This window comes from Phragmitibacter flavus (genome assembly GCF_005780165.1).
In the GTDB taxonomy this organism is placed as follows: domain Bacteria; phylum Verrucomicrobiota; class Verrucomicrobiia; order Verrucomicrobiales; family Verrucomicrobiaceae; genus Phragmitibacter; species Phragmitibacter flavus.
In genome coordinates this window covers 1-57671 of sequence record NZ_VAUV01000005.1, presented here as the reverse complement: position 1 = coordinate 57671, position 57671 = coordinate 1, and the positions used below count along the sequence as shown (strand labels likewise).

The 57671-nt window shown below is 57.8% G+C and carries 52 protein-coding genes (1 of these 52 running past the window's edge); 25 read left to right on the top strand and 27 right to left on the bottom strand.

Features of this window, described 5'->3' with window-relative positions:
- A protein-coding gene (locus tag FEM03_RS07035; RefSeq protein WP_138085495.1) for a LamG-like jellyroll fold domain-containing protein crosses the window boundary here: on the bottom strand, positions 1-61 show its start. The gene continues 1526 nt to the left of window position 1, outside the view; only the first 61 of its 1587 coding nucleotides appear in the window; its start codon is at positions 59-61; the stop codon falls past the left edge of the window.
- A complete protein-coding gene (locus FEM03_RS07030) occupies positions 58-588 on the bottom strand; it encodes a sigma-70 family RNA polymerase sigma factor (protein ID WP_138085494.1) in 531 nt (176 codons plus the stop codon). Before FEM03_RS07030 ends, FEM03_RS07035 begins: the two co-directional genes overlap by 4 nt.
- Before the next feature lie 80 nt (positions 589-668).
- Here FEM03_RS07030 and FEM03_RS07025 point away from each other — a divergent pair, with 80 nt between their 5' ends.
- The 3 genes from FEM03_RS07025 to FEM03_RS07015 all read left to right on the top strand — a co-directional run bounded on the left by FEM03_RS07025 (position 669) and on the right by FEM03_RS07015 (position 3865).
- Positions 669-1289: a hypothetical protein gene (locus tag FEM03_RS07025; RefSeq protein WP_138085493.1), complete on the top strand. Its 621-nt coding sequence runs from the start codon at positions 669-671 to the stop codon at positions 1287-1289.
- 65 nt (positions 1290-1354) lie between these two features.
- Positions 1355-3127 carry a TrkH family potassium uptake protein gene (locus FEM03_RS07020; protein ID WP_138085492.1) on the top strand — a complete coding sequence of 591 codons (1773 nt, stop codon included), beginning with the start codon at positions 1355-1357 and terminating at the stop codon, positions 3125-3127.
- A 48-nt stretch (positions 3128-3175) separates the two neighbouring features.
- Entirely contained in the window at positions 3176-3865 is a 690-nt protein-coding gene (locus FEM03_RS07015) for a potassium channel family protein (protein ID WP_138085491.1), read from the top strand.
- A 48-nt stretch (positions 3866-3913) separates the two neighbouring features.
- Here the strand turns inward: FEM03_RS07015 and FEM03_RS07010 are convergent, their stop codons facing one another.
- The 5 genes from FEM03_RS07010 to vccB all read right to left on the bottom strand — a co-directional run bounded on the left by FEM03_RS07010 (position 3914) and on the right by vccB (position 12567).
- Positions 3914-6094 (bottom strand): glycoside hydrolase family 5 protein, encoded by a 2181-nt coding sequence (locus tag FEM03_RS07010; protein WP_206170908.1) that lies wholly within the window; start codon positions 6092-6094, stop codon positions 3914-3916.
- Positions 6095-6272: 178 nt separating this feature from the next.
- The gene (vccD, locus tag FEM03_RS07005; protein ID WP_138085489.1) at positions 6273-6932 is read right to left on the bottom strand and encodes a Verru_Chthon cassette protein D; all 660 of its coding nucleotides are present in this window, start codon (positions 6930-6932) and stop codon (positions 6273-6275) included.
- Positions 6929-10822, bottom strand: a complete 3894-nt coding sequence (vccA, locus tag FEM03_RS07000; protein ID WP_240772694.1) for a Verru_Chthon cassette protein A — start codon at positions 10820-10822, stop codon at positions 6929-6931. Before vccA ends, vccD begins: the two co-directional genes overlap by 4 nt.
- Position 10823: 1 nt before the next feature.
- On the bottom strand, positions 10824-11996 hold the full coding sequence (gene vccC / locus FEM03_RS06995) for a Verru_Chthon cassette protein C (protein ID WP_138085488.1): 1173 nt from the start codon (positions 11994-11996) through the stop codon (positions 10824-10826).
- Between the two features lie 22 nt (positions 11997-12018).
- Positions 12019-12567: a Verru_Chthon cassette protein B gene (gene vccB, locus FEM03_RS06990; RefSeq protein ID WP_138085487.1), complete on the bottom strand. Its 549-nt coding sequence runs from the start codon at positions 12565-12567 to the stop codon at positions 12019-12021.
- Between the two features lie 87 nt (positions 12568-12654).
- Here vccB and FEM03_RS06985 point away from each other — a divergent pair, with 87 nt between their 5' ends.
- Positions 12655-14763, top strand: a complete 2109-nt coding sequence (locus FEM03_RS06985) for a sensor histidine kinase (RefSeq protein WP_240772693.1) — start codon at positions 12655-12657, stop codon at positions 14761-14763.
- On the top strand, positions 14760-15389 hold the full coding sequence (locus FEM03_RS06980) for a response regulator (RefSeq protein ID WP_138085486.1): 630 nt from the start codon (positions 14760-14762) through the stop codon (positions 15387-15389). Before FEM03_RS06985 ends, FEM03_RS06980 begins: the two co-directional genes overlap by 4 nt.
- Positions 15390-15393: 4 nt before the next feature.
- Here the strand turns inward: FEM03_RS06980 and FEM03_RS06975 are convergent, their stop codons facing one another.
- The gene (locus FEM03_RS06975; protein ID WP_166442689.1) at positions 15394-16815 is read right to left on the bottom strand and encodes a sigma-54-dependent transcriptional regulator; all 1422 of its coding nucleotides are present in this window, start codon (positions 16813-16815) and stop codon (positions 15394-15396) included.
- A gap of 300 nt (positions 16816-17115) precedes the next feature.
- Here FEM03_RS06975 and FEM03_RS06970 point away from each other — a divergent pair, with 300 nt between their 5' ends.
- The 5 genes from FEM03_RS06970 to FEM03_RS06950 all read left to right on the top strand — a co-directional run bounded on the left by FEM03_RS06970 (position 17116) and on the right by FEM03_RS06950 (position 20445).
- Complete coding sequence (locus FEM03_RS06970; protein WP_138085484.1) at positions 17116-17307, top strand: DUF4278 domain-containing protein; 192 nt, start codon at positions 17116-17118, stop codon at positions 17305-17307.
- A 63-nt stretch (positions 17308-17370) separates the two neighbouring features.
- On the top strand, positions 17371-17709 hold the full coding sequence (locus tag FEM03_RS06965; RefSeq protein ID WP_138085483.1) for a P-II family nitrogen regulator: 339 nt from the start codon (positions 17371-17373) through the stop codon (positions 17707-17709).
- A 229-nt stretch (positions 17710-17938) separates the two neighbouring features.
- Positions 17939-18478 carry a sigma-70 family RNA polymerase sigma factor gene (locus FEM03_RS06960; RefSeq protein ID WP_138085482.1) on the top strand — a complete coding sequence of 180 codons (540 nt, stop codon included), beginning with the start codon at positions 17939-17941 and terminating at the stop codon, positions 18476-18478.
- A gap of 8 nt (positions 18479-18486) precedes the next feature.
- Positions 18487-20109: a LamG-like jellyroll fold domain-containing protein gene (locus FEM03_RS06955; RefSeq protein WP_138085481.1), complete on the top strand. Its 1623-nt coding sequence runs from the start codon at positions 18487-18489 to the stop codon at positions 20107-20109.
- A 30-nt stretch (positions 20110-20139) separates the two neighbouring features.
- On the top strand, positions 20140-20445 hold the full coding sequence (locus tag FEM03_RS06950) for an ArsR/SmtB family transcription factor (RefSeq protein WP_138085480.1): 306 nt from the start codon (positions 20140-20142) through the stop codon (positions 20443-20445).
- 96 nt (positions 20446-20541) lie between these two features.
- Here FEM03_RS06950 and FEM03_RS06945 read toward each other — a convergent pair whose 3' ends face one another.
- Both FEM03_RS06945 and FEM03_RS24330 read right to left on the bottom strand, forming a co-directional pair.
- The gene (locus FEM03_RS06945; RefSeq protein ID WP_206170907.1) at positions 20542-20856 is read right to left on the bottom strand and encodes a type II toxin-antitoxin system PemK/MazF family toxin; all 315 of its coding nucleotides are present in this window, start codon (positions 20854-20856) and stop codon (positions 20542-20544) included.
- The gene (locus tag FEM03_RS24330; protein WP_166442688.1) at positions 20853-21020 is read right to left on the bottom strand and encodes a hypothetical protein; all 168 of its coding nucleotides are present in this window, start codon (positions 21018-21020) and stop codon (positions 20853-20855) included. The genes FEM03_RS06945 and FEM03_RS24330 overlap by 4 nt, the downstream gene beginning before the upstream one ends.
- A gap of 127 nt (positions 21021-21147) precedes the next feature.
- Here FEM03_RS24330 and FEM03_RS06940 point away from each other — a divergent pair, with 127 nt between their 5' ends.
- From FEM03_RS06940 to FEM03_RS06925, 4 genes are all read left to right on the top strand, one after another.
- A complete protein-coding gene (locus tag FEM03_RS06940; RefSeq protein WP_138085478.1) occupies positions 21148-21603 on the top strand; it encodes a hypothetical protein in 456 nt (151 codons plus the stop codon).
- A complete protein-coding gene (locus tag FEM03_RS06935) occupies positions 21600-22391 on the top strand; it encodes a metal ABC transporter ATP-binding protein (RefSeq protein ID WP_138085477.1) in 792 nt (263 codons plus the stop codon). The genes FEM03_RS06940 and FEM03_RS06935 overlap by 4 nt, the downstream gene beginning before the upstream one ends.
- Positions 22392-22437: 46 nt before the next feature.
- A complete protein-coding gene (locus tag FEM03_RS06930; RefSeq protein ID WP_138085476.1) occupies positions 22438-23292 on the top strand; it encodes a metal ABC transporter permease in 855 nt (284 codons plus the stop codon).
- A gap of 118 nt (positions 23293-23410) precedes the next feature.
- Positions 23411-25183 (top strand): AI-2E family transporter, encoded by a 1773-nt coding sequence (locus FEM03_RS06925; protein ID WP_138085475.1) that lies wholly within the window; start codon positions 23411-23413, stop codon positions 25181-25183.
- Positions 25184-25209: 26 nt separating this feature from the next.
- On the opposite strand, the gene FEM03_RS06920 is transcribed toward FEM03_RS06925, so the two are convergent.
- A complete protein-coding gene (locus FEM03_RS06920; protein ID WP_138085474.1) occupies positions 25210-25761 on the bottom strand; it encodes a hypothetical protein in 552 nt (183 codons plus the stop codon).
- A gap of 130 nt (positions 25762-25891) precedes the next feature.
- Between FEM03_RS06920 and FEM03_RS06915 the strand changes: the two genes are divergently transcribed.
- From FEM03_RS06915 to FEM03_RS06900, 4 genes are all read left to right on the top strand, one after another.
- Positions 25892-26818: an FkbM family methyltransferase gene (locus tag FEM03_RS06915; RefSeq protein WP_166442687.1), complete on the top strand. Its 927-nt coding sequence runs from the start codon at positions 25892-25894 to the stop codon at positions 26816-26818.
- A gap of 55 nt (positions 26819-26873) precedes the next feature.
- The gene (locus tag FEM03_RS06910; protein ID WP_138085472.1) at positions 26874-27221 is read left to right on the top strand and encodes a hypothetical protein; all 348 of its coding nucleotides are present in this window, start codon (positions 26874-26876) and stop codon (positions 27219-27221) included.
- Between the two features lie 17 nt (positions 27222-27238).
- A complete protein-coding gene (locus FEM03_RS06905; protein ID WP_138085471.1) occupies positions 27239-27652 on the top strand; it encodes a VOC family protein in 414 nt (137 codons plus the stop codon).
- Positions 27653-27856: 204 nt separating this feature from the next.
- Positions 27857-30469: a right-handed parallel beta-helix repeat-containing protein gene (locus FEM03_RS06900; RefSeq protein WP_138085470.1), complete on the top strand. Its 2613-nt coding sequence runs from the start codon at positions 27857-27859 to the stop codon at positions 30467-30469.
- A 10-nt stretch (positions 30470-30479) separates the two neighbouring features.
- On the opposite strand, the gene FEM03_RS06895 is transcribed toward FEM03_RS06900, so the two are convergent.
- The 4 genes from FEM03_RS06895 to FEM03_RS06880 all read right to left on the bottom strand — a co-directional run bounded on the left by FEM03_RS06895 (position 30480) and on the right by FEM03_RS06880 (position 35281).
- The gene (locus FEM03_RS06895; protein ID WP_138085469.1) at positions 30480-31556 is read right to left on the bottom strand and encodes an ABC transporter ATP-binding protein; all 1077 of its coding nucleotides are present in this window, start codon (positions 31554-31556) and stop codon (positions 30480-30482) included.
- Between the two features lie 58 nt (positions 31557-31614).
- Positions 31615-32325 (bottom strand): glycosyltransferase family 2 protein, encoded by a 711-nt coding sequence (locus FEM03_RS06890; RefSeq protein WP_166442686.1) that lies wholly within the window; start codon positions 32323-32325, stop codon positions 31615-31617.
- Positions 32326-32415: 90 nt separating this feature from the next.
- A complete protein-coding gene (locus FEM03_RS06885) occupies positions 32416-34311 on the bottom strand; it encodes a hypothetical protein (RefSeq protein ID WP_138085467.1) in 1896 nt (631 codons plus the stop codon).
- Between the two features lie 55 nt (positions 34312-34366).
- Positions 34367-35281: an AraC family transcriptional regulator gene (locus FEM03_RS06880; protein WP_138085466.1), complete on the bottom strand. Its 915-nt coding sequence runs from the start codon at positions 35279-35281 to the stop codon at positions 34367-34369.
- A 205-nt stretch (positions 35282-35486) separates the two neighbouring features.
- On the opposite strand from FEM03_RS06880, the gene FEM03_RS06875 reads away from it, so the two are divergent.
- Entirely contained in the window at positions 35487-36215 is a 729-nt protein-coding gene (locus FEM03_RS06875; RefSeq protein WP_138085465.1) for an SDR family oxidoreductase, read from the top strand.
- A 183-nt stretch (positions 36216-36398) separates the two neighbouring features.
- On the opposite strand, the gene FEM03_RS06870 is transcribed toward FEM03_RS06875, so the two are convergent.
- Both FEM03_RS06870 and FEM03_RS06865 read right to left on the bottom strand, forming a co-directional pair.
- Positions 36399-39797, bottom strand: coding sequence for a plastocyanin/azurin family copper-binding protein (locus FEM03_RS06870; protein ID WP_138085464.1), 3399 nt, complete (start codon positions 39795-39797; stop codon positions 36399-36401).
- 105 nt (positions 39798-39902) lie between these two features.
- Positions 39903-40697, bottom strand: a complete 795-nt coding sequence (locus FEM03_RS06865) for an FHA domain-containing protein (protein ID WP_138085463.1) — start codon at positions 40695-40697, stop codon at positions 39903-39905.
- A gap of 144 nt (positions 40698-40841) precedes the next feature.
- On the opposite strand from FEM03_RS06865, the gene FEM03_RS06860 reads away from it, so the two are divergent.
- From FEM03_RS06860 to FEM03_RS06835, 5 genes are all read left to right on the top strand, one after another.
- Positions 40842-41318 (top strand): hypothetical protein, encoded by a 477-nt coding sequence (locus FEM03_RS06860; protein WP_138085462.1) that lies wholly within the window; start codon positions 40842-40844, stop codon positions 41316-41318.
- 95 nt (positions 41319-41413) lie between these two features.
- Entirely contained in the window at positions 41414-41686 is a 273-nt protein-coding gene (gene rpsT, locus FEM03_RS06855) for a 30S ribosomal protein S20 (protein WP_138085461.1), read from the top strand.
- A 634-nt stretch (positions 41687-42320) separates the two neighbouring features.
- Positions 42321-43088: a TorF family putative porin gene (locus tag FEM03_RS06845; RefSeq protein ID WP_138085459.1), complete on the top strand. Its 768-nt coding sequence runs from the start codon at positions 42321-42323 to the stop codon at positions 43086-43088.
- A 140-nt stretch (positions 43089-43228) separates the two neighbouring features.
- The gene (gene priA / locus FEM03_RS06840; protein ID WP_138085458.1) at positions 43229-45535 is read left to right on the top strand and encodes a replication restart helicase PriA; all 2307 of its coding nucleotides are present in this window, start codon (positions 43229-43231) and stop codon (positions 45533-45535) included.
- Between the two features lie 4 nt (positions 45536-45539).
- Positions 45540-47186, top strand: a complete 1647-nt coding sequence (locus FEM03_RS06835; RefSeq protein ID WP_206170906.1) for a sialidase family protein — start codon at positions 45540-45542, stop codon at positions 47184-47186.
- Here FEM03_RS06835 and FEM03_RS06830 read toward each other — a convergent pair.
- The 10 genes from FEM03_RS06830 to FEM03_RS06790 form a co-directional block, all read right to left on the bottom strand.
- Positions 47143-48009, bottom strand: a complete 867-nt coding sequence (locus tag FEM03_RS06830; RefSeq protein WP_240772711.1) for a DMT family transporter — start codon at positions 48007-48009, stop codon at positions 47143-47145. The two genes, FEM03_RS06835 and FEM03_RS06830, sit on opposite strands and share 44 nt — an antisense overlap.
- A 79-nt stretch (positions 48010-48088) precedes the next feature.
- Positions 48089-48973, bottom strand: coding sequence for an aldo/keto reductase (locus FEM03_RS06825; protein WP_138085456.1), 885 nt, complete (start codon positions 48971-48973; stop codon positions 48089-48091).
- Positions 48970-50016, bottom strand: coding sequence for an acyl-CoA desaturase (locus FEM03_RS06820; RefSeq protein WP_138085455.1), 1047 nt, complete (start codon positions 50014-50016; stop codon positions 48970-48972). The genes FEM03_RS06825 and FEM03_RS06820 overlap by 4 nt, the downstream gene beginning before the upstream one ends.
- 116 nt (positions 50017-50132) lie before the next feature.
- On the bottom strand, positions 50133-50969 hold the full coding sequence (gene gluQRS, locus FEM03_RS06815) for a tRNA glutamyl-Q(34) synthetase GluQRS (protein WP_138085454.1): 837 nt from the start codon (positions 50967-50969) through the stop codon (positions 50133-50135).
- On the bottom strand, positions 50966-51313 hold the full coding sequence (gene speD / locus FEM03_RS06810; RefSeq protein ID WP_138085453.1) for an adenosylmethionine decarboxylase: 348 nt from the start codon (positions 51311-51313) through the stop codon (positions 50966-50968). Before speD ends, gluQRS begins: the two co-directional genes overlap by 4 nt.
- Positions 51314-51326: 13 nt before the next feature.
- Positions 51327-52883, bottom strand: a complete 1557-nt coding sequence (locus FEM03_RS06805) for an NAD(P)-binding protein (RefSeq protein ID WP_138085452.1) — start codon at positions 52881-52883, stop codon at positions 51327-51329.
- 11 nt (positions 52884-52894) lie between these two features.
- Positions 52895-54457, bottom strand: coding sequence for a polyamine aminopropyltransferase (locus FEM03_RS06800; protein WP_138085451.1), 1563 nt, complete (start codon positions 54455-54457; stop codon positions 52895-52897).
- A 40-nt stretch (positions 54458-54497) separates the two neighbouring features.
- On the bottom strand, positions 54498-54713 hold the full coding sequence (locus tag FEM03_RS06795; RefSeq protein WP_138085450.1) for a DUF350 domain-containing protein: 216 nt from the start codon (positions 54711-54713) through the stop codon (positions 54498-54500).
- Between the two features lie 41 nt (positions 54714-54754).
- A complete protein-coding gene (locus FEM03_RS24325) occupies positions 54755-54910 on the bottom strand; it encodes a hypothetical protein (RefSeq protein ID WP_166442685.1) in 156 nt (51 codons plus the stop codon).
- A 33-nt stretch (positions 54911-54943) separates the two neighbouring features.
- Positions 54944-56863 carry a DUF4178 domain-containing protein gene (locus FEM03_RS06790; protein ID WP_166442684.1) on the bottom strand — a complete coding sequence of 640 codons (1920 nt, stop codon included), beginning with the start codon at positions 56861-56863 and terminating at the stop codon, positions 54944-54946.
- Positions 56864-57008: 145 nt separating this feature from the next.
- On the opposite strand from FEM03_RS06790, the gene FEM03_RS06785 reads away from it, so the two are divergent.
- Complete coding sequence (locus FEM03_RS06785; protein ID WP_138085448.1) at positions 57009-57533, top strand: cytochrome C; 525 nt, start codon at positions 57009-57011, stop codon at positions 57531-57533.
- The last annotated feature ends 138 nt before the right edge of the window (positions 57534-57671 follow it).

The following is a 57671-nucleotide window of genomic DNA, read 5'->3' as shown; positions in this document are numbered from 1 at the left end:
CTTCCTCCAGATCGTGCAACCAACGATTTAAACGTAAAATCTCGTCGTCACTCAGCTTCATGACAGTGACTCCTCCTTAGATAACGCATTCAAAACACAATCATGCAGCACCTGTTTCAAACGCATCAACGCCTTATACGCCGCCTGCATCGAACGACCACTCATCTCCGCCGCCCTCTCAACTCCGCTTTCACGTTCATAACGTGTTAAAATAAACCGTCGATCGCGCTCGTTGAGTTTGCTGAGACATCCCGTAAGCGCCTCTTGCATCGGACTCATCTCCTGCCTCATTTCCACCGCCGTCGCCGCGATGGCCTCGAGCACTTCGTCATTAAAAACCACCTTCGATCGCGCATACTTCTGCCGCGCCGCCCTCACCTTCCACCACGCAATGCGCATCGCCCACGACAGGAAATCCGTGCCCTGTTCGAACTCTGCAAACTTGTCATAAATCGTCAGCGACGTCTCCTGCAGGATGTCTTCCGCATCATGCCGGTTCGGCACCAGCGTGTAAATATAGGCAAAAACCTGCCGTTCATGCCGCATCAAAAGCGGCACCAGCGCCCGGTGAATGTCAGGATCTGCCATTGCCTTCAACATAGCTTCACGCCCGCCCTTTGGGACAAACAATTTGCACCCACCCCCCCTCAAGGTTACCAACCCCGAGCATGACCACCATCACCGAAGTCGAAGTCGAACACGTTCTCGTCATCCCCCGCTCCCTGTTCAACGAACTCGGGTCGTTCGAAGGATTTCAACCCGACGTCTCCCGCTACCTCGACGCCATGCTGGCCCCCGGTGCCAACTTCTTCCTTCCTCGCCCGGCCGCCGAACTCGATCCGACCCACAAACAAATCATCCCCTACAACATTTTCCATCACCAGGGCCGCTACCTCGTTTACACCCGTGGCGGCAAATCTGGTGAGAAACGCCTTCACGCCAAAAAGAGCATCGGCATCGGCGGTCATATCAACCCCCACGACGAGCGCGAAGACACCCTCGGCACCACCACCTACTTCAACTCCATCGAACGCGAGCTCGAAGAGGAACTCATCATCAACGGCAGCCATACCCAGCAAGTGATTGGCCTCATCAACGACGACTCGAATGAAGTCGGCCAGGTCCATCTCGGCTTCGTCCACCTCTTCGACCTCGACACCGACGACGTCAAAGCCAACGAAGAAGCTCTCCAGGATCTTCACTTCCGCACTCTCGAAGAACTCGTCACCGACATCGACCAGTTGGAAACTTGGTCCCGAATCTGCGTCGAGCATTTGCAAACACGCTGACCCAACCAGCCAGGCCAAACCCCCTGTCATTCTCTCCTCGCCACCCAGAAACCAAGGCTCCCGCTTTGAAGAAGAAGTTCAACTCTTCCAACGATCCCGATGCCCCCCGTTTTCACGGCTGGTCCAGCTTGCTCGCCTTTTTTACTGGCGTCGGTTCCCTGGCGACCCTTATCGTCCAGCTCGGGTTCGTCGGTCAGGTAACCCCAACCATCCACCTCATCACCCTCGGACTCGCGGTGCTGTTCACCTTCGAGCAGGTCCTCGCCCTGCCCGACATCCTCAAGCGCAGCAAAAAAGCCCAACGTAAACTCTGGCTCCTGGTGGTCGCCGTCATCACTCTTGCACTCATGGTGGTGTTGGCGGTCGCGGGTTGGATCGATGGTCACGATCACAAACTCTCCCTGCTCGCCCACGCCACTGTCCAGACCATCATTTTCGTCACTCTTTTTCTGCGCGGCCTGCGCCACCAAGCCCGCCTCACCGCTGTCACCCTCAGACCCGGCTGGCTGCTCATGGGCAGCTTTGGCTCCGTGGTGATCGTCGGCACCCTGCTGCTCAAAATGCCTCTCGCGGTCACCGAGGGCAACACCCTCACCTGGCTTGACTCTCTCTTCACCAGCACCAGCGCCGTCTGCGTCACCGGCCTTGTGGTCCACAACACCGCCGAATTTTTTACCCCCACTGGTCAGATGATCCTCCTCGTGCTCATCCAGTTTGGCGGACTGGGCATCATGACCATCACCTTCTTCATGGCCGCCGTGCTGTTCCAGGGCATGAGCCTTCACGACCGCTTTCTTCTCGGAGAAATGATCGCCGAAAAACGTCTCGCCCATGTCGGCGAAACCCTGCGATTCATCCTCCTCTTCACCTTCGTCACTGAAGCCATCGGAGCCATCGCCATCTACTTCTGCCTGCCGGAGGACCGCCCCACCGCCGAGCGCATCTACCAGTCCATCTTCCATTCCATCTCCGCCTTCTGCAATGCCGGATTCTCCACCCTGCCCAACGGCCTCGCCGACGAATGGGTCAAAGACCACGGCACCCTTCAGGTCGTCATCACCCTGCTCGCCATCGCCGGTGGTCTTGGCTCGCTCGTCGTCTACGACACCCTTCATTATCTTCGCAGCCGCATCGCCCGCCTGTTCAGTCGTGAAGTCCGACGCCCGCGCCTGCGCGTTCATACCCGCATCGTCTGGTTCATGTCCGCCCTGCTCCTTTTCGGCGGCTGGCCCCTGCTCTACTTCACGGAATTCGTCATCTTCGACGGCAACCAAAACGCCGGTCCGTGGATGACCGCCCTCTTCAAATCCGGTGCCGCCCGCACCTCCGGCTTCAACAGCGTCGACATGGGCGAGGTCAGCAATCTCAGCATCCACATCCTCGCTTTTCTCATGTTTGTCGGCGGCTCCCCCGGCGGCACCGCGGGCGGACTACGCACTACCGTCGTCGCCATGGCCGCCATCTATCTTTGGAACATGCTTCGCGGCACCGGCCAGATCGTCCTCTTCCATCGCCGTCTCCCCGCCGAAGTGGGCCCCCGCGCCCTCGGCGTCATCGTCCTCGGCATCGGCTGGCTTTTCGTCAACTTCGCCATCCTGCGCCAAATCCAACCCGAAAATATCCCCGACTCCAAACTCTTCTTCGAGCTCGTCAGCGCCTTCGGCACCGTCGGACTCAGCCTCAACCTCACCCCCGAACTCACCTCCGCCGCCAAGGTTCTCATTCTCATCAACATGTTCGTTGGCCGCATTGGACTCCTCACCCTGATCATCACCGTCATGCCCCTCGGCAAAAAACGCAAACTCGCCCACCCGCAGGAAGACATCCTGCTGGTCTAAGCATTTCACTTTTTCCTTTTCACTTCACCCTTTTCCCTTTTTCTCACCATGCGCTTCTGCATCATCGGCCTCGGCAACTTTGGCACCCATCTCGCCCGTCAGCTCGCCCGCGACGGACATGAAGTCATCGGCGTCGACAACGACCCCGCCCACACCGAGGCGATGAAGGACGAACTCGAGTTCCTGATCACCGCCGACTGCTCCGACATCAACGTCTTCGAAGAAATCCCGGTGGCCGAATGCGATGCCATCATCGTTGCCATCGGCGAGAGCTTCGAGTCCTCCCTTTCCGTCGCCGCCAACGTCCAGCAAACTGGCGCCAAACGCATCATCTGCCGCGTCGTCAACGCGCTGCACGCCCGTTTGCTAAAACTTCTCAAAATCGACGAACTGCTCATCCCCGAATCCATGGCCGCTGCCTGGCTTGCGCGTTCCCTGCGCACTCCCGACCTTCTTGACAGCTTTTATATCGGCAAAAGCCACGAAATCGCCGAGGTCGTCGCCCCCGCCGCCCTCATCGGCAAGACCCTTATCGAAGCCGACCTCCGTGGTCGCTACGAACTCAACCTCATCACCATTCTCAAACGCAAAACCGCCCTCTCCTCCAAATCCTCCGTCCCTCAGATTGATCAAGTCCTCGGCATCCCCGACCCAGCCCGTCTCTTCGAGGAAGGCGACATCCTCGTCCTCTTCGGCCACGAAAAAAACATTCGCCGTCTCCTCAACGACGACGCCTGACATTTATCTCCCGCGCCCCACAGGGACGCAGGAAGCCCCCTCACCTCATCAGCGCAGTTTCCCCATCGGAAACGCCTTCCCCGACATCGCCTCCTTCGCAGGCGCGCCCCACACTGGCGTCGGTTCATAATCCCAATTCAGCAACATCCGCGGACTCGCACTCGGATGAAAACACCAAGCCGTCCAGTTCAAACGATGCTCCTGAATCAACCCCAAAATGTCCGGCACCCATGTCTCCGCATCCTCCTGCATCTCATGCGGCATGAAATCCATCTTCTTTGCATCCGCCCCCACCTCCCCCAACAGGATCGGATGCAACGCCGCCGCGTCCAGCAGATACTTCTGCCACCCCTTCTTCCACGGGTAAATATGGCACGCATAAATGATCCCGTTGCCCTCTTCGTCCTTTAAACCAAACCCGTCCACAATCCCATCCAGCTGATACGCATAATCCAGCCCCCCCACCACCACCAAATTCTTCGCACCCGTCGCACGCACCGCATCCAGCATCGCCTGCATTCCCGGCGACTCAAACCCACGCTTGTTGTGCAACTTCTCCTCCGCCGACAAAAACGCATCCTCATCCCCCTCCTTCTTTCTTTCCTCCACAAAACCCCCATTACGCCACACCTCCCACGAGATCCCGTGCGGCTCATTCAACAAATCAAAAATCACCGCCGGATGATCCTTATACCGCGCCGCCGCATCTGCCCAAAACGCCAGATGTTCCTTCTTCGGCGCGCGATAACGATGCAAATCCAGCACCAGATAACATCCCCGGTTCGCCGCCAGCGTCACCGCCTGATCCACCACCTCGCGATACGCCTCCCCCTCATCCCCCATGTCCTTGCCAAACCAATAATCCTCCTTGATCGGCAGACGGATCACATTGCCCTTCCACTGCTCAAGCCCCACCACAATCGACTTGTGAACCTGCTCCCCACGCACACTCCATTCCAGACTCGCCACATTCATCCCCTGCAACCACACCTCTTTCCCGCCATCCACCGTCACCAGCCGGTTCCCCTTCACCTTCAACATCGGCGGCCACTTCGTCTGATCATCCGCCTCCACCGGCACCTTCGACTTCGCCACCCTCTCCTCCCGCTCCTTCTGCTTCGCCACCAACACCGCCGGATCCACCGGCTTTAACGAAAAATCATCCAGCTCAAACCTACCCGCCTTCACATGAAACAACGCCGGCATGATCACCACCGATGCCGCCTCTTTCGGCACCAAAAACTCCGTCGACCTCTCCACCCAACCCTCCGTATTGCGCTGCGAATATGGTGCCGCTGGCTTCCCCTTCATCACCTTGCCATCCGCCCCCTTAAACTCCAAAAGAATCCGCGCATCATACCACGACTTCTCCCCCTTCTTTAAATCACTGATCCGCTGTTTCCACCCCAGCGACAACGCCTCCACCCCCTCAGGCAAATCAATCTCTCGGTAATCCAGCACCATCTTGCCCGGCTCCTTGCTCTCCAAACGCAAATAACGGTTCCCCTCTTCATCTACAAGATTTTTCGCCTTCTTCCCGGGCGGCTTCGTATACCCGCCGTCCACAATCAAATCTCCATGCTGCTGCAACGCCGCCGACGCCTTCGCCCGTTTGCCCGCAAGCCTCTTCTCCATCGCCGCCGCCGCCTTGGCCGCACGCTCCGCCGCCTCCACCCGCAACGGCTCGGGGTCCACCGCACTGATGCTCATGTCATCAATATCCCAAACCCCAGACTCCACCTGAAAAAGCGCCGGCATAAACTTCAACATCGTCGCCCCCTCCGACACCAAAAACTGCACACTCGCCTCCGTCCACTCCGGCACATCCTTGCGGAAAGACGGCACCTTCGGCCCCGGCGACACCTTGGCCCGCTGCCCATCCAAAAACTCCATCATGATGCGCGCGTCAAACCAGTCACTCGTCCCCTTCTTTAATCCCGTGATCCGATGCCGCCACTTCACCTCAATCGCTTTCACCTCCGCCGGAATCGGAATCTCCTGATAAATCATGATCATCGCTCCCGGCGAAGTGCTGCTCAACCGGATGAAACGGTTTTCCCCTTCCGTCTGCCACGAACCACCCTCCTTCGGTTTCGCCCACCCAACCGGCCAGTCGCCCGCCTCATTGCCCTTCTCAAAATCCCCATTCGGCACCAACCCAACCCCCGGCGCCCCATAAGCATTGGCAACCGCACCCAGCAAAGACGCCGCCAGCAGAACTTGGAACATGCATCGTTTCATCCATCTAGTTGCAGCGTTTTTCATCATAAAAAGAAAAAATTAATAACAGTAACTATAACACCCCGATGTGCGCTCATGTCATCCATGTTAGAAGAACCATTCACCACTGACTATCTAGCCAAATGGCTAATTCTTCCAGTCGCAAACAGGCTTCACCATAAAAACCTCAAGGCCGATAAACTCTCGAACGCCCCGTGATCGGTTCGATCTGCAACGTGCAAAAATTCGCCGGTAATCCCGATTCCGGCCCTCTCTTGTCCTGATCCTGAAACAAGGTGAGAAACCAGTTCCCTTCCGGCAGATCCACAGGGTTTAAACTCGTTCCTCCATCCGGCTTAAATACCAGCCCCACATAATCTGAAGGCAAACGTTCCCCCGGCAGATCCTCCTGACCAGATGACAGACCCGACCGGTTGGGATTGGCATAATCCAGCAGTGTCGAATGTTCTGCATTGGCCGAAAGAATTACCGATCCAGGCAACCGCTTCACCGGCCCGTCAGCCACCAGTTGCGAACCGTCACCCTTCTGTTGCTGCCGCAACGTTCGAAACGCCCGATACTGAAAACCCTCCCCTCCCACATTCGAAGCCACCCGGTAAAATCGCACTTCAACATCACGATTCTCCGTCATCGCCGCCTGACGCGCCAGGTTCAATTCATCATTCAACATCGACACCGCGCTGTTCATCCGCGAAGCACTGATCAACGAAATCGCCGCTGGCGTTACCAAAGCCAGCAGCACCGCAAAAATGCCGCAAACCATCAGCATCTCCACCAGGGAAAATCCATAACACAGCAAACGACAGTCTTTAAGTCGGACATTCATGGAGCAAAACGGGTAACATTGCGGATGCGAAATTTGTAAGGCCCGACCATGCCTTCATCATCCAGTTCAGTCGTGGCCGTTTTCCCGTCGGCCTTCACCAGCGAATCCGCATTTGGATCAAGATACCGCTCAATCACAAACGAACCCCTAAACTCGCTGGTGATCACATCCAGACCATCCACAAACTCATCCACCGCCGCCGTCCGACGCTGCTTCAACGCCTGCGCTTTCACATGCACCGTGAAGGTGTTCGATTTGGTCGTTAGCCGCGGATACAAGTGCCCATACGGCTGCTCGCGCACATTGTCACCGGTGAGCAGGTAATCTCCCCACCAATCCCCCATTTCATCATAAGTCACTTCAGCATCCGCCTGTCCACCGTTCACTGACTTGCCGGGAGTTAGATAAATGTCGCAGATCTCCGAAGCCGAACGGAAGATATCCTTCGAGGCAAAACGTCTTTCAAATCCCGCCAGCGTTCCTTCCCTCTCATCAAGATTCAAATGATAGCGATAGTCAGGCGGTGGATTGTCCTTTGAATTGAATTTGTAACGTCCTCCCTCACCGGTCGGAATCGCCATGATCTGGGTGGACTTCAATACCGCCCTGACCGCCGTTGACCGGGTCAGATAAGTGAACGGCACCATCTGATAATTCATGTTCACCTTGCCTGCCGTGGAAAAAGGTTCACTGATCGCATAAGGCTCCACAATCGGCATCGTAAACAAATCAAGAAAGGCATGATCCGGCACCATCGCATACGGAGGAGCCAACCCCGTTGCCGCTGCACCCAATGGCTTGCCAAAACCAGGATGGGCATCCCCACCCGCTGGATTCCGACAAAACAGCAAGGTCTGCCAGGGTTTCACCTCATCAGGATTGCCCGGATCAAGACCCGAGGGCAATGACCCAAACGCCACTGCCGATGCTATCTGGCGGTTAGGTGAAAACGAAGCTCCGCTTTCCGCCACGCCCGCACCGTTCACATAACCGCCCTTCGCATAATAAAGACTCGAACTGGATTGCGATTTGTTGGCACTGGCCTGGTCCGCCGGGTTGATGTAGGGACCATCCGCAATGCTCCCCACCCCGTTGTCCCAATCACCCGGCGTAACCCCGTCCGCCATCAGCGCCCCTTGCAACCCACGAGGCACCACCGGAATGGTCGAATGCCGTTTACTATCCCCCCGATTGGGATCGTTGTAAGCAGCGGACGCCACCAGTTTTCCCCGAGGATCACTCTTCCCGCCAGCACCATTGTAGAAACCGTTTTGACTGCTCGTGTCCGCCGGACCCGTCTGACTGTCAATGCGCAAACTATGCACCAATTTGGCCTCGACTGCCGTCGGCAAAGTTTGCGAATAAGGCGCCCCACCCAACGGAGTGTCCGTCAATCCATGACCTTCAAAGTAACTCGATGGAACCTGTGGCAACCCCGCGAACATCCTCAGATCACCGCGAGCAGGACCAGCATAACGGGCCTCCACACTGCGCACCGTATCCGAGGCCAGAATCAGCGGCAGCAGATTGTGCTTTCCATCTTCAAGGATTCCAAATCGTCCATTGGGATTGCTTGGCTGTGCATACCGGGCAATCCGGTTGTCGTAATTCGCATAAGTTGGCGCGTTCGCCTGGACGGTGGGTTTCGGCAGTCGCGCAACCGGAGGAAAAACCAACTGAATCGTCTGCACCACCGCCGATGGATTCGATCCCGGCGCTATCTCTAGCTTGAGGGTCCCGCCGCTGAAATCAAATTTGTCGGTCGGAATCTGAATTGCCGCAGAACAAAACGTATAGTTCAATTCTTCATCCGCATGTCCCAGCGTTTTGGCATTCGTAAACTTGCCGCTGGTGGTGCTGTAATATTGCGTTGCCTGCTCCAACCCGGTTAGCGCCGTCGCGTTCGACTGACCATCCTTGCCAGTCACCAGATTGCTCACCTCTGCGGGAAAACCCAGGTTCACTGATCCTGCATTGAACGCATCCAATCCTTTGGCTGTATATCTCACATTCGCCGACCAAACCGGAGGCCCCGGCGTCGGATTAAACGGCTCAAGAATCAACACCGCGCGCACCTCGTTGGGATCGTCCGGGTTCGACGCATAAAACACCAGCGCCGCTTCCGTGATGGTAGGAAAGCGGCCGAATCCACGCGTGCCGTTGGGCAGGCTCAAAGGCACCACCTGCGACTGCCCGGAGATCATGCCTGAAGGGTTGAACGGCGCAAAGTAATAACTGGGATTGCCTGCTGTGCTGAAAGTATTTACCTGACTTCGCACGAAGTCCCACATTTGGGTCAGAATCTGATCCCTGGTCTGCGGATATTTATCCAGCAAACTACCCCCAAGTCCCGGCACAGACCTGCTGGTAAGTGACTGAAGATAGGCATACAAGTCCCGATTCCTTGGTATCTCCGTCCAGTCCATCGTCGGACTTTGACTGCTCGCCGAACCCATCGTTTGGGAAGTAGTGAAAGTGTTGTAACGTTGAAAATAATAAGGCTTAGGCACCCCTGTTTGATTTCCCAGCGTGGAACAAAAAGCGATCAGCCGATCTTGCGCATTGCGTTCAATCGCAGCGGAAGGTTGGTCCACATCCGCCGTATTTGCCTGCAACGGCCACAAGGCAATCCTTGGTTTGTTGAAAAGATTCACTTCCGGCGCACGGCTCACCGTGGTCAGAAAAAAGCGCGCACGTTCCAGGTCTTCGGTAACAAACGGAAGGTGCGGACCTTTGTTGTTCTCCTGCCGTGGCGACCCGGTCGCGCTGAAGAAAAACTCATCCACGGTCGCATACAACCGGTCCGCATCCGGAACCACCAACGCCGTCGTTGCACCCATCTGCACCGTGCCACTGCGACTTCCCCCATCCACCACTCGCGGAATCATCCCATAAATGCGCGCCTTGTAATCCACCTCGGTTTCCCCGGCAAAACTCGGAAAGATGGGACTTAACGACGTCATGGCAGGATGCCCCGGATAACGTTGAAATTCATTTTGTGCCGGCATCCGCTTGGCCAGCAACAGCTCATAACCATCACCGTCGGTGGCAGAAGAACGTGACGACGTCCAGGGCCGGTCCCAGAACGTGCCCTCTGATGCCGTGTTGATGTTCACCTTGCTGCTCTCATCATCCGTCCAGAACGCCACCCTTCCCACCAGGTGATTCACCGTTCCATCCGCGAGCACCTCACCCGCCCCAGTGACCCTCGACGTGGCCGGATCCATCGTCGCCAGCGTGCCGTCTTTCAGCACATAAATCCATTGCACCGGCATCGGCAACGGATTGCCTGAAACCACACCATCCTTCAGCACGACATGATTGCCATCCACATAACATCCCTCCACCGGCGGCAACTCCCCTACCAATGCCGTCGGCGAACCATAAGCACTGCCAACCGCCGATGGATGCAAGATCGGAAAATGCGCGACCAAACTTCCCCCACGCCGCGCATACGCCGGCGCATTCAGATCCGTGTAAAGATGCCGCATCTCCTGAGAAGCCCAGTTACCTGGAATTTCACTGATCAACTCCGCCTCAGCATCAAAGGCACCCGCCTTGCGCAAGTCTCCGGACGAGTAAAGTTTGTAAGCCGCCACCGCCCTGCCTTCATCATCAAAGGAACGAATCATCCCGGGTTGCGACGCCCATGCCAACGAAGGCTCACCCGTCGCATCCTGAATTTGCGACATCACCAGGTTCACCGCCGAGTCCGCAAAGATCCTTGCATCTGCCGCCTGCACCTGGTTCTGCGTCGATTGATACTCGGTGGAAACCGTCGAAAGAAATGCCACCACCAGAATGGTGACCAGCACCAACATCGGCAACACAATCACCAAAGCCATGCCCCGTGTCAGTGCGCCAGTTCGTTTATTCAGGAGAATTTTCATATCAGTTCACACTCCATTTCGCTTCCCGCATGATGATCTCCGTCGTGAAGATCCGATAAGTCAGCGGCACCGTATTGCCCGTCAAATTTCCCGCCTCCGCACGACAGATTGCTTCCACCGCCCTAAGATCATCCTTCAACAAAACCGCATGCTTAAACAGCGATGTCGCCGCCAGATCAATGGCCGCTGGCGGAGTGGTGTCGTTACCCTGAACTCGACGAGCCGAAGCTTCATCAATCACCACCATGACCACCTTCATCAACGGCGGCAATTGATCATGACGCGATGCCGACAAAGGTGGCTTGCCTCCAGCAGGAAAAATCGTGAACCGGTCCGCCGGAAACGCGGGCGACGCTGACGCCCATTCAACATCCTCAGCAGCCGCCCGCCTGACTCGACTGTTGTAGTTGTAATGCGGTGCAATCGACACCCCGTCCCCGATGCCATCCGGTGCATCATCATGAGGCGACAATTGTGGCAAAAGCACCAGCGCGATGACATTCTCAGCCACCACCCGACTGGTCGTCGCGGCATGATTGACAAACCAGTCACTGCTCCTGCCAGTGGTCGGATCGTAGATTCCCAGTCGCTCGCTGCGCTGGGTCATTTCCATCAATCGAAACCGGTATCTCGGTTCATAACTCGGGGCCCCCTTCACTGGTTTGGGCACCGAGCTTTCATCACTGCCAAAACTCAAAAAATAGCCGCAGGCGTTCAACGTATTGCGCAGTTCCCCATAAGAACCCGAACGTCCCAAGGGAGCCTGAAAAAACACCGCATGCGTCTGGGTGTGAACCGCCGCAGAACTGTTCGCCAGCAACGCAGCGGATTGCCCGCTGATGAAGTGCAGGTCGGAAATACGATCGTATACTGCTGGGGTAAACCCCGCCAGCTCAGTTGCAGTCAACCCCAAGCGTGAACGATTGCTGCCATCATAATAATCGTAGTAAGTGTTCAGCGTCGCCTGACTTAACGTTCTCGTCATCGATTCAAACGCCGCCCGCGCTTCTTGAAAAGTCTGGATCTTGTTCACCGCCCCACGCCACACCTGACTGGTCTGCAAAGTAAGTTGCGAAACCAATACCATGATCACCGCAAGCAGTCCCGCCGAGATCAGTAGCTCCACCAAAGTAAAACCCTGGATCAATCGATTCCTCTTCTTGAAGACCAACATGGAACTTACCCCTTTCATCTTCCTATCTTCCATTGTCGGTCACCAAAAATGCCGTCTTCATCGCCGACGGATGACTCAGCAACTTCTCCGCCTCATCACCACCACCATCGCCTTCATCCTTCCGAACAATCCGCTGTGACTTCGTATTCAGCACACACACAGTAACCACCGCCAGATTCGACGTGTTCAAACCCCCGGGCAGAACCGCGCTTTTATTCACATGCACCTCCGCCTTGTAAACGGACGATGTTTCATCCTCCGCCACATTGCCTTGATCATCAAAATACCACGGTCCCGTCACCTCACTGGTCGTCACTTCCGACAACACCGAGAAATCGGCCTGCTGCGCCTCATTCGCCAGCTTCTGGGTGATCTGCCCCACCATCATCGCATCCACCGTTCGACGCGACACATCCAATCCAATGGGTAACATGCCAAAGATGGCCACAAATGCAAAAGACAGAATCCCCATTGCCAACGCCACTTCCACCAATGTAAATCCCTTGAGGGTTCTGGCCGGAATCGATGTCGGGCGAAAAGCCAAAACGGAGCGTGCTTGTATTCGTTGCATCCACACATTATCACCATTTCACCGCTCCCTGCCTATCTAGCCAAATGGCTAATTCTCAACGTCTCATCCACCTGCTAGAGTTTTACCGTGAATTACCCACCTGAAGACGTGACGCTTCCACCAACCAAACTTGGTCGGGCAATCCGGCATCTCCTCATCACACTGATTCCTCTCACGCTCCTCATCGCCAACGCCACCGCTCAAACCCCGGTCCTTCGCGAGATCACCGAAGTCCGTGCCCTGCCTCCCGAACAGGCCGCACGCAACCTGCCGGTGGAAATCGAAGCCATCGTCACCTTCATCAACCCAAGCCTGAACACCATCATCCTCAACGATGGACGCGAAGGCATCTATGTCACCCTGCCCAAGCCCGCCCAGCCTGAGATTCGCAATGGCACCATACTACGCCTCACCGGCCACACCCAACCCGGCGGATTCCTCCCCATCATCGCCGCTGAAAAATGGCTCATCCTTGACCAACAACCAACCCCAACGCCAAAGCGCATCCACGCCGCCGAACTCTTCTCACCATCCCTCGACTGCCAATGGGTCCAAGTCTCCGCCATCGTCACCGGAGCCAACGATGACGACGACAACATCATCATCCCCACCGCTGAGATTTCCGGTTGGACCGTGCGCCTGCTGGTGCCGCCCGGCGAGAAATCCCTGCAGCACATCGCGCACATCATGCAGCAACCCGTCACCATCACCGGAGTCGTCGGCAGCGTCTTCAACGACCAACGCCAGTTGGTGGGCCGCCACTTTTTCCTCACCTCCGCCGAACAAATCGTCCCCACCGAAACCCCCGCCCCCTCCGCCGAAGCTCCCCTGCGTGCCGTCAATGAACTGCTCCGCAGCGACTCCAACTCGCACACCCGCGTCCGCGTTCGCGGCATCGTCACCCGTCCCTCTTCCGATGGACTGTTCATTCGCGGCGAAGGCGGCAGCCTCTTCATCCGTTCCGTCTCCCATCAACTTACCCCCGGCACCCGCATCGAAGCCGAAGGATTCGCCGCCGTCGCCCCCTTCCGCCCCGTGCTGCGAGCCACCCGCGTCACCCCCGTTGGTCAGGCCCTCGCCCCCCAACCCCTACAAATGGACCCCGCCGGACAGGACCTTTCACCTCTTCAATCCGAACTCGTCGCCGTCGAAGCCACCCTCCAGGCCCTCCGCACCGGCACCCGCAATGAAACCGTGCTGCAATGCCGCGCCCGCGACTGGTTCTTCGAAGCCATCCTGCCACCCGGCCAAACCACCCCCACGCGACTCGTCGCCGGCAGCCGCATCCAACTTGTCGGCATCTGCGAACTCACCACCACCCATGCCCTCCCCTTCAGCCAGGGCATCGACGGTTTCCGACTCCACCTCAGCCACCTCGACGACATCACCATCCTGCAATTGCCCCCGTGGTGGACCCTTCCCCGCCTGCTCTGGGCCCTCGCCATCATCGCCGCCGTCGCCCTCGCCTTCTTCACCTGGGCGTCCCTCCTGCGTCGGCGCGTCAGCGAACAAACCAAAACCATCCGCGACCAGATCGAACGCGCCGCCGTCAAGGATGAACGCCAGCGCATCGCCCGTGAACTCCATGACACCATCGAACAAGAACTCGCCGGCCTCTCCATCCAGTTGCGCAACGCCCGGCAACGCATGCTCAGCGCCCCCGACCAGGCCGGCCAGTCACTCTCCCTCGCCGAACAAATGCTGCGCCACTGCCGCGAAGAAGCCCGCACCTCCATCCGCGACCTCCGCTCCGCCGCGCTCGAGGTCCGCGGCCTTCACGGCGCCCTCGAAGAACTCCTCACCCCCACCGTCAACGAACTCGGAGCCCATTTCAGCCTGCAATCCCAAGGCCAGCCCTACCCCCTCACCGGTCCCGCCGAAATCCACCTGCTGCGCATCGCCCACGAAGCCGTCGTCAACGCCTCACGCCACGCCTCACCCAAAATCATCCAGGTCACCCTTCAGTTTGAACCCGACACCATCACCCTAGAAATCCGCGATGACGGAACCGGATTCGACCCCGCCCAGTCCCCCCCTCGCGGTCACTTCGGCCTCCTCGGCATGCGCGAACGCAGCAACAAACTGCACGCCACCCTCACCATCGACTCCACTCCCGGCAAAGGCACCACCATCCGCATCATTGTTCCCGCCGCCTCCGCCCGCCGCCCCAGCCAACCCGCCACCTTCAAACCATGAAGCGAAAAATCCGCATCCTCATCGTCGACGACCACGCCATGATGCGCCTCGGCCTCGCCGAAGCCATCGCCGCTGAACGCGATTTCAACCTCATCGGCGAAGCCAGCAACGGCACCCAGGCCCTGCATTTTTATCGCGAACATCAACCCGACGTCGTCACCATGGACTTCAGAATCCCAGGCCCCGACGGCGCGGAATCCACCGCCATGTTGCGCGCCGAATTTCCCGATGCACGCATCGTCCTGCTCTCCATCTTTGAAGGCGAAGAAGACATCTGGCGCGCCGTTCAGGCCGGTGCCTCGGGTTATGTCTCCAAATCCGCCGAAATCGAAGAACTGCTCGAAGCCATCCGCGTCGTCCACACCGGCGGCACCTACTTCCCCGCCGCCATCGCCGCCAAACTCGCCGCCCGCCAAACCCGCGACAACCTCACCCCGCGCGAACTCCAGGCCCTCCGCCACATCGTCGCCGGCTTCAGCAACAAGGAAATCGCCGCCCGCCTGCACATGTCCGAAGCCACCGTCAAACTTCACATCTCCAACACCCTCGCCAAACTCAACGTGGCCGACCGCACCCAGGCCGCCATCATCGCCGTCCGCCGTGGCATCATCCATCTCGACGCCTGAAATCTTAGTCCTTCGTCCTATCGATCCCATACTGCTGCAACTTCTCCCGCAGCGTCAGCCTCGACAATCCCAGCCACCGCGCCGCCTTCGCCTTGTTGCCATGCGATAACTCAATCGCCGCCCCCAAAAGCTCCTGCTCCATCAACCGCTGCATCTCCGCATAGGCCCCCTGAATCTCGCCATCCATCGCCTGCTGCAACACCTTGCGCGTCACCTCCGCAAACGACTCGCCCCCTCCCTGAAATACCGGCGCTGAAGACTCCGCCAGCAGCTCGCGCAGGTCATCCTCCATGATGGTGTATCCGCGCTTCTTCAGCAGCGCCTTGCGCAAAATATTCTGCAGCTGACGCACATTTCCCGGCCAGGGCTGACGCTCCAAATACTCCACCGCCTGCGTCGCAATCGACGCCTTGTCCTGACCAAAATCTTCCGCATAACGCGCCAGAAAATAATCCACCAACAGCGGCACATCCCCCGTCCGCTCCCGCAACGGCGGCAACGTGATCGTCGCCACATTCAGCCGGTAATACAAATCCTCACGGAACTCCCCCTTGCGAATCATCTCCTCCAAATTGCGATGCGTCGCCGCAATGAAGCGCACATCCACCGGGATGTCCTCACGTCCCCCCACCCGTTGAATCCGCCGCTCCTGCAACACCCGCAACAGCTTCGCCTGCAACGTCATGTCCATGTCCCCAATCTCATCCAAAAACAACGTCGCATGATGCGCCTGTTCGAATCGGCCAATCCGCGTCGACACCGCCCCCGTAAACGCCCCCTTCTCGTGACCAAACAACTCACTCTCCAGCAAATGCTCCGGAATCGCTGCACAGTTCACCGCAATGAACGGCTTGTGCGCCCGATGCCCATGCTGATACAACGCCCGCGCAATCAACTCCTTCCCCGTCCCCGTATCGCCCCGAATCAACACCGTCACCGGCGTCGACGCCATCTTCGCCAGCTCCCGATACACCCGCGCCATTGCCCGGCTCTTCCCGATCAGCGAATCCGACTCCTGCTTCACCTTGCCGATTTCCACCGGCTTCGCCATCTGCCGCGCCGCGCTCACCGCCTCATCCACCACACTGCGCAACTCCTCCACATCCAGCGGCTTCGGTAAAAAGTCATACGCCCCGCCCTTGATCGCCCGGATCGCCACATCCCCGTCCCGCATCCCCGTCGTCAGCACCACCGGCAAACGCGGTTTTCTCACATGCAACGCCGCAATCACCTGCAACCCCCCAACCCCCGGCAATCGATACTCGGTGATCACCGCATCAAAAGGCTCCTTCAACGCCATCTCCAAGCCCTCTTCTCCATCCTCAGCCACCTCCACCTCCGCCCCCACTTCACGCAACGCGTCAGCCGCGACCTTTGCATCATGTTCCGATGCATCAATGATCAAAATTCGTGCCTTCAATTTCATGGCCAAATCAGAAAACCGTCCAGAAAGCCAGCGCATGCCCCCGAAACGGTCAATCTGCCACCCTCGCCACTCCATCCCCACATGCAAGTGGTAAACCATTTACCACCTGGTGATCAGGCATTCACCGAAAACCGCCCTCTCACCACTTGCCCGAAAAAACCACAAAATTCGCAACCGACTCTCCATCAACGACATACAACGCCACGAACCCACTTGGCACGGCGCATGCCATATAGATAGGCGTTCACAAGCCGGTCAATCGACCGACCCTTTCAACTAAAAATCAAACATAACACTATCATGACCACCAACCTTCAATATCGCGGCACCTTCTTTAACGCCAACGAACTTCATACCGAAGCCCAACCCGTCAAACCACACGGCGGAACCTATCGTGGCGCCACTTTCGAGCATGCCGACCTCGTCCATCCCCTTCAGGGCAAAAAAGTCAAAATCGCCTATCGCGGCGCCCAAGGCGAAATCACCCTGTAATCCGAATCTCTTCAGAGAAACCCAATCAAGTTAATAAACAACCAAACCAAACCAAACAAGACCATGAAAAAAATCGAAGCCATCATCAAGCCCCATAAATTTGACGAAGTTCAAGAAGCCCTCCGCACCGCAGGTGTGCACGGCATGACCGTCACCGAAGTCAAAGGCTTTGGCCGTCAACGCGGACACACCGAAATCTACCGCGGCAGCGAATACACCGTCGACTTCCTTCCAAAAACCAAAATCGAAGTTCTCACCTCCGACGAGCAAGCCTCGTCCATCGTGGAAACCATCGTGAAGGCCGCCAGCACTGGCAAAGTCGGCGACGGCAAAATCTCCGTCTACAACGTCGAAGAAGTCGTCCGCATCCGCACCAGCGAACGCGGCGTCGAAGCCCTGTAACACAGGCTTCCAGCCTGTGCGTGTGACAGACATCCTGTCTGTCATCATTCAAAAAATCCCCAACTTCTTTCCCACTCCGAAAAACCCCAGACAACGGCACACGGTTCGCACCGCGTGCCGTTTGTTTTTGTCCCCAATCAAAACTCCTGTCCAAAATCCGCACCAAATGTGGTAACCTCTGTGCTACAACCCGTTGAAGCCCAGCCCAGCCCGCCATCCGCGACCACTCATGTCCGAAGCCGCCCCACCTGAACACTACGAAACCTTTGTCCGCCTCTTCGTCTCCCACGAAGGAAGGCTCCGTGGTTTCGTCCGCAGCCTCCTCAATAACTGGGATTCCGTCGACGAAGTCATGCAGGAAACCAGTCTCGTCGCCTGGCGCAAATTCGCCCAATTTGATCCCGATACGAACTTCATGGCCTGGGCCGCCGCCATCGCCCGCTTCGAATCCCTCAAACACCTGCGCCGCCAGTCGCGCGACAAACTCGTTTTCAACGACGACATCCTCGACCTGCTCGCCGAAGAAAGCCTCGAAGACACCGAGCACCTCGAACACCAGCGCGCCGCCCTCAGCACCTGCCTCGCCAAACTCGACACCCGCCAGAAGGACCTCCTGCAACTCGCCTACCAGCCCGGTGTCAAATTCCACGAAGTCGCCGCCCAAGCCGGCAAAAGCACCCAGGCCTTTTACAAGACCATCCAACGTCTCCGCGCCAGCCTGCTCAACTGCGCTGAACGCCAACTCAAACAATCCGGAGCCAGCGCCTGATCGACAAAATGAAGCGCGACATCCATAGCCTCATCCAGAGCTGGCTCAACGGCGACATCACCCCCGCCGATTTTGAGCAACTTCAGGACGAGCTCCTTCATTCCCCTGAAGCCCGCCAGCAGCTTCGCCACGAGATCAATCTCGACATGGTGCTTCGTGACCACGCCTGTTCCAGTCTCGACGCCAACCTGACCCCTTGGGTTCAAGAAAACCCACCGGCCCGCAATTCCAAATCCAACGCGAACCCCTTCCTCCGCTCCTGGGTTCCCTGGGCCGCCGCAGCCGGGATCGCCGCCCTGCTCACCGCCGGTGTGGTCATCCGCACTCAACGGAACTCCCTTCAAGCCAGCGCCAAGGTCGAAGAAACCAACCAGGGCGCCGCCATCCTCACCCGCGTTTCCAACGCCGTGTGGACCGACCAAACCCACAGTCCCCGCTCCGGCGACACCCTCGGCACCGGCACCTTCAAACTCGCCAGCGGCCTCGCCCAGATCGAGTTCTTCAGCGGCGCCACTCTCCTCGTTGACGGACCCGCCGAAGTCGAAATTCACTCTCCCTGGAAAGCCACCTGCCACTCCGGCAAAGTCCGCGCCCGCGTCCCGCCCCCAGCCCAGGGTTTCGTCATCAACACTCCCCAAATGGAGGTCGAAGATCTTGGCACTGAATTCGGCGTCGAAGTTAAACCCGCCGAGAGCAGCACTGAAGTCCACGTATTCGAAGGCGACGTCAATGCCACCCCGATTGGCAGCAAACTGGTCCATCTCAGCGAAGGCGAGGGCCTGCGTCGCTGCAACGCAGGAATCACCCCCCTCAAAGGTAACCGCTCCAAAGACTTCGTCTGCCTTGAGCGCATGGACGCCCTCACCCAAAATCGCGCCAAAACCAGATTCGCCGCTTGGAAAGAGTGGAAAAAACAATACTGCGAAGATCCCCGCCTGCTCGCCTATTACGCGTTCCAGCGCAGCTGCAACTGGGAACGCGCGGCCGACAATGACGCCCCCAAAGTCGCCTCCTTCTGCACCGGGGGCATCGTCGGGGCCCGCTGGACCCAAGGCCGCTGGCCTGAAAAGGACGCCCTCGAATTTAAGCGTCCCGGCGATCGCGTCCGTATCCGTCTCTCCGGCGAATATGAAGGCCTCACTTTCGCCTGCTGGCTGAAAGTCGACGGCCTCGATCGCAAATACAACGCGCTCCTGCTCACCGATGGTTATGAACACGGCGAACCCCACTGGCAGATCCTTGAAGACGGACGCGTCATGTTCTCCATTGCCTCCCCGCCCACTTCCGACGGACAAACCCCCGAAGCCCAGGCTTACTACAGCCCCATCGTCTTCACCCACTCCAACCTTGGCCGCTGGCATCACCTCGCCGTCACCTACAACGCCATCAGCGGCGAAACCACCCATTACTTCGACGGACGCCAGGTCAGTCGAGAGCTCCCTCCTCAACAACCCCCCGGCTGCACCGTGGTTTACGGACCCTGTGAAATCGGCAACTGGGGCCTCCCCGCCGCCGGTCACGAATTCCCCATCCGCAATCTCAACGGCTGTATCGACGAATTCGTCATCTACAAAAATCCCCTCAACAACGTTGAGCTGCAGGCCATGTATCAAGCCGGTCGTCAGGATTGACCGCCCCTGTCCCGCTCATTATATTGCGGTGTGAAGATCCTCGACTGCATTCATGCACTCAAAGCCCTCGGAGAAGAAAACCGCATGCGCATCGTCCGCATGCTCATGAGCCAGCAACGCAGCGTCAACGAGATCGCCGAATCCCTCGACATCAGCCAATACAACGTTTCCAAACACCTCCGCATCCTGCGTGAAGCCGGTCTTTTGGAAACCACCAAAAACGGCCAGCAACGCCTCTATTCCCTCACTCCCGATTTGGTCAGTCACCTCGCCGACAACAACAACATCCTCGACCTCGGCTGCTGCACCTTCCACTTCGACAAACTCCCCGGCTAATCAAAACGTAGCAGCCGACGTAAGGAGGCTCATTTCCTTGGAACTGCTAGGCTCCGGCCTGTCCACAATCTGCAATCACCCAAATACCCAACTCCCTCATCGAATCCCAAGCCAGCGCTTCAATCCATTCTCCACCTTCTCCAACGTCGTCGCATCGCAAGCAGCCAATCGACGAACCAAAACCACATCTGGAACCGTTCCAATCGATTGCACGTCAAATGCGCCAGGCAAAAATCTCGGTGCCACATGCTCCACTTCATATTCGGTGCCACGCAAACTAGTGGTGCGAATCACGTAGCTGATCAGTGCCCGTTCCTGTTCTTTGTAACTGACACTAAGAACCAGCACTGGGCGAACTTTCTGAATCATGCCCAGATCCACCAGCCAGATTTCGCCTCGACTCGCGGTCAATCTTCCCACTGCTGCCCTTCCCCCTCTTCCTCATCGTAAAGCGCAAAAACACTCGAAGACGCCGTCATCATCCCGGCATAACCATCAAACCACTCACGTAATTCTGCCACCTGTTCGCGAGGCAATTGTTCGATGGCTTTTTCAATCTCAAGAACGGTTCCCATGGCGGAAAAAGTAATGCATCGCAATGAAATTGTCGAGTCTCGCCTGCCACTTACAAGTCTGAGTATTGATTGCAAATGCAATTCCTTTGTGGAAAGGTTTTCTCAGACGTAACCTTTTGCCACCACCATGCGCGGCTCCCCACCCATCCACCTGCTCATCTTCAGCCTCGCGTTTGCCCTGCTCGCCTTTCCATTGTCGCGCCTGACCTTCGGCAGAAAAGACATCACATTGCCCCGGCCGGTGGAGGCCCCTTCCATCGGTCCGAAGACCACCAACACCCACCTCCGGCTGCGCTTCTCCCATCCTCCGCAATCGCTCACCATCCGCCCTCTCTCTGCCGGCGAATCCACCGAACTCATCAAGCTCAGTCCCGACACCCTTTCCCCTTTCGAAGAAACCGTCGCACTCAATCTCGACGACCACACCATCGAACTCTCCATCGAAGCCACCTGGCCTGATCAAACTCCCGACGCCGCCATCACCCTCGACCTCGAACCCGACGGCCTCGATCTCCAAAGCAAGACCGTGTGGAGCACCGACCAATCCCTGAGCGAAATCCTCACCTTCCAGTGGCGTCCATGACCAAAATTTCCCAGCCTCAGCCCCAGCCCCACGTCCATGCCGACGGCCACGTCTGCTGGGGTCACAGCACCCACAGCCACGCCCATCACCAGCTCCAGGTTCAAAACCTTAGCGTCAACTACCGCGAAATCCGCGCCCTGGAAAACATCAGCTTCTCCACCGAATGCAGCCGCTCGCTCGCCCTCATTGGCCCCAACGGCGCCGGTAAAAGCACCTTGCTGAAAGCCCTCGCCGGACTGCTTCCGACCGCAAAAGGTCGCATTAACTGGCGCGGCAAACCCCTCACCCGCAGCAGTCACGAACTCGCCTATCTCCCTCAACGCGGCGACATCGACTGGAACTTCCCGATCACCGTTCGCGGCCTTGTTGAAATGGGCCGCTACCCCAACCTCGGCTGGTGGAAAAAATACTCCAAACACGATGTCGAAATCGTCGAACGCGCCCTCGCTTCCATGAACCTCCTCGACCTGCAGGAGCGCCAGATCAGCGCCCTCAGCGGCGGACAACAGCAGCGCGCCTTCATCGCCCGCGCCCTCGCCCAGGAGGCCCACGTGCTGCTCCTCGACGAACCCTTCACCGGACTCGACAAACCCGCGCAGGAAACCCTCACCCAGCTGTTCCGCGAACTCACCAGCGAAGGCCGACTCCTCATTGCCAGTCATCACGACCTGCAAACCGTTCCCGCCATCTTCGACGAAGTCCTTCTCCTCAAACGCCACCAAATCACCTTCGGCCCTACCAAGGAAGTCTTTACTCCAGAGAACATCGAAGCCTCCTATCAATTCTGAGCCTCAGCAGTTTTAGCCTTTCGCCTTTATCCCTTATCCTTTCATTGTGTCCACCTTTATCGAATACATGGCCGAACCCACCGCGCAGCGCGCCCTGCTCGCCTGTGGCCTGTTCGGTTTCGCCAACGGTTTCACCAGCGCCTTTGTCGTGCTGCGCAAATCCGCCCTTCGCGTCGGCACCCTTTCCCACGGCCTACTTCCCGGCATCGCTCTCGCCGTCCTCATCTTTGGCCTCACTGCGTGGAGCGCCCTCGCTGGTGCCGTGTTCGCCGCCATGATCATCGGACTCGGCTCCGTCTTCCTCTCCCAAACCTCACGCATCGATCAGGACAGCGCCCTCTGCATCCTCTACACCACCGGCTTTGCTGGCGGCTACATCATTCTTACCAAACTCAACGTCCGCCAGAAACTCGACGAATGGTTGTTCGGCAGCATCATGGGCATGCGCGACACCGACCTGTGGATCGCCTTCGGCATCAGCGTCGTTGCCGTGCTCACCCTCATCGCCCTCCAGCGTCCCCTGCTCATCTACCTGTTCGAAGCCAACGTCGCCGCCTCCCTCGGCGTTCCCGTGCGATTCCTCAATTACGTCACCTTCGGCATCGTCATCCTCGTCCTCGTTTCCTCACTTCAAGCCGTTGGCTGCATCCTCAGCGTCGGACTCCTCATCACCCCCGCCTCCACCATTTATTTATTCACCAACGACGCCCGCACCCTCTTTGTCGGCGGCGGCATCATCGGCATGATCGGCTCCATCATCGCCTTTTTCCTGTGCTTCCCGCTCGGCTGGCACATCAGCAGCACCATCATTCTCGTCCTCGGCACCTTCTTTATCCTCGCCTACATCTTCAGCCCCAAATACGGACTCTTCGCCAAGCGCATCAAACCCGCCGCCGGTTGATTTCAACTTGAATTCCCCAGCCAGTGTCGGCCCTTCCGCGATTTCACTCCATCTCGGAATAAAACCCACGCGCCATTCACGCCTGCCACGATGATCCAGTATCATCCCAGCCACCCCCATGCCACGACGTTTCGCGACCAAAAGTCACAGTGCCTTTATCGGCTTTCTCACGGTTGTCCTGATCGTGACGGTGCTCTATCTCGGCAAAAATTTCATCATGCCGCTCGCCTTGGCCGCCCTGCTGGCCTTCATGCTCGGACCGCTCGTGCGGCTCCTCTGCCATTGGAATCTTCCGCGCACCCTCGCCGTCGTCATCGTCACGGTGTTCACCTTCAGTGCCCTCGCTTTTGTCGGTTGGTTGCTCGGTCAGCAAGCCGCGATGCTCGCTGAAGAACTGCCCAATTATCAACAAAACATCAACAAACGCATCGCCTCCATTCAAAACTTTGGCGAGCAGGGCTTCATCCAAAAGATGCGCCAGTTCGGCGAATCCCTCAGCAGCGACGTCCTCGGCAGCGCCCCCGCTCCTGCAAATCCCGACCAACCCGCCCCGCCACAGCCACAAGGCGAAGGCCTCGCCTCCAAAGCGCTCAACACCATGCTCAGCGGACTTGCCAATGGACTCGGCACCGCCAGCGTCATCATCCTCATCGTCATCTTCCTGCTCCTCCGCCAGGAGGACACCTCGCAACGCATCGTCCGCCTCGCCGGCTTCAGTCGGCTCACCACCACCACCCGTGCACTTGACGAGGTCGGAGACCGCGTCAGCCACTACCTGCTCATGCAGGGCACCATCAACGGACTCTACGGACTCATGCTCTCCGGTGCGCTTGCCCTCGTCGGCCTTCCCTACGTCATCCTCTGGGGCGTGCTCGCCGCCATTTTCCGCTACATCCCCTACATCGGACCCATCATCGTCGCGGTCCTTCCAGTCGGATTCAGCCTCGCCTACTTCGATGGCTGGACCCAACCGCTCATTGTCATCGGCGTCATCATGGCCCTTGAGCTGTGCACCAACATGATCCTTGAACCGGTTCTCTACGGTAAAAGCACCGGGGTGTCCGATCTCGCCATCATCATCGCCATCACCTTCTGGACCTGGCTCTGGGGCGGCATCGGCCTCGTCCTCGCCACCCCGCTGACCGTGGTCCTTGTCGTCTTCGCGAAATACATCCCCTCCCTTCAGTGGATCGACATCCTCATGGGCGACAAACCCAAACCGCAGCCCCACCTCAGCTATTATCAGCAGCTCATCTCCGACGACCACGAAATCACCCACAGCACCATCGAAGAATCCATCGAAGACAAGGGCCTGCCTGAGACCATGGAATCCATCGTGCTCCCCGCGCTCTCGCTCACCCGTCGCGAAACTCTGCTCGGCAAACTGACCCACGAAGAACAGACCGAAGTTCACGACAAACTCGAGCGCACGCTGAAACTGATCGAAGCCGAGAACGAAGCTACTAATGCCGCCACCAACATTACGGTCAGCGAAACCACGCCCTCCCATCCCGTCACCATCTTTGCCCGCGCCCTCCACGGTTCAGACGACGCGCTCGCCCTGCGATCCCTCGCCATTCTGTTGCCTTCGACCATTGAGCTCGAAATCAGTCAGGAACCCCACCTTATCGGCGAACTCATTCACCGCATCGAAACTCACAAGCCTGACCTCATCTGCATCAGCGCCATGCCTCCCGATGCCTCCGCTTCCGCCATCATCCTCTGCCGCCGCTTTCGCAACCGGTTGCCCAATTTGAAAATCCTCGTGTGCCGCTGGGCGCTGCCTGACGACGAACTCGACGATCGCGCCATCCGCGAAGCTGGTGCCACCTGGGTAGCCACCTCTGTCAGCAAAGCCGCCGAAATCATCCAGCGCTTTGCCGAAGGCTAGCGGCTGGGCAACCAACTTCAGTCAACTCAAGGCACGCGGAACACCCGACCCGTAGTCGGATCTCTCGCCAGCGATCCACTCGCCATCCCCGCCACATCCAATTCATTGAAAGGCGAATACGGGCTCTTCACCCGGTCGGGATTCTTCGTTCTCGTGCCTGTCAAAATCTCTTTCTTCTCCTGAGCCGGTGGCTGGGCAAGCTTCGGCGGCGGGCTCGGCGGAGTCACCGTGGACCGCTCAGGCGGCACCGAAGGCTGAACGCCACGACGGGGCTCATTGTCGTCACGAACATCCTCTTCATCGTAGTATTCCTCATCCCGCTCCACTCGATTCCGCCGCGCATACCGGTCTTCATAGCGATCTTTGCGCGCCCTCCCATACCGCTCTTCCCGATACCCCCGCTCCGTCTCCAGATCCAAATCATCCCGGTTCCAATACTGCTGTCGATAGGGGGGCCTCGGCCTGATCGGCTCACGAACCTCCTCGACATAGTAGTTTCGACGCGGCCGCGAACCATAATAAACCTCGGGAGGCACATAAACGCAGCTTCCGGCAACAACCGCAAAAACTCCCGCCATCAAAAATCTTACTGGTGAACCCATGTGCATCGCTTTGACCTCAATACTCTTCAGAACATTCAATCCTTCTCGCAAAGAACCTCATCAATGCCACACATCCCCAGGTTTTCTTTCGAAATCATCCGGCCTCATGCAGAAAAATCCTCCGTCGAAGTCGGCTTGCCAAACCCTCATGCTGGTGAATGCTGCTTCACCCCAAATCCCCCATCCCCATCAATCCACTCCCACCCACCTCCTCCACACAATCCCCATGTCGACCCTCATCCAGTCCCTGCAAGCCAAATGGTTCGGCCTCACCTCCAATCTCTGCTTTGACAACGGCCTCTTCATCGTCCTGCAACGCCTTTTCTGCCGCCAGCTCTCCCTGCTCACCTTCAAAAAAAATCAGCTCACCTTCATCGTCGACTACAGCGCCGACGATCACAACGGCATCCGCTACTGCCTCAGCGCTGACATGTATTCCCGATACTACCGCCACATGGACCGGTCGCAGCCACTGCGCGTTCTCGATCTCGGTGCCAACACCGGCGGATTTGTCCTCTCCCTCGTCGACGCCGGATTCCGCATTGAAAAAGCCGTCAGCGTCGAGATGAATCCCAGCGCCTTCAACCGGTTGAAGTTCAATCTCGACCACAACGAACTCACCACCATCACCCCCCTCAACGCCGCCGCCACCTCCACCATCGGCACCGTTCAAATCGAAGCCATCAAAGGCAACACCGGACAATCCATCTACCATCAGTCCACCCAAAACACCCTCACCATCCCAACCACCACCATCGACCACCTCGTCGCCTCACACTTTCCCGAATCAAATCCTGCCGCGATCACGCCCGACCTCGACCTCATCAAAATCGACATCGAAGGTGCCGAATACGAAATCCTCTTTTCCGAAAGCTGCCAGTCGGTCCGTCGTTTCAAACATATCTTGATTGAAATTCATCCCCACAAGGAATTCCCCACCGAAAAACTCATCGCCGCCCTGCAAAAATTCGGTTTCAAAAACACCACCGACGCCAACACCCGCGACGCCGACGTCTATTATTTCCAGCAATAGGTTCATCCTGTTTCAGTAACGGTTCCATCATTCATTTTAGCCATCGAGTTGTCCCATGCTATTTATCCCCTTACATCTCGTCGTCCTCGCCTTCATCATCTTCCTTCTGGCACGTCATGATGCCGATTTGGAATGGCCAAAACTCGCCCTCGTCTTCGCACCTTTGATCATCATCATGAGTTTTGTCTCAGCGTTCCTGGGAGTGTTGTCGTTGCCCATCTATTTCGTATTGGTTTCATTTGCATTGCACCAGTGGTTTTATGTTGGATGGGGCAAGGCTTCTTTGATCAGTTTTTTGTTTCTCATCTATCTCATTGCTTACTCCTTTTTGATGATGAGCATCACCCGCCCCTCCCAAACCGCATCCCATCTGCTTCACACCTCATCGTCCCTCATCGTCTGACCTGACTTCATCCCATCATGTCCACCACCATTATTCCCTGCCTTGCCTATCGCAACGCCGCGCAAGCCATTGAGTGGCTCTGCGACATCTTCGGCTTTGAAAAACACGCCGTTTATCCCAATGAAGACGGCTCCATTGCCCATGCCGAACTCAAGCTCGGCAACAGCATGATCATGTTGGGTGATATCAATGACGGACCTTTTGGCCGCTACATCACGCAACCTGCCGACATCAACGGGAAGGAAACTCAATGTTGTTATCTCGTCGTCTCCGATGCCGATCTGATTCACGAAAAAGTCATCGCCAGCGGCTGCGAAATCCTCATTCCCATCAAAGACGAATCTTACGGCGGACGCGGTTTCACCTGTCGCGATTTGGAGGGCCACATCTGGTCCCTCGGCACCTACAACCCTTGGACATCCAAGTCCTAAATCGTCCTCGTCCTCGTTCTCCTACTCGTCCTCGACACCAAGCGCCAAAAAAACACCCGAGCACCCACGCGTCCTCCTACCTCCTCCACTACTCCCCTCAACTCCCCCCTTTTCGAGGACGAGTTCGAGTTCGAGTAGGAGGACGAGGACGATCTCGCCGAAACCTGCTTTATCCTTTCGCCTTCATCCTTTATCCTTTCGACCATGCCCTTCCGACTCCTCCTCGCTTTTCTCCTTCTCCCAACCCTCCTTCCCGCCCTCGAACTCCACGTCGCCCCCACCGGCAACGACAGCGCCCCCGGCACCCGCGAAGCCCCCCTCGCTACGCTCACCGTAGCACGCGACAAAATCCGCCAGCATCGCAAAGACACCCCCCTTACTAAACCCATCACCGTCTGGCTCCATCACGGCACTTACGAAACCTCCACCACCCTCACCCTCGAAGCCCAAGACTCCGGCACCGCCGAATTTCCCATCACCTACCGCGCCGTCGAAAACGCCAGCCCTATCTTCATCGGCGCCCCCAAAGTCGACTTCAAAACCTTCACTCCTCACCAGGGCGAAATCCTCAAAGCCGACGTCAGCGCCCTTGGCCTCAAGGACATCACCATCCGACAGCTCCTCCACAACGGTCAGCGCCAAACCCTCGCCCGCTACCCCAATCGCGACGCCGCCGATCCCCTCTATCGCGGCTGGGCCTTCATCCCCGAACTCCCTGATCCCCTTCCCGAAAATCACCAGTGGAAACTCGAAACCTACCTCGCCCCCGCTGACATCCGTCAATGGGCCCACCCCGAAGACGTCGAAATCGACATCTACGCCCAATACGGCTGGTGGAACTGGGTCATGTCCGTCAAATCCCTCGACTCCAAAACCCGCAAACTTACCCTCGCCAAACCCTGCGGCTACGACCTCCACCCCCACAACCGCTACTACTTCCAAAACGCCCTCGAAGAACTCGACGCCCCCGGTGAATGGTTCCTCGATAAACGCACCCAAACCCTCTACTACTGGCCCGAAAAACCTCTCGGCCACGGCGACGAGATCCGCATCCCCAAACTCACCCACTTCGTCAAAATCGCCAGCGGCACCCAGCACATCACTCTCCGCGGCCTCCACCTCACTGGCAGCAATGGCACCGCGATTGTCGTCGAAAACGCTCAAAACATCACCATCGCTGGCAACAACATCCACCACAGCGGAAACTTCACCGGCGGCGGCATCTCCCTGCACGGCGGCAAAAACAACCTCGCCACCGGCAACCACCTCTCCCACCTCGGCGCCTCCGGCATCAGCCTCGGCGGCGGCGACCGCATTACCCTCAGCCCCGCCAACAACATCGCCGACAACAATCACATCCACCACATCGGCATCTTCAACAAAAACGCCCCCGGCATCAGCCTCTACGGCGTCGGCAACAAGGTCACCCACAATCTCATCCACCACACCCCGCGCATGGCCGTCCAGTTCAGCGGCAACAACCTCACCATCGACTACAACCACCTGCATCACACCGTCCAGGAAACCCAGGACGGCGGTGCCGTCTACACCGGCGGACGCGACTGGATCTCCTCCCGCGGCACCTCCCTCCGCTACAACCTCATCCATGACACCATCGGCGTCGGCCAGGGCAAGGACGGCCTCCACTGGCCCCACTTCACCTGGGGCATCTACATGGACGACAACGCCGCCGGACTCGACATCATCGGCAACATCGTCGCCCGCTCCGCCCGCGCCTCCCTTCACCTCCACAACGGCCGCGACCACCTCATCGAAAACAACCTCTTCGTCGACGGCGGCGAACGCCAGATTGAATTCAACGGCTGGAACAAAGACCACCGCTTCTTCGACAACCACTACAAAACCATGCTCGCCGGCTGGGACTCCATCAAAGACCGCCCCGAATGGAAATCCATGCGCAACATCGAACTCGACCCGCGCAACGCCCTGCGCGAAGACGGCACCATCATGAGCGGCAACATCTTCCGCCGCAACATCATCGCCTGGAACGAACCCACCCTCCGTTACCTCGACCTCCGTCACTGCACCCCCAAACACAACACCGTCGAATCCAACCTCGTCTGGAACAGCGGCCACACCATCCTCACCGGTGTCAACAAAACCGGACCCGACATCGGCCCTGACATCCTCAACACGCAACAACTGCTCACCGACACCCCACCCGGCAAAACCCCGAAAGGCTGGGGCTGGAACCATAAACCCCTCCCCGAACTCCAAATCACCGCCACCGATGGCATCATCACCGTCCCCGCCGCCACCGGACCCGACCCCAAAAACGCCAAATCCGTCATCCACCTCCCCACCCAGCCCTTCAAACCCGGCACCTCCTACCGCGCCCGCCTCAAAGTCAGATCCACCGAACCCACCACCACCATTGGATTCCACTACGGCAGCTACGCCAGCCCCGGCGGCTACTGGTCCACCGGCGAACAAAAATTTACCGCCACCCCCGAATGGCAGGACATCGAAATCTCCGGCAACCTCCCCGCCGAAAACACCCCGGCCTATAAATCCTGGATGAAAACCTTCTGGTTGCGTTTGGACATCCACGCCGAAAAAGGCCAGATCCAAATGAAGGACATCACCCTCAAACAAGCCGCCCCGGCCAGCAACTGGGAGGCCTGGCAATCCGAAGGCTGGGACAAAAACTCCCACGTCGCAGACCCACGCCTCGTCTCCAAAGACTCCGACGACTTCCGCCTCAACCCTGACTCCCCTGCACCCAAACTCATCAACTTCGAGCCCGTCCCCATCGAAAAAATCGGACTCTACCCCTCCGAATTCCGCGCCAACTGATCCAATCGTCTCACCGCCGAAGAATCAATACATCGTCCGCCGACACATTGACCCTGATCTCTTCAATCCCCGGATCATAGACCTCGCGAGGATTCATCTCCGCAAACCTCAGCAGATGTCCATCGCGAGTTGAAAGTTCATACTGCACCTGCTCGCCCAGATAAGTCCGCTCGAGCAGATTCCCAAAAAATCGGTTCGGTGAGTCCGGCAGATCATAAAACGAAATGGCCTCCGGTCGGATGCTCAACGTTACCGGCTGACCCGCCACCGGCTCCAGCGTCTCCGTCGCCCTGCCACGCAACAGCCCGCTCGCCGTCTCTACATCCCAATATCCCGACCGGTAACTTGCCTGCTTCACCGTGCCATCAATCAAGTTCGTCTCGCCGATAAACTCCGCCACCATCTTGTTCACCGGCTGCCGATACACCTGCATCGGCGTGCCCACCTGCGCCACCTTGCCACCGTCCATCACCGCCATCCGGTCCGCCATGCTCAATGCCTCCTTCTGGTCGTGCGTCACATAAATTCCCGTCAGCCCAAACTCCTTGCAAATCCGACGGATCTCCGACCTCATTTCAATCCGCAACCGCGCGTCCAGATTCGACAACGGCTCATCCAGCATGAACACACTCGGCCTTACCACCAACGCCCGCGCCAGCGCCACCCGCTGCTGCTGACCTCCGCTCAACGCCTGAATCCGCCGCTCCCCTAGTCCGTCCATCTTCACCAGCTTCAACGCCTCCGCCACCCGCTGCGTGATCTCCGCCCTGGGCAGTTTCCTCTCCTCCAGACCAAACCCCACGTTTTGCGACACCGTCAAATGCGGCCACAACGCATAACTCTGAAACATCATCGCCGCCCCGCGCTGATGCGGTGGCACTTTGCTTACATCCCGGCCATCAAACAAAATCTGCCCCTTGTCCGGCGTGTAAAATCCCGCGATATGACGCAGCAAAGTCGTCTTGCCGCATCCACTGGGACCCAGCAGAAAAAACAACTCCCCCCGCTCAACTTCCAGGCTCACGTCGTTCAACGCAAGATGCCCGGTAAACATCTTGCTGACATGGCGGATCGAAATGGAAACCATGGGGGCTGACCCTTACCTATGAATTTGAACACAGCAACCAACAGTTGCGCCCATTACCTCAAACCCCGCGCGGCTTGACCCCGCCGGTCTTCAAACGCCACATCAAATACGCAAAAGAAATCTTCAGGCACTCCGACCCATAACGCATCGCCTTTTGGAAACTGATGCTGCTGCTGTCCTCCTCATACACCGTCGGACAACTCACCTCACAGCTCCGAAACCCATCCTTCAATCCCGCAATGAACATCTCATTGTCGAAAATGAAATGATTGCTCAGCTCATGAAACTTCACCGTCTCCAGCATCTCCCGGGTGTAACCCCGCATCCCCGTGTGATATTCCGTGTGCTTCGTCCCCAGACAGATGTCCATCACATGCGTCAAAATCCGGTTCGGCAACAAGCGCCAGAACGGCATCGACACCCGCGTGTCCTTGCGTCCCCCCAACCTCGCTCCCAGACAGAAATCATAATGACCCGTCGCCAGAATCGCCGCCATCGGAGCCACGATCCCCGGCGGATACTGAAAATCCGGATGCAGTTGGATCACGATGTCCGCGCCCGCGTCCAGTGCCTCCTGTAAACAACGCTTCACATTGCCGCCATAGTTCTTGTTGGTCTCATTGCGAAACACCTCAATCCCCAACGCCCTCGCCGTCTCCGTCGTGTTGTCTTTCGAGCAGTCATCCACCAAAATGATCGTGTCCACAATGTCGCGCGGGATCGCCGCCACCGTTTTACCCACCGTTTTTTCCGCGAAATAAGCGGGCATCGTGACAGCAACTTTTTTTCCAAGGATCATAAGCAGCCCCCAAACAACCCCGCAAACCGCAAAGGTCAACCCCCATCACCAATTACCCGATCACTCCGCCCCACCCCTGTAACGAAACACACTCCTCGTCGTGAACGGCAGCAACCCATAAAAAGTCCCCGCCGGCTCAAACAACGCTGCATCTTCCAGCATCAGCGTCACGTCCCTCGTCGCCTCCGACCCGCGCAAAAACGCGATGTTGCCCGCATTCACATACAACCGACGCGAACTCCGATCCGCCTCCGCCATCAAATCCCGCAATCCCTGCATATCATCAAACCGTCGCATCGCCGGATCATATCCCTCGGTATACATCCCATAAGCCCCGCTGATCACCTCTTTTTCAATGTCAGGATGACGCGGATTCGTCACCTCTCGATACGAAGCCACCGACTCCCTCGAAGCCTCCACCGGATGATCCCGGAACAAGCGCCTCGGCTCCCGCGTCACCAACGCAAACAACCCCACCGTCACCACCAACGCCACCACCCCAAACCGACGCCGGGCCAACCACGTCATCCCCACCGCCAGCACCATCAACAAACCCGGCACATAGGGCGAAAAATACCAGTCATACGGCCGGGAATGCGACACCGCCATGTGCGTCAACATCACCAACGGTCCCCCTACCAAAAATCCCAGCAACGCCCACCGTTTTCGATCCACCACCAACAACCCCAGCCCGGCCACCAACAATCCCACAAACAACCCAATCCCCGCCCAGTGCAAACCGGGCAACCAGCGCATCGACAAATCCATTCCATACCTCAACGGATTGTCCGGTTGATGCCAAGTGACCCAAGGCTGACCAAAAAACCATCCCCCCAGCGCCTCCTCCCAATAACTCCGGTCCATCACCCCCTTGATCTCCTCCTTCTCCAAAAACTCCAGCAACTGCGGCCAGCACGGCGACAAATACCCCAGCATCAACATTCCCGTGATCACTCCCGACACCACCCATCTCCGACCCAGAAAAAACCTCGCGTCATTCGACAATCCTCCCACCAATAAAAATCCACCAATGGTGATGTGCAAAGCCGCCAGCTGGTAAAGTCCCTGCAGGTTGCACCAGTTCAAAAAGAACCCGCCGATCCCAATCGCCACCCACCACCGCCAGAGCCCCGTCTGCAACGCCCGCCCCAGCGACCCGACCAGCAGAATGGAAGCCAGCATCATGAAGCAGTAAGCCCTGCCATCCACCCCAAACCGCAAATACCACGGATGCAGCATCAACAACAACAACGCCCACCAACCACTCAGCCCCCACACCCGCAATGCCCATAAAAACGCCGGGATCATCAACAACCCCGCCACATACACCGGTGCCCGAAACAACGCCTCACTGAAAAACTTGTCCTGTGGACCCGATCCCGGCTCAAAAAACGTGTCATGGCTCAACCGCGCCGCCGCACTGTAAGCCAGATGATTCGTCGGCTTGCGCATGCTCCATAATGTCGTCACCCACGGCCTCTCCTTGAACTCGAGCGATCCATCCTCCTGCCGCTCCACCTCCGGCACCATGAACCGGCTCGCATTGAACTCCTCATCCCCCCACATCCCATGCGACAAACGCGGCGCATGATGCCACGCCGCCACCCCCATCAACCCCACACATGCGATCACCTTCAGCTTTCCAAACGGCGCCACCTCCGTCTTCGGCAACAACGCCACCCCCTCTTTCCTGCGCACTCCCAGCCACGGACTCGCCAGCAGCAGCGCCCCCGCCAGCACCAAATTCGCCTGCAACCCGCGATAAAGCCACACCGCCACATACAATTTCGGCGCCACCGTCTGTCCCACCGATTTGCGCCTCTCAATCTCCCGCTCCTCTTTCACCGGACGATCCACCACCGCCAGCGAAATCAACAACCCAAAGAACAACGCCGCACATACCGCGATCAGCGGCAGCGACTGGGAAAAAGGAATACGGGAACCACGAACAACCATGCCCCGACACCATGATACCAAACCCGTAACCTGCAACCAAGACTCTCCCACTCCATCACTCCAAACTCATAAACGACATCCTCAACTCCTCCGCCACCGCCACCGGGGTGCCTCCAAAAAAGCGCTTAAACTCCCGGCTGAACTGCGACACACTTTCATACCCCACCTCACGCGCCGCATTCCCCGCGTTCAACCCCTCATGCACCATCAGCAACCGCGCCCGGTGCAACCTCACCGACTTCAAATACTGCAACGGCGGCGATGACGTGATCGCTTTGAAATGGTTGTGGAAATTCGACACACTCATCCCCGCCTCTGCCGCCAGATCCGCCATCTCCATCGGCCGTGCATAATCCACATGCATCCGCTGCAATACCCGGCTGATCTGCCCAAAATGCGAATGCGGTGTCGCCAATGCCCGCAACGTCCCTCCCTCCTCCCGGCAAAGCACCCGATAAACCAGTTCCTTCACCAATAGCGGACCCAATATCTTCGCCTCCTGCGCCGACCTCAAACTCTCCACCAAACGCAACACCACCCCGCGCAACACCTCATCCATCGGATTCGCATGAATCCCCAATCTTCCCCGATCCGTTACCGGCGTCAGCGACCCCATTTCCATCTCCATCATCAACTCCCCCACCAGCGCAGGTGTCACCCCCACGGACACCCCCAACATCGGCTCATCCTCCGTGCCCTCCGTATCGCACTCAAATGGCAATGGCACCGACAACGTCAAATAGTGGTCCGCATCATATTCAAACACCTGCCCATCCAAAAGCCCCCGCTTCTTTCCCTGAGCCACGATCACAATGCTCGGTTCATACGCCACCTTCATGCACGGAACCACCTTCGTCGAGCGCATGAACTTCACCCCCGGCAACCTCGAAGCACTGTAACCCTCCCCCCGCGCCAGCTCACCCAAGCGCTGCGCCAGTTGTGCTTTGTTACCATCAACTAATCGATTCATGATTCTACCCTGCGCCACAATCAAGCAAACAAAAGCTTAATTTCTGATCCAAGATGCTTCCATTTAATAGGTTTAGGCAAAATTTCAGGAGTTCCAGGCATTGTAAAACTCCACCCATCCGGAACACTGTCATGGTCATCAGCAGCGTCCAATTCGCCCGCCAACATCCGCAAACGTTAAAACCAAGAACCAAGAACCAAGAACGATGAACACCACCAAAATCATCCTTATCACCGGTGCCTCCAGCGGCATCGGCGAAGCCACCGCCCGCCATCTCGCCGCCCAAGGCCATCAAGTTTTTCTCGGAGCGCGTCGCACCGACCGACTCGAAAAGCTCGCCGAAGAAATTCGCTCCACCGGCGGCCTCGTCGAATACCGCACGCTGGACGTCACCAACTTCGAAGACACCCAGGCCTTCGCCGACTTCGCCCTCGAAAAATTCGGCCGCATCGACGTCCTCATCAACAACGCCGGCGTCATGCCCCTCTCCCCCCTGCACGAACTTAAGATCAACGAATGGAACCAGATGATCGACGTCAACATCCGCGGTGTCCTCCACGGCATCGCCGCTGTGCTCCCCGACATGCAAAGCCGCAAATCCGGACACATCATCAACATCTCCTCCATCGGCGGGTTCCAAGTCTGGCCCACCTGCGCCGTTTACAGCGGCACCAAGTTTGCCGTGCGCGCCATCTCTGAAGGTCTCCGACTCGAAAACAAAGACGTCCGCGTGACCATCATCTCCCCCGGCGTCGTCGAATCCGAACTCGCCCACACCATCACCGATCCCGGCACCCGTTCCATGATCGAAGACTTCCGCGCCGTCGCCCTCAAACCCGAAGCCATCGCGCGCGGCATCACCTACGCCATCGACCAACCCGCCGACGTCGACGTCAACGAAATCATCATCCGCCCCACCTCTGGCGCCCAATAATCCCCCTCCGTAACACAGGCTTCGAGCCTGTGGGCGTGGCAGGCATTTTGCCTGCCGGGTCGGGAACTTCGGCGCAGAGCGGCGACACGGGCATCCAGCCTTTGGGTCGGACAAACCACCAGCCGGTCACTCGGTGCCTCTGCGCAGCTTCGCAGCTTCGCAAAGCTGATCCCCGGCCCCGGCTCACTCCACCTTCATCACCCCGTTCATCGCCTGCCAGTGGCCGGGGAACGAGCACAGATAGGGATAATCTCCCCTCTCCTTCGGCGCATCAAAGTGAATGGTGAACTTTTCCTGCGGATTCACCATGTCCGTAAACACCAGCACCTCATCGGTCTCCGGAATGTAATGCCGCGCCAAGCCTTGCGGATCAGCAATCAACAGATTCACCTTCTGACCCACCGATGCCGTGGTCCCCGGTTTGAGCAACACCCAATTGTGCGGAACCACATCCGGATTATTGAACTCCAAAGTCACCCGCTCTCCCGCCTTCACGCGCAGTTCCTTTTGCACAAACTGCAGTCCCAACGCCGCTTCCATCACCAGCTTCCGCCCGGCCTCACCTTTCGTCCAGACATTCGGCTTGGCCGGAGGAGGCATCTTCAAACTTGCCATCGGATCGGGAGAAACCGCTGCCGACTCCTTCGCAATTGTCTGATACCCCGGGAACTCAACAAATGCCTCGCCCAGCGCGTGCGCCGTCAGGAAAACATCCGCCGAACGGTCTGCCGTCAACGCCACATGCAGATGCACCACGTTCGCAGGCACCAGTTGCGGGATCTCCAAAAACAACGTCTTGCCACCTTCCAACACATGGGCACTGCGCACCTCCAGCACATCATGCCCCGCTTTGTCGGGATGTTTCACCGACCACTCAGGCGACCCATAGGCCGCTGAATATTTGTAATTCCAACACTGCACCCCATGCTTGGCCGCCTCTTTTGCCACGTTGACATCCACCGCCTCATCGAACCGGATCAGCACGCCATTGTCGCGGGACTCGATCTCCACCGGCACCGCAACCCCACCCACATACCGCACCCGCTGCAAGCACCCATCCTCCGGCGTATAGCTGCTCCAACCGTTCAACCCGCTCACATACAGATGCCCATCCACGGGATGAAACCTGCCATTCTGCGCCCCCGACTTGAAGCCGCCCCCCAGACGCACCGCCGCTCCCTGCCACTTCCCTTTCAACTGCTCGCGCATCACCAAAAACGCCGAGCCCGATCCCGGTGAAAAATGCACCAGATTGCCACTCCCATTACCCCTGCCTCGCAAAGCCGACCACTTCTCTCCACTGACAAAACACTGCCCGCCTGACGAATTGTCTTCTCCCCGCGGAAAATAAATCAGCGGCAACTCAGGCATTTTCCCATCCTTCGGTCCGCCCGCTCCGAAATGCGCCCCGTTCACCACCTGGCAAATCGCTGAGGCGGGCGTCCAGTCGCCCTCCTGCACACTTGTGGTCACCGTGCCATCCTCGCTCAGACCAAGACCATTCGGATTGCGAAACCCCTTTGCCAACACCTCAACCTCACCTCCCGGCTTTACCCGGCACACCCCCTGGTTTCCCGACGCAAAATAAAACCGCCCCTCCGCATCGATCTCCAGCCCTGTGATGTAGTCATGCCCACCGGCGGAGGTCAGCTGCGCATTCGTCACACACTCATGAAAATCCGCCTCATCATCTCCGTTCAAATCCTGCAAGCGCGTGATCTGATCACGCCCCAACACATACAATTGATCGTTCACAATCCTCACTCCCAACGGTTGATGCAACCCCGTGGCAAAGCGCTTCCACCGCACCTTTTCCAACTTCTCGTCAATCCCCTTCACCAGCCAAACCTCACCCGTCATCGTCGCCACCGCCGCCGTTCCGTCCTGGAAAAAATCATGACCGCTGATGAAGAAAAGCGTTCCATAGGGATTCTCAAAAGGCACCGGAATCGTGTCGACGGCGAACGGCCTGTTCTCACCAATCTCCCCCTTCATCTCGATCCACCCCGGCCACTGCGTCACGCCACCTTTCAACACCGACTTGTGTGAATGCCCTTCCACGGGACCACGCTCACGAAGAAAAACTCCATTCTCTTCCCAAACCGTATCCAGCAACTCCTCACCATTCAGGGCATAAGCAAACACCACGCGCTTCCCATCACGATAAAATCCGCGATACTCCACTTTCCCCTTGGGTGCCGCGATCCGCTCCTTCTGCACGACCTTGCCCTCCAGACTCATCCCACCCATGAACCCCCGTCGCACGTCGGAGACCTTCAAAAACCCCTCCCTCCACACCAGCGGAAACGACAATGTCAGCGGATCAAACACCGCCGCCATCTCCCCACCGTTTCCAAGACGTAACGCCACTGCCTTCGGCAACGTGAACCCTTCAGCATGGATCACCGTCGACAGCACATTGCCCAAATCGCTCTTGCTCCAGCGGTCATCCCTCCAGGTCTCCTCCGTCTGATTTCCCCAGTGCCCCATCTTCCCGCCATCGAGGCCTGGATAAACCTCCACCATCGAAGGACGCGGCTTTTGTTTCATGAAAAAGCGCGCCTGCTTGCCATAAAAATCAAACATCCGGTCCCGATTCACCGGAGCCTCCCAATCCGGCCACTCCTCCACCCGCAATGGCTTGCGTTCCGGTGTAAACTCAGACGCGGACGAGGCCGGTTTGAGTTTCGGCTCCTCATGCCAGGTCACATACTTTGGTCTTGGACCCGCCTCCGCGCCATCCAGTTGCGCCACCACCCACTGCAATCCTGCCAGGTTGTCCTTCAACCGCCCCTCCGCATCCTCATTGGTGTGATTCAAAATTCCCACCGGTCCCGCATAGCCGCTGTCCCTGATCACTTTCAATACTTTCACATCTTCCGTGCCGACCCCGATTGGCAAAATTTTCCGTCCCTTTTTGTCTCCGTCCACATCCATCCCGTTCAAGTTCAAACCGATCAAATACGGCTTCATCAAGGCCATCAGCTCCGGCAGTTTGGTCAAATGTCCGTGGCCATGATGAAGGTTGTAAACGATCCCAACATTGTTTACCCCCTCCTTCTTAAGCGCCTCAATGGTTGCGATTTGATTGTCCGGCTCCCCAAACCAGCCACCGTGATTATATAAACCCACCCTCACCCCCACCTTCGCTGCCTCAACCGCCATCGGCTTCAATCTCTCCACCTCTTTCTCCACCGTGCTGTCCCCGCCTGTCACCCATAAGTCGCAACGCTTCCAACCATGACGACCGATCACCTCCAAGATCCGTCTGCCCTCCTCATTCAGAGTCCTGGGAAACCACCACCCTGTCAGCTCAATGCCGTTCTTTTTCAGCGCCTCCATCTCCGCCTCCCACTGCGGCACATGTTCCGTCCGGTAATCGTAAACAAACTGGCGGATGCCCAACGCCTTCAGCATCGCCGCCCGCTCTTCCGGCCCCCGCTTCTTGGCGTCAAACGGCACAATGCACCACGCCGCGAGGTTGTTCTTTTCAAATACTGGAGCTGCCTTCACCGAGGGCAATCCCAAAAACCACACGGAAACAACGGAAGCACAAAACGTGCGGAGAAAACTGGCATTCATACAGGAGCGAGGTGCCTGAAGAGAACGCTCCCTCAGCATCATCCCTCGCAGCAAAAATTTCCCCCAACCGTTGTGGCCGATGCACCAGCACGGCTTTCAAGCCCACTACATCGAAGGCTCCTTGTCACCGCCCATCATCCCGCCGCCCATCTGCGAAGAACTCGAACCCGAATCTGATGCAGGGGCTGCAGGAGCAGGAGCAGAATCCGCAGCAGGAGTCGTCGACGTTCCACTCTCCGGTGTCACCTCAGCACCACTCTCCACCTGATCCGCCTTGAGCTTCTCAATCACATCCATCAACAAAATGCTTCCGGAATGCTCCTGACCGTGCCTGACATGCAATCCCACCAAAAAGGCAAACACCAAAAACCCAATGAAAAACAAAAATCCCGCACAACCCGAAGATTCCTTGTATTGCGTCACCGGACGCGTCGGCTTCACCGGCACATAGCCCGTCTTGCGTGGCTGCCCTGCTCGCGGCACTGGTGAATATTTTTCCGGCAAAAACAGCGAAGGCTCCGATTGCGCCGACAACACCGGCGCTTGCGGCTCCGGCAGCGATTCCAGCACCGGTGCCTCCGCTTGCGGTTCTTCCCAGGCAGCCGATGCCTCTTCCGTGGCATAGAAATAACCCGCTACATCCCCGAAAGAAACCAGATCCCCGTGCTCCAGTTTCACCTCCTCGACCTCCACTCCGTTCACCCGCGTGCCATTCGTGGTGCCCAAATCCTGCACAAAATAACTGTCGCCTCGACGTTTCACCGTCGCATGCTGGCCTGAAACCGACCCGCTCGGCAGCACCACCAAACTCTCCGGATGCCGACCCACCGTGACGATGTCAGCATTCAAGTCAGCGAGGATTTCGCTGCCATCTTCCAGTGTGAACACGATGTGCGCCATAAGATATTGGGTATTTATGAAAGCCAAAATTGCTAAAGGGGCAAGCCAATCCTTTGCTTTCGTCCGAACTATCGGGTGCAAACTGCATTTGTCCCATTATAATCTTTACTCCCAGGCATTCCCCTTGTTCCCTACCCCTCCTGAATGAGCTCCTCCCACGCCATCCTTCCGCACCCCAATCTGCGCCGGACCCTAACCATGGCCTTGCTATGGCTGTTTGCCGCGTCACTGCCCCTCGCTGCCAATCCTGAGCGACAGGCCGAACACGCCGTGCTTTACCTCGCCGGTCAATATGAACCCGAAGGATTCGATTTCCGCTCCGACATCTGGCAGCGCGACCTCAATCCCAATGTTGGCAAAGCCGTTCGTATCCAGATGTTTAAAGGCAACGACTACCGCATCTGCGTCGCCGTCCCGCCACAAAGCGGCGTGCAAATCGAAGCTCATCTGCTGGATACCACCGGCAAAAAGATCGAACAACTCATCCAGACCACCGAAGGTTCGTGGGGCTCTGTTCTCCACGTCAAACCACCCGCCACCGGTGTCTACATGCTCACGATCCGCCGCTCTGGCGGCGCGGAAATCACCATTCCATGCAGCATGATCAGCGGCTACAAGTAACAATCTGACCCATTATTGATCAGAAACTTGCACCCATCGCTTGACAGACCCTCTCCCATCACGTAAACACCCACCCCTCAGAATTTCATTCCGCCATGGCAAACATCCGTTCCTCAGAAAAGAGCATTCGCAAAACCAAAACGCGCACGCTGCAAAATCAGGTCAAAAAAAGCCGGATTCGCACTCTGCGTAAGAAAGTGCTCGCTGCCGTGGCTCAAGGCGACAACGCGCTCGCTCAACAGTGCTACAATGAGTTCTCTTCTGCCGCCGACAAGGCCGCAAAATCGAGCACCATTCACAAAAACACTGCCTCCCGCCTCAAAAGCCGCGTGGCGTCTCAGCTTTCCAAGTCCACTGCGGCTAATTAAGCAGAGACACTCCGAAAACATCCCGATTGCCCGAAAAAAGCGCGTTCACTCGCGCTTTTTTTATGCTTTTAGGAATTTTCTGATTCCCACCGCAATTTTTGGCGTATAATACGCAAGATGAGCAGCATCCCAAGTCAACAAGATCGCCTGATCCAAGCTCGGAAAATCATTACCCATCCCGCTGCCTATAAGGTCTGCGAAGGATGCGGTTCCATAGTGACCTTCCGCACGCATTCCTGCCCCAGTTGCCACGGCTATCGTTTCGAAGCCGATTCCGACCGCGTCGTGGCTCAGGCAAAGACCCTCGCCTCCCGGCGTTCAAGCTCCGTCGTTTCCACCGACTTGGTTTAACACTGCAAGCGCCATCCCCTGCCTTGCGCAATTTTTGCGAATTCAGGCATCGTCACTCAGTCCACCTGCACGGATTGGCTTTGTCAACTGACGGATCATTTGTCGCCGCGTCTACCGCGACACGACAATCCAGGAAACAAAAAGTTCACAAAAAAACTTCACAGCGCAACCTTTGCTGCTAAATACACGTATTGTTCGTGCAACAAATTTACCTCCTGACCTAGGTCCGGTGATTGAATTTGAGCAGGAACGATACCAACCAAACCAAACAACAACACAATAAATGAAATTGCACACCTTGCTCTCTCCCATTCTCGGCGTGGCGCTTGCCTCGACCGCGTTCGCTGGCAGCACTGCCGAACCAAAAGCACCCGCAATGGTTGCTGCTGAAGAAAGCGCTTTGCTCGGCTTCACGCTGACCGCTGGCTACGACTCCCACTACATCTACCGTGGCGTCGATTTCGCTGAAAACCTCGTTTCTGTCGGTATCGACGGCAACATTCCTTTCAATGAAATGATCTCCCTCAACGTGGGCGCCTGGTTCGGCACCTCCGCTGACGACTCCGCCACCCTCGGTGGTTCCTACAACGAACTTGACCTCTACGCAGCCGTTTTGGTTGACCTTGGCCCAGCCACCGTTGGTTTGAAGTATCAACACTACAAGTATCTTGGCAACGCAGGCGACCTCTTTGAAGACATCAACGAAGTTGGCGCACTGGTCTCCACCACCCTTGGTCCTGTTGACTTCAGCGGCGGCGCTTACTATGACGAAACCGCCGACGGTTTCTACTTCGAAGCAGGCATCTCCAAAGCCATCGAAATCACCGACCGTATCAGCCTCGTTCCAGCAGCTCTCGTCAGCTATGCGATCGACTACTACGGCGTTGACGGCTTCAACCACGTCAAAGCAGGTGTCTCGCTTCCAATCAAGCTCACCGACACCGCTACCCTGACCCCTTATGTGGCCTACAACCTGCCAATCGACGCCCTTGATGACCTCGGCGAAGACGAGCAGCTCTACGGCGGCATCAGCCTCAGCGTCAGCTTCTAATTCTTAAGCTGAATTTACTTCAGCTTGTTCCAAAGCCTTCCGGGAAACCGGAAGGCTTTTTTCTTTCTTTCGTTTGTCCCCCTCCCTTCAACAGGCAAAAGTCCCCCCCGATCTCAAATCTCAAATTTTAGATTTCCGCCATGCCCGACCAACCCTCCCTCTTCTCCGGCATGGATGGCGACGCCCCAACCTCTCCACCACCACCCACCACGCCCCAACGCATCGCCCGCGTCCTTCTCGAAGAAACCGCCCTCGAACTCGACTACCTGATCCCCGACGACCTGGCCGCCCGCATCCAACCCGGCACCCGCGTCCACATTCCGCTGCAAAACCGCAAGGAAACCGCCGTCGTCCTGCAAATTCTCGATGACTCCCCCTTTGCCGACAAACTCAAACCCATCTCCAGCACCGTCGGCAGCCGGCCCATGTTCACCGCGACCCTGCTGCAGCTCGCGCAATGGACCTCCCAATACTACCTCAGTCCCGTCCGCCAGGTCCTCCGCGCCATGCTGCCCGAAGCCGTGCGCAGCAAACCCGAAACCTTTCTCTCCGACAGCCACCTCACCCTCACCAATCCCCCCGACGCCGAAGCCCTCGAAAAACTCCAAAAGACCGCCCCCCTTCAAGCCCGCATCATTCATCTCCTACAATCCAGCGGCGGGGAAGCCACCCTCAGCCAGCTTCGCCAGCAGCTCCACTCCGCCACCCAGGTTGTCCATGCCCTCGTGCGCAAAAATATCATCAGCCGCAGCGAAGTCCGCGTCGAACGCGACCCTTTCCAGGACGAGGAATTCCTCCCCAGCTCCCCGCTCACCTTCACCGAAGAACAGCAGGCCGCCTTCACCCAAATCCTCCTCAACCTCAACACCCCCGCCGACGAAAGAAAACCCATCCTCCTCCACGGCGTCACCGGCTCCGGCAAAACCGAACTCTACCTCCAGGCCATCGCCCACGTTCTCACCCAAAATCAAACCGCCCTCGTCCTCGTCCCCGAAATCTCCCTCACCCCTCAAACCATCGAACGCTTCAAATCGCGCTTCTCCGACCGCAAAGAACGCATTGCCGTCCTTCACTCCCACCTCTCCGAAGGCGAGCGCCACGACGAATGGTTCAAGATCCACGAAAACCGCGCCGACATCGTCATCGGGGCCCGCTCCGCCATCTTCGCCCCCCTTCAAAACCTCGGCATCATCGTCGTCGACGAGGAACACGAACCCTCCTACAAACAAGATGAAAACCCCCGCTACCACGCCCGCGACCTCGCCATCGTCCGCGCCAAACTCGAAAAATGCCCCGTCCTCCTCGGCAGCGCCACCCCGTCACTCGAAACCTGGACCAACGCCCGCTCCGGCAAATACCTGCATCTCCACCTCACCAAACGCACCGACCACAAAACCCTCCCGCTGATCCGCGTCGTCGACATGCGCCTCGAAAAACGCAAAACCAAAGACGGCGTCGCCATCCTCTCCGAAGTCCTGCGCATCGCCATTCAACGCCGGCTCGACCAGGGCGAACAAATCATCCTTTTTCTCAACCGCCGCGGATTCAACACCGCCGTCACCTGCCTCGACTGCGGCACCACCGTCCGCTGCCCCGACTGCGACATCCCCTTCACCTTCCACAAAACCGACAACCGCCTCGTCTGCCACGTCTGCGGCATGCGTTCCCTCCCTCCCAAAAAATGCGCCCAATGCAACACCCCCACGTTGCTCTTCGGCGGCTTCGGAACCGAACGAGCTGAAGCCACCCTGCGCACCGTCTTCCCCACCGCTCGCATCGCCCGCGTCGACACCGACGTCATGAACCGCAAAAACCAGCTCCGCGACACCCTGCGCGACTTCCGCTCCCAAAAAATCGACCTCCTCATCGGCACCCAGATGATCGCCAAAGGCCTCGACTTCCCCAACGTCACCCTCGTCGGCGTTCTCAATGCCGACCTCTCCCTCAACCTCCCCGACTTCCGCGCCGCCGAACGCACCTTCCAGCTCCTCACCCAGGTCGCCGGACGCGCCGGACGCGGCGAAATCAAAGGTGAAGTCCTCATCCAAACCTACGCCCCCCACAGTCCGGCCATCCAGTTCGCCCGTCATGCCGACTACGATGGCTACGCCGAACAGGAACTCGAACACCGCTCCAACTTCGGTCCCTATCCCCCCCACACCCATGCCATTCTCATCGGCTCAAGAAGCAAACAAGCCGCCCTCGCCGAGTTCACCCTGCAAAACCTCGCCACCAAACTTAAAAAATCCCTCCCCAACGGCACCATCATCCACGATCCCTGCCCCAGCCCTTTGGCAAAAGCCCACGGCCAGTATCGTTTCCAGCTCCTTCTCCTTACCGATAAAATCCGCCCCCTCCTTGCCCAACTCAAAGCCACCCTCACCGACATGACCTTCCCCGAAGAAGTCATCGTCACTTGGGACATCGATCCCACCACCTTGATGTGATGATGTGACGACCTTCGGCATAACCGAAAAGAAACCCGCCCGCCATGCGTTGTCTTTTGTCGAAGCGAAGATCATCATGAAAACCGTCACCATCCTCACCGCCATGCTGGCGCTCATCACCGTCGGATTCGCCGAAAAGCGCGATTCAGGTTCGCGAGAACCAACCCCGATCTGCGTGACGGCGAACGACTTGTCGATCGCCACCGGACAACCTTCGCTGGTGCTCATGTCGAACGGCTCGGTGCACATTCCCGTGTGGTCCCTGTCCGGCGGCACCGTGGGTCAATCCGTCACCGGTCTGGTCGGCGGCCTCCCGAATGACTGCACTGCGGTGAAGGTCGAAATCGTTGTGACCTCCGAAGACGCCACCACAAGTGACCAATTTGCAGACGTTTACCGGGTCCACCTTTCGCAGATGGTCGAAGACGCCCCGTTCACGTCCCGCCACTATCAAGCCAATGCCGTGCGCACCGCGCTGCCCGCCGCGCCGCGCCACACGCGGACCATTCTCTTGGAATCCTATTTCGAAGTCGTGCCCCACGCGCCACTTTCCATTCGTATCCAGCGCGAGCCGGGCGATCCGTCCGACACCTTCACCAAACCCACCGGCCTGGCCATGGTGAAAGTGACGCCCGTGGAAAAACCCGCACCAGCTCATGTCGTGCAGAACGTGAGCGGTTACAACTCATGGCCGATGATGCAGGCCATCGGCGACAAGCTGGTTTGTGTTTACAGCCGTGGCGGCGGGCACACCATCGGCGAAGACAGCCGCGCCGTTTATGCCCGCACCTCCAGCGATGGCGGCAAAACGTGGACGCCCGAAACCGTGGTCGCCGACACGCCCGGATACGGTGAAGTGACGGTCGGGAAAGGGCTGGATTCCGCCGGGGCAATGCTCCTCTGGGTGCGTCGCATCGGCAAAGGGGAGTGGCACCACGACCTCTACCGCACCACGGACGGCGTGACCTTCACCCTTATGGCCACGCCAAAACTGGAGGTAAGGCCGATGCAGATCACCGACATCTTCGCCGTGCCCAAGGTGGGGCTGATGGCCCTGTGGTTCGCCGGGGACTACGGCGACAAACCGACCAACGCTTGGGGCACCGTGACCAGCAGCGACAACGGCCTGACATGGACGCAGATCACCGTCGAGTCCTCCTTGCCCAAAACCCAGTGGCCGACCGAACCTGCCGCCGTCTATCTCGGCGATGGCAAAATCCTCGTCATCGCCCGTTGTGAAACCGGTCCAAGTCAGTTCCAGATCGTGTCCACCGACTACGGAACCACCTGGAAACGCGAGCCCACCAACATCGGCGACATTCTTTGCTCCACCCCCAGCCTGGTCCTCGACGCCAAAACCGGGCTGCTCAGCAACTACTATTACCATCGCGGCAAAGGCATCCTGCGCCGCCGCGTGGTGGATCCTGAACGCGTTTTAAACCATCCGCTCCACTGGCCCGTTTCCGAGGTCGTCGCCACCGGAAGCCAGGTCACTTTTGATGCGGGCAACGTCAACGCCACCGTCATTGGCAACACCCACTACCTCTCCTTCTACTCCGGCAAGGCACCCGACACCACCGTCCTCGTCTCCGCCATTCCGGCACCTTCTAATCCCGACTCTTCCCAAATATTACCACCGCGCATCCGGTGACCACGAGCGCCGCAGCCACATAAAACAACCCGTGTGGTTGCTCACCAAACACCCACCAGGCCATCAATCCGGCGGTTAAAAACTGTCCCAAGGACATCACCGCCACCACCTGGCCTCGCAACACCCTCAACGCCGCCATCGCCAGCCCATGCCCCAAGATCGTTGGAACCACCGCCAATCCCACCAGGCAGAACCACTCGATCCCCGCGTGTTCCCCAAACAGCGGTGCCCACTTCTCCCCATCCAGCGTCAACATCAACGACACCGAACCCGCGCAGATATACAGCGGCACTGAATACAACCAAGGCGACGGCAGCATCGGCAGCCTGCGCCTTCCCAAAGCCAAATAAACCGCCAGCAGGGTCATCGATCCCATGCACACCAAGTCTCCTCTGAAGTGATCGGGATCCAGTTTCGCATCCGCTGCCGTCAACACCACCAGCCCCGCGAACGCCACGGCGGTTCCCATCAGCTCCACCCTGGTCACCCGCTCCTTCGCAATCCAAAACAGCAAAAACGGCATCAACAACGGAGCCGTGTTCACCGCCAGCGTCGCATTCGCTGAACTCGTCATCCGCGCCCCCATCGCCCAGGTGATCAAATGCACCACAAATACCGCGCCGGGCAACAGTCCCAACCGCCACCACCCCTTCACCAATCCCGCCTCACTTCGCACTGCCCGACGCCGGTGCCACTCCATCAACGGCAATAACAACATCACCGACAACCACAACCTCCCTGTCGTCAAAGCGGTGATATCCAGCTCCGAAACCTTGATGAAAATCACCGAAGTCGACATCGCGAACACCGCGACCAGCATCATCAAGAAGGCAACAAAACGTGAAGGTGAGGGTGCTGGATTCAATTCAAAAAGCTTGGACCGATATTAAGCCATTCACCGTCTACGGAATCGGTCGTCCGTTCGCCGCTTCACAAAGCCGATACCAGTCTTCCCGCTCCAGCTTGATCTGCACCGCCTGCGCTGCCGCAGCGATCCGCTCAATTTTGTTCGTCCCAATCACCACCGCAGGCCGACTCGGATGAGCCAGAATCCATGCATAAGCCAGCTGCTCCAACGTCGCTCCCCCATACTTCGGCGACAACTCCGCCGCGACCTCGGCCACCCGCAGTCCTGCTTCGTCCGTCTCACTCATCAATCGCCCACCACCCAACGGACTCCACGCCATCGGCAGAACCCCCAACCGCTCACACTGACTCAACGTGCCGTCATGAATCGGTATCTGATTCAACAAATGAAACTCAATCTGATTCGCCACCAGCGGCTTCTCCATCCGGCTGTTCAATAGCTCGAACTGATGCACGTTGTAGTTCGACACCCCCGCCGCAGCAATCTTCCCTTCAGCCAACATCTGATTCAATCCCGCCGCCGTATCATCGGCCGAAGTCAGCCAGTCAGGACGATGCACCAGCATCAAATCCAGACGGTCCGTTCCCAGAAACCTCAACGATTTCTCCAAACTCTTCACGATCCGAGCCGCCGTTGCATTGTAAAACGCCACCTTGCGCTCTGGGTGATACCCACACGGCACATAAATCCCGCATTTACTCACCAGTTGCAGCTTGTCCCGCAGCCCAGGACTCAGCGCCAGCGCCCTGCCCAGCGCTTCCTCCACCTCATACAACCCATAAATCTCCGCCGTATCAATCGTGGTGATCCCCGCATCAACACAGGCATTCAGCCGCGCATTGATCGATTGCGAAGAAGCGGCTGCCGGATCATCCAGCAACCGCCACGTTCCATAAATGATTCGCGAATACCCGCTCATGCACTTTCGCGCATGCCAGCCGTGTAGATCGCCTCGTCCTCAGCCGCATCCGCCGCCTTGCCACGACCTGCCGCTTCCGCATACACTGCATAAGGGACTCGCTTCAGATCCCAGATCAATCCCATCCACGACATCATCTTGAGCGTGTAATAGGAAATGTCGATCTCCCACCAGTAAAAACCCTGCCGCGCTGAGTGAGAATAACGGTGGTGGTTGTTGTGCCAGCCTTCGCCGAGAGTGATCAATGCCAGCAAAAGGCTGTTGCGGCTGTCGTCATCGGTCTGAAAGCGACGTTTGCCAAACACATGGGCCAGCGAGTTGATGAACAAGGTGCCATGCAGCAAAAACACCGTGCTCACAAAGAATCCCCACACGAACATCTGTCCGCCCGTCACTCCCAAGCCCGGGAACCAAACCTGCAATCCCCAGCCCACCAGCCAGAGGACAATGCCATACAAAATCGGCACCGCCTGATCACAACGATTCAAGAACATCAACTCCTTGAACTTCGATAAATCGCGCACGCGGGTGTAGTCAGTCGGAAAATTGCGGTCGCTCGTCAGCCAGCCAATGTGCGCCCACCAAAAACCATGCTGCACGGGTGAATGTTTGTCTTCCTCATGATCCGAATGGATGTGATGGTGACGATGCACCGCTGCCCACCAAAGAGGCCCCCGCTGCATGGCGGAGTTGCCCAACACCGCCATCATGAATTGCATGAAGCGCGAAGTCTTGAACGACTTGTGCGAAAAATAACGATGATAAAATGCTGTGATCGCAAACATCCTCACCACATAAAGGAGCACCGCAGCAATCACCGCCGTCCAGCTCCAGCCCACCCAAATCAGGCCAATGCAGCCCACATGAAGAAAAACAAATGACAGGGAACGTTTGATGTCAATCTTGTCCTCGGCTTCAACCAAAGCCTTTTGTCCTTGGGGATAATAATCCGAATTCACGAGCTGAATTGCGGTCGTTCTTAATTGTTTCCAGACCCATTTGAAGGGTGCCAGCGCTTTATTGTCTGATTTGGTCATCGGCATTTTGCTTTAGTATATTTTCCGGGTGGTGCGAGCGGCTGAATGAAACAGTTTTGGGAACTTTTGCCATTCAAAAGTCGCTACTACCGACAATTTAATTGCGAGTGCGGTTCAATTACCTATGAAATACCTAGTAACTCACTCACTTTCAACGCACAACATCCCCCATCACGTAACGCTTGCAAGGTCTTTGAGTTGTCTCTTTTTGCTAATCGTCGCCCATTTTCATCGGAAATGAGCCGATGATGCCACCATTCCGGCACGGGCAACCCCAGCAATTCCTGCAAAACCCGGTGCAGTGGCGTCGCAAACAACAAATCCTCACCTCTGGTCACCCGCGTGATCCCCTGCGCCGCATCATCCACCACCACCGCCAGATGATAACTCGTCGGCGTCTCCTTGCGCGCCAGCACCACATCTCCCAATCCCCTTGCATCCGCCCGCTGACTTCCCTTCTCCACATCCGTCCAAACCAAATCCTCCCCCACCTGCTTCATTACCTTTTCCACGTCCAAACGCAACGCGTAATCCCGACCCAACGCCATCCGCTCTGCCACCTCATCCGATCGCAGCCTCCGGCAAATCCCCGGATACAACGGTCCCTCGGGCCCATGGGGTGCCTGACCCGACCTCGCCACTTCCAGTTGAATTTCCTTCCGCGTGCAAAAGCACGGATACAACAACCCCATCTCCCCCAACCTCCCCAGCGCTCCACGATACTCCTCAAAATGCTCGCTCTGCCGCCTCACCGGCAGTTCCCACTCCAATCCCAACCACTTCAAATCTTCAAGAATCCCGTCCTCATACTCCTTCCTCGACCGCCCCAAATCAATGTCCTCCAGCCTTAACAAAAACCTCCCACCCTCCGCCTTCTCCCGCGCAAACAACGCCGCAAACGCATGTCCCAAGTGCAATGGACCCGTCGGCGACGGCGCAAATCTCGTCACCCAGCTCATCCCTCATCCCCCCGCGACAACACTCTCGTCTGCACCCGATCCGCAACCAGCCCCGCCCTCATCATCTCCACAAAAACGTCATGCTGAAATGCCGCCCCACAGGTAAACACATCCACCGCCGCATACCCATGCTCCGGCCAGGTGTGAACCGTCGCGTGACTCTCCGCGATCACGATCACCCCGCTCACCCCCAACGGCGCAAAGTGATGAAAAACATCCGTCACATAAGTCCCCCCCGCCACGCGCACCGCCTCCAGCATTAACCTCCGCACCCACTCCACATCGACCAGCCGATCCGCCGGACAACCATGCAGCTCCATCAACAAATGCGTCCCGAAAATCATAATAAAAAAACCCTCATCCTTTCATCCATCCCATCACCTGCCTCGCCGCCTGCGCTCCTCGTTCACAAGCCTCCTCAAAAATTGAGATCCCGCTCATGTCCGTGTGCGCAAACGCCACCCGTCCCAACGACAACGCCATCTCCGACCGCTCCCTTCCCGTGATGAACCCCGGCACCGGCCGGATCATTCCATGCCCCCACAACATCACATCCAGCCGCGTCACCCGGTCCTCCACATCTGGATGCGCCACCCGCAAGTCATCCAACACCTCATCGCGCCAGCTCTCCCATGATCGCGAGAGCATCTTCTGACGCGCCAGCGCCGGCTCCAGTTGATCTCTTGTTTGATACCACGTCAGCACCGAATTCTGGGGAAAAGGTTGATTCAACGCCTGATGCGTCGCCACCACATACCCCAGCGAATTGCCTTGATAAAGCACATTGTCCCAAGCCGGCGGAGGCGTCGCATTCCAACTCAAATTCGCCACCACCCAGGGCGAATAAACCAAGCCCTTCGCCACCCCCAGCCCTGCCACCACCCGCTGCGCCACAAACCTCGGCAACGCACACACCGCCGCCTTCGCCTCCCACCTCACCACCTCACCCGAATCCGGCTTCAGCCCTTCCGCCATCACCCGATCGCCCTCCTCCCAGATCCTTTGCACCAGCGCGCGCTCAAAGGTCACCCCCTTCATCTTCTCCATCAACCTCGCCACCAACCAGCCATTGCCTTCCGCCCAGGTCAGCACCTCGTCGCTCTCCCGCGACGCAAAATAATGCAGCCCCGCCCACGCAGAAACCTGCGCACTCGACGCCCCATAATCATCCCGACACGCATAATCCACCAACCATCGCACCCGCTCCCCCACAAAACCCTCCCTCGTCATCCAAGCCTCCATCGTCATCAAATCCAACTCCCGCCAGTTCCCATCCATCGAACTCTCATCCACCGGAATCTCAAAAACCCGTTTCCCATCAACACCGCGCATCCCCTTCAACTCCTCCATCCTCGCAAGAAACCGCTCCATCTCCTCCAACTCACCCTTCGATGCTCCCAAAGTCGGCACCAACCCCTCCTGCCAAACCCCGTTCACCAGCAACCTCTCCACCGGATCACCACACACATACCGATCATCAAACACCGCCCTGCCCGCCGCATCCCTTCCCGTGATCACCCCCAACTCCTCAAACAAACGCCCCACCTCATGCGCGTCCGCCCCCGGCACTGGCACATAATGCGCGCCCCACGGATACTTGCTGATCCCATTCACCCCACTCCGCGCATTCCCACCCACCTCCGCCTCCATGTCCAGCAAGGTAATCCGCTCCACCCCCGCCTGCTGCAATCGCAACGCCGCCACCAACCCCGAAATTCCCGCTCCCACCACCACCACCTCCGTCCCCACCTTGCGCGCCGCCGACCCCAATGCCAGACCGTCCCGCAACCGATGCCCCAACGCATGCGATTGACCCACGATCTCCCCACGAATCCCCTTCCGCGCCTCACAGCCCGTCAGACAAAGCGCCCCCGCCGTCCCTTGGATAAATCGTCGCCGCCGCATCATCGTCATCCCCCTTTCACTCAGTTCGCATACCTTCCCCACTCCCCCTCAAACATCCGCACCAACACCTGATTGTTCAGTTTGTTCACCTCCGTCTCCACCCGCGCCATGTCCGGCGGAAAATGTTTCATCAATCCAAAGCCCTCCTCCGTCAAAAACTTCAATCCCTCCGGCAATGGCAATGGCGAGACCTCACGTCTCTGCCCCTTCGACGCCAGAATGAACCCCCATTCTCCAAACGACGGCACGTAAGCATGATACGGCAGTGTCTCAAACCCACACGCCCGCATCGTCCCGTCCACGCACCAGAAACTGCGACGTGCAAACATCGGCGAAGTCGTCTGCACCGCCACCACCGCATCCGGTGTCAGCACCTTCGCCAACCTCCGATAAAACGTCTCCGTATACAACTTGCCCAACGAAAACGAACTCGGATCAGGAAAATCAATGATCGCCCCATCATACTTCTCCGTCGCCTCGTCCACCCACGTAAACGCATCCGCATTCTTCACCGTCACCTTCCCCGACTTCATCGCCCCCTTGTTCAAACTCGTCAGCAACGGATGCGTCGAAAACAACTCCGTCATCGCCGGATCAAGATCCACCAGGGTCACCTTTTCCACCCGCTCATGCTTGAGCACCTCACGCAACGCCAGCCCATCCCCACCTCCAAGAATCAGCACATGCAACCCCCGCTCCGGCATCCGCACCATCGCCGGATGCACCAGCGATTCATGATACCGATACTCATCCCGCGAACTGAACTGCAAATTCCCGTTCAGATACAATCTCAGATCATCCTGACTCCGTGTCAGCACCATCCGTTGGTAAGCGCTCGGCTTCGAAAAAATCACCTTCTCGCCCGCATACCACCGTTCCTCCGACCACTCCATCAACCGCTCCGCATACACAAAACCCGACAACAAAATGCCCAGCACCACCACCGCCTCCACCAGCAATCCCTTCCACCAGGCAATCTCCCGCCTCAACAACATCAGCGCCCCCAGGCCCACCAGCGCATTCAAAAACCCAAACAGAAAACTCGACCTCATCAATCCCAAATGCGGCACCAGCAGCAATGGAAACAACAGCGACGCCAGCAACGCTCCCACATAATCCAGCGACAAAACCCGCGCCACCAAATCCTTGAACTCAATCCTGTCCTTCAGCAACCGCAGCAGCAACGGAATCTCCAACCCCGCCAAAATCCCCGTCATCATCACCAGCGAATACAACAGCACCCGGAACGTCGTCACGCTCTCAAACATCATGAACAACAACGCCGCCGAACACCCTCCCACCAGGCCGATCATGATCTCCACCTGCACAAACACCAGAGCCAGCTTCTGCGTCACATACTTCGACAACCACGAACCCACCCCCATCGCAAAAAGATACACCCCGATCACGGTTGAAAACTGCGTCACCGAATCCCCCAACAGATAACTCGCCAGCGTCCCCGCAATCAGCTCATAAATCAGCCCGCAGGTGGCAATCAGAAACACCGACGCCAGCAAAATCCAAACCGTCCGCGCCTCATACGGCGCGGCCTCAGCCGACGACAAACCCGAATCTCTGGACATCACAAATCAACCCGTCCCCCCGAATCCACCCACGCTCGCCTCACCCATGCACCGCCGCTGCAACAATGATGCTGATCCCCAGAGCCACCGCCCCGACCACAATGGCCAGCGCCATGTTTTTGTGTTCGACAATCTCCTTCACCAGATCATGCGGCGTCAGCCAGTCCACCAACGCAAAACACACCGCAAACACCACCACCCCCAAGCAAGAATAAATCAGCGAGTTTACAAAATCCGTCCAATTGATGATATCCATAACAACAAGTTCCCAGGTTATAGTTTGTATTGTTTGCTTATTTACTTGTGACTAAAAGTTGACCGCGCCGCCGAGATCCATGCCGGAGGCCCCGCCGTGTGCCAGAGACTGCTCCCGCGCATGTTGGATGACACCAGCCAGACACCCAGCCCCGCAGCCAGTGCCGTGTAGATGGGATGCTTCAAAAAACTCATCATCTTCTTCGTCGATCTCCTAAACACTCAAAAAAATTAATCCGCATTGCTCCAGCGTCGTGATTCAAAACTCCAGTGACGCCATCCAACAAAAATCGGATACACCAACAGCGCCAGCAACCCCAGCACAAAGTTCGAAAAATACTTGTGCCCGCTCGTCACCACCAAATCATACGTCATCTGCCCAACCGCCGCATCCGCTGCCGCATCCAAAGCCAGCGTGTAAGTCCCCGGCTCCACCCCGGGAATTGTCGCCGTCGCCTGTCTCGACCCCTCCTCCCATCGTCCATCACTGTCCACCCCCTGGTAATACTCCACCGTCACCTCCCCGGGCCTGCGCTCGCCCGTGGTGGCATTGATCAGTTCCACATCCAATCCCAGCCAGTTGTTGTTCACCGGTGCCCGCACCTCCACCTCCACCCCACCCTGCTTCGTCACCTCAAACGGCGGCGTCACCGCCACCGAATCGGGCGCCATCCCCATGGCCTGTTTCACCGCTGGCGTTGCATACTCAAACTCCCCCTCATACTCCTTTTTGCCCGAACACGATCCCCCGGTAAAAATCTGCAAACCCAGCCAGATCAGCGCCACCCACTTCACCACCGACTTCAGCGTGTTCCACTTCTCCCCATACCCGCTTGGCTGCAACATCCCCAACCCCTGCGTCGTCGGAAAATCCTTCAACGGCACCTTGAACCCCTCGCTCAACTGCCTCGACGTCGCATACTCCCCCGCCGACCACGTGACCTCGTTCAACTCCACATAAGTTTCCGACGACAACACAAACGGCGGCGCGATGAAATCCGTCACCACCGCCTTCTCCCCCACCTCCACCAGCCAGTAAAACTCCCCCTCCACATAAGTCACCTCACACGCCGCTTTCGCATACTGCTTATACTCGCGCCCCTCATGCATGATCCAAGGCCGGACCCCGCTCACCGCCACTCCAGGCGCCTCCAAAACCCGCTCCACCACCGCCCAATGCCCCTTGTATTCCGTCAGCCACAAATAGCCCTTGAACGGATTGAACAACAAATACTCCAGCCACGGGGCCCACTTGTCCTTGCGCTGCATGAACCCAATCACCTGCCATTCCACCCCCTTCCAAACCCCTCGCGTGCCCAGTGGCAACGTCGCCTTCACCTTCCGTTTCTTCCCACCCTTCTGCAACAACTCCACCTTCGGCAACGTCGCATCCAGCACACTGCCACAATGGGAACACGACCCCGCCATGCTCCCCCCCGCCGCCCGCAGCCCCACCACCCCGCCACAATTCGGACAGTTGAACCCCTCCGTCAATCCACGCTCCGTCACCAAAGGCACCCCATTCCAACCCGGCATCTCCTTCAATCCCTGCCATCCCAGCTCCTCAAACGTCGCCACCTTCCCTTTAAAAAATCTCCACCCCTCCGCCGTCTTCTCCAAAGTCCCCACCACTCCCTTGCCCGCCTCCACATCCGTCGCCACCCACCTCTCCCCCGTCACCACCGCCACCGGCAACTCCCCCTCACCGCCAACACACTCCACTTCCTTCGAGTCCACCACCTTCACCACCAAATCATTCACCCCCACACTCTCCCCCACCTTCAGCTTCGTTCCGCCTTTCACCCCACCCACCACCTTCTCCTCACGCAGCACCATAAAAAAACCCTGCGACTCCGCCACCCAGCCGCGACCCCCGTCGGAAAACTCAGCAAACCATTCATTCCAGCTGCCGCCCTTCCACGCCACCCGCACCCTTCCCAACAACATAAAACCCCACTCTCCCAACCTCCCGCGCGCTCCCACCTGCAAAGGCGACACATCCGGCGGCAACACCGCCATGCTGCCAATCGCCTCCACATTCACATCCTTCCGCACCACCACAGTCTGGCAAAAAGAACACACCGACGCCTCCGCCGTGGCGCTTTGAAACACCACCGGCGCACCACATTGAGGACAGTCAAACTGACGCATTCGCTGCCATGCTAACGCGCTGACAAAAAACATCAACGAGGTTTGCGATCTTCATCGGTGGATAGTCATCCTCTCCAGCAGTTGACATCCCCCCGCAACCGCAAACAGTGACACCCACCCACTCATTTTTCATCCCCACGCCTCCATGCCCATCTACGAATTCTACTGTCCCGACAACCACACCGTCTACCAGTTCCTCGCCCGCACCCTCGGCCACGGCGACAAAACCCCGCGCTGCCCCGAGAACGAAAAATTCCGCATGGAACGACGTGTCTCCCGCTTCGCTTTCCTGCGCGGTGCCAAGGAAGATGACAACGACCCTTTTGCCAACATGGACGACGCCAAAATGGAAGCCCTCATGGCCGACATGGAACGCGACATGTCTGGCATGGACGAGAACAATCCTGACCCGCGACAACTCGGCCACTTCATGCGCAAAATGACCGACCTGATGGGCGACAAAGCCCCCGCCGAAATGCGCGAAATCATCCGCCGACTCGAAGCGGGCGAAGACCCGGAAAAGCTCGAGGAGCAGTTCGGGGACCTCGGCGGCGAAGACGGAACCGAAGGCGGCGACTTCCTCACCCAGACCGTCAAACGCCTCCGCGCCGGCTTCCGCGCCCCCAAACGCGACGCCAAACTCTACGAACTCCGCGACTACTTGGCGTGACACAGGCTTGCAGCCCATAAGCATATACCTAACGCGCCATGCATCGCTTGACTCTTGCCAACTGGCGCGGTCGGCGGGGTCTGCGCTCGCTTAGTTCTTCCAACCACAGGTGTGGGGCGTTCATCATATGAACCAACC

Excerpts from the sequence above, each read along its gene's own strand:
- vccB (WP_138085487.1), bottom strand. The coding sequence starts at position 12,567 with ATGCAACGAATACAAGCACGCTCCGTTTTGGCTTTTCGCCCGACATCG.
- FEM03_RS06880 (WP_138085466.1), bottom strand. The coding sequence starts at position 35,281 with ATGAATCGATTAGTTGATGGTAACAAAGCACAACTGGCGCAGCGCTTG.
- FEM03_RS06865 (WP_138085463.1), bottom strand. The coding sequence starts at position 40,697 with ATGGCGCACATCGTGTTCACACTGGAAGATGGCAGCGAAATCCTCGCT.
- FEM03_RS06920 (WP_138085474.1), bottom strand. The coding sequence starts at position 25,761 with ATGGCGGGAGTTTTTGCGGTTGTTGCCGGAAGCTGCGTTTATGTGCCT.
- FEM03_RS24330 (WP_166442688.1), bottom strand. The coding sequence starts at position 21,020 with ATGGGAACCGTTCTTGAGATTGAAAAAGCCATCGAACAATTGCCTCGC.
- FEM03_RS06830 (WP_240772711.1), bottom strand. The coding sequence starts at position 48,009 with ATGATGCTGGTCGCGGTGTTCGCGATGTCGACTTCGGTGATTTTCATC.
- FEM03_RS07030 (WP_138085494.1), bottom strand. The coding sequence starts at position 588 with ATGGCAGATCCTGACATTCACCGGGCGCTGGTGCCGCTTTTGATGCGG.
- rpsT (WP_138085461.1), top strand. The coding sequence starts at position 41,414 with ATGGCAAACATCCGTTCCTCAGAAAAGAGCATTCGCAAAACCAAAACG.
- FEM03_RS06935 (WP_138085477.1), top strand. The coding sequence starts at position 21,600 with ATGACCAAAATTTCCCAGCCTCAGCCCCAGCCCCACGTCCATGCCGAC.
- FEM03_RS06820 (WP_138085455.1), bottom strand. The coding sequence starts at position 50,016 with ATGCCGATGACCAAATCAGACAATAAAGCGCTGGCACCCTTCAAATGG.
- FEM03_RS06890 (WP_166442686.1), bottom strand. The coding sequence starts at position 32,325 with ATGCCCGCTTATTTCGCGGAAAAAACGGTGGGTAAAACGGTGGCGGCG.
- FEM03_RS06940 (WP_138085478.1), top strand. The coding sequence starts at position 21,148 with ATGCGCGGCTCCCCACCCATCCACCTGCTCATCTTCAGCCTCGCGTTT.
- FEM03_RS06870 (WP_138085464.1), bottom strand. The coding sequence starts at position 39,797 with ATGAATGCCAGTTTTCTCCGCACGTTTTGTGCTTCCGTTGTTTCCGTG.
- FEM03_RS06960 (WP_138085482.1), top strand. The coding sequence starts at position 17,939 with ATGTCCGAAGCCGCCCCACCTGAACACTACGAAACCTTTGTCCGCCTC.
- FEM03_RS07015 (WP_138085491.1), top strand. The coding sequence starts at position 3,176 with ATGCGCTTCTGCATCATCGGCCTCGGCAACTTTGGCACCCATCTCGCC.
- FEM03_RS06915 (WP_166442687.1), top strand. The coding sequence starts at position 25,892 with ATGCAGAAAAATCCTCCGTCGAAGTCGGCTTGCCAAACCCTCATGCTG.
- FEM03_RS07025 (WP_138085493.1), top strand. The coding sequence starts at position 669 with ATGACCACCATCACCGAAGTCGAAGTCGAACACGTTCTCGTCATCCCC.
- FEM03_RS06925 (WP_138085475.1), top strand. The coding sequence starts at position 23,411 with ATGCCACGACGTTTCGCGACCAAAAGTCACAGTGCCTTTATCGGCTTT.
- vccA (WP_240772694.1), bottom strand. The coding sequence starts at position 10,822 with ATGAAAATTCTCCTGAATAAACGAACTGGCGCACTGACACGGGGCATG.
- FEM03_RS06860 (WP_138085462.1), top strand. The coding sequence starts at position 40,842 with ATGAGCTCCTCCCACGCCATCCTTCCGCACCCCAATCTGCGCCGGACC.
- FEM03_RS06825 (WP_138085456.1), bottom strand. The coding sequence starts at position 48,973 with ATGAGCGGGTATTCGCGAATCATTTATGGAACGTGGCGGTTGCTGGAT.
- FEM03_RS06790 (WP_166442684.1), bottom strand. The coding sequence starts at position 56,863 with ATGCGTCAGTTTGACTGTCCTCAATGTGGTGCGCCGGTGGTGTTTCAA.
- FEM03_RS06845 (WP_138085459.1), top strand. The coding sequence starts at position 42,321 with ATGAAATTGCACACCTTGCTCTCTCCCATTCTCGGCGTGGCGCTTGCC.
- FEM03_RS06785 (WP_138085448.1), top strand. The coding sequence starts at position 57,009 with ATGCCCATCTACGAATTCTACTGTCCCGACAACCACACCGTCTACCAG.
- vccC (WP_138085488.1), bottom strand. The coding sequence starts at position 11,996 with ATGTTGGTCTTCAAGAAGAGGAATCGATTGATCCAGGGTTTTACTTTG.
- FEM03_RS06805 (WP_138085452.1), bottom strand. The coding sequence starts at position 52,883 with ATGACGATGATGCGGCGGCGACGATTTATCCAAGGGACGGCGGGGGCG.
- speD (WP_138085453.1), bottom strand. The coding sequence starts at position 51,313 with ATGATTTTCGGGACGCATTTGTTGATGGAGCTGCATGGTTGTCCGGCG.
- vccD (WP_138085489.1), bottom strand. The coding sequence starts at position 6,932 with ATGAATGTCCGACTTAAAGACTGTCGTTTGCTGTGTTATGGATTTTCC.
- FEM03_RS06910 (WP_138085472.1), top strand. The coding sequence starts at position 26,874 with ATGCTATTTATCCCCTTACATCTCGTCGTCCTCGCCTTCATCATCTTC.
- FEM03_RS06975 (WP_166442689.1), bottom strand. The coding sequence starts at position 16,815 with ATGAAATTGAAGGCACGAATTTTGATCATTGATGCATCGGAACATGAT.
- FEM03_RS06895 (WP_138085469.1), bottom strand. The coding sequence starts at position 31,556 with ATGGTTTCCATTTCGATCCGCCATGTCAGCAAGATGTTTACCGGGCAT.
- FEM03_RS07010 (WP_206170908.1), bottom strand. The coding sequence starts at position 6,094 with ATGTTCCAAGTTCTGCTGGCGGCGTCTTTGCTGGGTGCGGTTGCCAAT.
- FEM03_RS06905 (WP_138085471.1), top strand. The coding sequence starts at position 27,239 with ATGTCCACCACCATTATTCCCTGCCTTGCCTATCGCAACGCCGCGCAA.
- FEM03_RS06980 (WP_138085486.1), top strand. The coding sequence starts at position 14,760 with ATGAAGCGAAAAATCCGCATCCTCATCGTCGACGACCACGCCATGATG.
- FEM03_RS24325 (WP_166442685.1), bottom strand. The coding sequence starts at position 54,910 with ATGATGAGTTTTTTGAAGCATCCCATCTACACGGCACTGGCTGCGGGG.
- FEM03_RS06875 (WP_138085465.1), top strand. The coding sequence starts at position 35,487 with ATGAACACCACCAAAATCATCCTTATCACCGGTGCCTCCAGCGGCATC.
- FEM03_RS06800 (WP_138085451.1), bottom strand. The coding sequence starts at position 54,457 with ATGTCCAGAGATTCGGGTTTGTCGTCGGCTGAGGCCGCGCCGTATGAG.
- gluQRS (WP_138085454.1), bottom strand. The coding sequence starts at position 50,969 with ATGAGCTGGGTGACGAGATTTGCGCCGTCGCCGACGGGTCCATTGCAC.
- FEM03_RS06795 (WP_138085450.1), bottom strand. The coding sequence starts at position 54,713 with ATGGATATCATCAATTGGACGGATTTTGTAAACTCGCTGATTTATTCT.
- priA (WP_138085458.1), top strand. The coding sequence starts at position 43,229 with ATGCCCGACCAACCCTCCCTCTTCTCCGGCATGGATGGCGACGCCCCA.
- FEM03_RS06955 (WP_138085481.1), top strand. The coding sequence starts at position 18,487 with ATGAAGCGCGACATCCATAGCCTCATCCAGAGCTGGCTCAACGGCGAC.
- FEM03_RS06965 (WP_138085483.1), top strand. The coding sequence starts at position 17,371 with ATGAAAAAAATCGAAGCCATCATCAAGCCCCATAAATTTGACGAAGTT.
- FEM03_RS06885 (WP_138085467.1), bottom strand. The coding sequence starts at position 34,311 with ATGGTTGTTCGTGGTTCCCGTATTCCTTTTTCCCAGTCGCTGCCGCTG.
- FEM03_RS06900 (WP_138085470.1), top strand. The coding sequence starts at position 27,857 with ATGCCCTTCCGACTCCTCCTCGCTTTTCTCCTTCTCCCAACCCTCCTT.
- FEM03_RS06970 (WP_138085484.1), top strand. The coding sequence starts at position 17,116 with ATGACCACCAACCTTCAATATCGCGGCACCTTCTTTAACGCCAACGAA.